The organism is Candidatus Halobonum tyrrellensis G22, from assembly GCF_000495475.1.
Classification (GTDB): Archaea; Halobacteriota; Halobacteria; order Halobacteriales; family Haloferacaceae; genus Halobonum; species Halobonum tyrrellense.
The window spans coordinates 1-57671 of record NZ_ASGZ01000023.1 but is presented as its reverse complement, the minus strand read 5'-3'; the positions used below and the strand labels follow the sequence as shown (position 1 = coordinate 57671).

The window sequence follows — 57671 nt, the reverse complement described above, 5'->3', positions numbered from 1 at the left end:
CCTCGGGGTCGACCCCGACCTCTCGCCCGCGGAGGTGGAGACGACGCTCACCGAGACGGCGTCGCCCGTCGGCGGGAGCGAGCCGAACAGTAACGCGGGCGCCGGACTGGTCGACGCCGGCGCGGCCGTCGCCAGCGTCGGCGGCGGCGACACCGGCTCCGGCGCCGTCGACGCCCGACCCGAGGCGGGCGCGCCAGCGAACGCGAGCGCCGGGAGCGTGACCGTCGGCGGGTCGACGACCCTGAACGTGACCGTCGAAAACGACGGAAACGCGCCGCTGTCGGTCACGGACACGGAGATAGCCGGACCGAACGCGTCGGCGTTCACCGTCACGAACGCGCCCGCGACCGTCGCGCCCGGCGGGAACGGGACCGTGACCGTCGAGTTCGCGCCGACGAGCGTCGGCTCCCAGCGGGCCACGCTGTCGGTCGCGCACAACGCCAGCGGGTCGCCGCTGACCGTCGGCCTCTCCGGTACCGGCGTCGGCACCGCCTCGGTTCGGGTGCCCGCGACCCGCGCGTTCGGGAACGTGTCCGTCGGCGAGACCGCGACGCGGAACGTGAGCGTCGAGAACACCGGTACCGCGCCGCTATCGGTCGCCGAAGTCGGAGTGGCCGGTGCTGACGCGGAAGCGTTCACCGTCACGAACGCGCCCGACACCGTCGCCCCGGCGCGAACGGGACCGTGACCGTCGAGTTCGCGCCGACGAGCGTCGGGTCCAAACAAGCCGTACTGTCGGTCGACCACGACGCGGGCGGATCGCCCGCGACGGTCGCGCTCACCGGCGCTGGCACCGGGACCGCCGAACTCCAGGTCGCCGGCGACGCCTCGTTCGGCGAGGTGGCTGTCGGCGAGACGGCGACGGCCGAGGTGGAACTGACCAACGGCGGGAACGCCCCGCTGTCGGTCGTCGGGGCGGAAGTGGTCGATCCGAACGTATCGGCGTTCACCGTCACGAACGCGCCCGACACCGTCGCGGCCAACGCCACCGAGACGGTCACCGTCGAGTTCGCGCCGACGAGCGTCGGGTCCGAACAGGCCGTACTGTCGGTCGACCACGACGCGAGCGAGTCACCCGCGACCGTCCAGCTATCCGGGACGGGCGTCGGCACGCCCGAGATACGGGTCGGCGGTCCCGTCTCGTTCGGCGAGGTGGCGGTCGGCGAGACGGCGACCGCCGAGGTGACCGTCGAGAACCCCGGCACCGCGACGCTGTCGCTCGAAAGCGCGACCGCGTCGGGGGCGTTCTCCGTCGCGGACGCGCCCGCGACCGTCGCCCCCAACGGGAGCGCGACGGTCACCGTGCGGTTCACGCCCACGGGCGCGGGCGCACAGGAGTCGACGCTGTCGGTCGACCACGACGCCGGCGGGTCGCCCGCGACGGTCGGCCTCTCGGGGACGGGCGTCGGCACGCCGACGGTCGACGTGCAGGGCAGCCTCTCGTTCGGCGAAGTGTCGGTCGGCGAGACGGCGACCGGAACGGTCGAGGTGACGAACGGCGGGAGCGCGCCGCTGTCGCTCGAGAGCGCGGAGGTGACCGGCGCGGACGCCGGCGCGTTCACGGTGACGGACGCGCCCGACACCGTCGCGGCCGGCGCGAACGGGAGCGTAACCGTCGAGTTCGCACCCGCCGGGGCGGGCGCCCGTCAGGCCACGCTGTCGGTCGCGCACAACGCCAGCGGGTCGCCCGCCTCGGTCGCGCTCGCCGGCACCGGCGCCGGGACGGCCGCAATCGACGTCCAGGAGAGTCTCTCGTTCGGCGAGGTGTCGGTCGGCGGGACCGCGAGCGAGGCGGTGACGGTGGCCAACGACGGGAACGTCCCGCTGTCGGTCACGAACACGACGGTAACCGGGCCGAACGCGTCGGCGTTCACGGTGACGGACGAGCCCGACACCGTCGCGGCCGGCGGGACCGGAACCGTGACCGTCGAGTTCGCGCCCACCGGTGCGGGGGAGCACGAGGCGACGCTGACGGTGGAACACGGCGGCGACGGGTCGCCGACGACCGTCCAGCTATCCGGCACGGGCGCGGGCACGGCGGAGTTGAGCGCGCCCGCGAGTCTGGCGTTCGGTACGGTGTCGGTCGGCGAGACGGCCGCGCGGAACGTGACCGTCGAGAACGTCGGCACCGGGCCGCTCTCGCTGACGGCCGTCACCGCCTCGGAGGCGTTCGCGGTGGTCGGCGACCCGACCGGCAGCCTCGCGCCGGGCGAGGCGCGCGCGGTCACCGTCGAGTGGACCCCCGCCGCGCGGTCGAACGGTTCGGCGGGGACGCTGACGCTCGACCACGACGGCGCGGGGTCGCCCGCGACCGTCGAACTCTCGGGCCGGGCGGTCGCCGGGAACGTCTCGCTGTCGGCCGCCGAGACCGCCCGCGCGAACGTGACGCTCGGGTCGAACGTGACGTACGACGTGACGGTCCGCAACACCGGCGACGCCGCGGTGCGCGTCTCCGGCGTCACGCTCGCCGACGCCGCGCCCGGCTACGCGGTGTCGAACGCGTCGTTCGACCTCGCGCCGGGCGCCGAGCGGACGCTCGCCGTCGAGTTCGCCCCCGAGGCGACCGGCGAACGGGGGGCGACCGTACGGGTCAGCCACGACGCCACCCCCTCGCCGACGGAACTCCGGCTGAGCGCCACGGTGGCCCAGCCGGTCGACGGGAACGAGAGCGAGGGCGGCGACAGCGGTGATGGCGGAGACGGTAGCGGCGACGGGACCGACGACGGCGGCGACAGCGGTGATGACGGCGGAAGTAGCGACGGTGGGAGTAGCGGCGGCGGAGGCGGCGGGGGCGGCGGGGACGGTCCCGCAACCAGCTACGAGGTGGTCGACCTCTCGTCGGGCGCGACGGTCACCGTCGACGAGGCGGTCACCGACGAACCCGTCGAGGCCGACGTCGACGTCTCGGGCGCCGGCGTCACCGTCGAGTCGCTCCGGCTCGCGTTCCGGTTCGACACCGCCGACTTCCGGATCGAGGTCGGCGCGCCGACCGCATCGCCCGAGAGCGTGCCCGCGCTCGCGGACGCGACGCCGGTGGCGTACTTCCGGGCGGAGGGCGTGGGGCTGAACGCCCGTCGGCTCGACGGCGCCACCGTCTCGCTCAGCGTGTCGGAACTTCCGGCGGGCGCGTCGCCCGGCGACGTGGTCGTCTACCGGTTGGTCGACGGCTCGTGGACGCCGCTGGAGACGACGAACGTCGGCGGCGACCGCTACGAGGTACAGACCGACGGGTTCACCGCGTTCGCCGTCGGGGTCGCGCCCGGCGTGGACGGCGACGGCGCGAACGCGACGACCGGGACGCCGAACCCGACCGACGGCGGAACCGAAACGGCGACGGCCGAGGAGGCGCCCGCGCTCGGCGGGACCGAGACCGCCGCGGTGGGCGGCGGCGCCACCGAGACCACCACGCCCGGCTTCGGCGCGTCCGCGGCGCTGGTCGCGCTGCTGACGCTCGCGGGCGCGCTGCTGCTCGCCCGGCGGCGCTGACGGCCCGCGACCGCGCCGCGACCGGGGGCGCCCGACGCCCCAGCGGCGTCCGGAGGGCCAGTCCGTTCGACGACGGTCGACGCCGCCGGCCGCTGGACACGACACGTTCGTGTACACATCCGCCGAGAATGTCGTTCCGATACGCAGATCCGAGGATACTTACCGCTCCCACTCGCCGGGTAGGGTATGACGGAGGTCATCGACGGGAACGCGGTCGCCGAGGAGATACGCGCGGGCGTGAGCGACTGCGTGGAGACGCTGACCGACACGGGCGTGAAGCCGGGGCTGGCGACGGTGTTGATGAGCGACGACCCCGCCTCGGAGACGTACGTCTCGATGAAACAGCGCGACTGCGAGGAGGTCGGCATCGAGGGCATCCACGTCGACGTGGACAACGACGCCCCCGCCGAGGAGTTGTACGACACCGTCGAGCGGCTGAACGACGACGACGACGTTCACGGGGTTCTGGTCCAGAAGCCGTTCGTCGACCAGGTGGACGAGCGGCGCGTCCTCCGGACCATCGCCCCCGAGAAGGACGTCGACGCGTTCCACCCCGCGAACGTCGGCCGCCTCGTCGCGGGCGACCCGCGGTTCAAGCCCTGCACCCCCCACGGCATCCAGCGACTGCTCGAATCCGTCGACGTCGAGACGGAGGGGAAGGAGGCCGTCGTCGTCGGCCGGTCGGACATCGTCGGCAAGCCGATGGCGAACATGCTGTTCTCGAAGTCGGCGGGCGGGAACGCCACCACCACGGTCTGTCACTCCCGCACCGAGGACCTGGCGGCGCACACGCGCCGGGCGGACATCGTGGTCGCCGCGGCGGGCCGGCCGGAGTTCATCACCGGCGACATGGTGAGCGAGGGGTGCGTCGTCGTCGACGTGGGGATCAACCGGGTCGAACGCGACGGCGACTCGGAACTCGTCGGCGACGTCGCCTACGACGAGGTGGCCGAGAAGGCGGCCGCGATCACCCCCGTCCCCGGCGGCGTCGGGCCGATGACGCGCGCGATGCTGCTGTACAACACGGTGAAGGCGGCCTCGGCGGAGAGCGGCGTCGACGTCGAGTTGCCGTGAGCGGGCGGTAGGCGGCCGCGATCGGCCACGCGGGGACCGCCGCCCGCCGTCGACCGGCCGATCCGGCGTCGTGGGAGACTGTCGACCCGGTTCCGTGGTGAAACCGGCCGGAGACTCGTCCGCCCGCAGGCTTTTGATTCGTCGGAGCGAACCGGGAGGATATGCCGACGTACGTGTGTGAGGTCGACGTCGAGGGCGAGACGCAGAACACGCAGGGGCTCGCGGCCCGTTGGGGGGAGATCCGGGAGGGTATCGAGCGTCTCGGGGGGGAGTTGCACGACACGTACACCGTCCTCGGCAAGTACGACTTCCTCGTCGTCTTCGAAGTGGAGGACGAACACGCGGCGTTCCAGGTGTCGCAGGTGATCGAACAGCACGGGCTCGACACCGAGACGATGCAGGCGTTCCCCGTCGAGCGGATGGGCGAACTCGTCGACGACGTGTAGCGGGCGGAGCGGACGACGGAGCGGGGAGCGGACGACGGGCCAGCCGGGTCGTTCGGTCGACCGCGCGGCGTCGGCACCGCCGGCCGCCCGGCTCACTCGGCCGACGACAGCGACTCGCGGGCCGCCGCGAGGGCGTCGGCGTCGCCCTCGATCAGGTAGCGGCCGACCCGGCGGGCCGCGGTCACCAGGTCGTCCGCCTCAGTCGGGTCGACGTCGCCTTCGAGCGCGCGGACCCGCTTCGCCCGGTCGCGCAGGGGACCGAGCGCCGCCCGCGCGTCGGGGTCGGGGTGGTCGTCGAGGTACGCCGTCGCGTCCCGCCGGTACGCGAGCGTCGCGTCCGCCGCGGCCAGCCCCCGCGCGGGGTGCATCCGCGGCGGCACGTCGCTCGCGGCCGGACGCTCGCCCGTGTCGGCCGCCCGGAGCAGGGCGGTGAGGTACCACCGCTCGTCGTCGGTCGGGTCGCGGAGCCGCGCGAACACGTCCGCCGCCTGCGCCAACTCCTCGGCGGCGAGGTAGGCGTCGTCGAGCGGTTTCAGGTCGCCGCCGCGGACGAACCCCCGCTTGCGGAGGTACGCCCGGCAGGCCTCCTTGACGTCGTCGGTCAGGTCCGCGAGCGGGTCGTCGCCGAGGCGGGCGAGCACCGGGCCGAGTTCGAGTTCCGCCGGCGCGTCGGTGTGTCGCTTCCGCTCGCCGGTGCCGACGCTCCGCAGGCTGTCGCAGTCGGGACACGCGACGCTCCCCGTCTCGAAGTACGACCACCGCGTCCCGCAGTCGCGACACTCGCGTTCCCCGCGTACCTCCATGCGGTCCCGTTCGGCGCGGGAGGGGAAAAGCGTCCGGAGACCCGGCCGGTTTCGGGCGCCCGCGGCCACAGCGACCGGGCGTCCGACAGCCGACCTGCCCCACCGCCGCGTTTATGCCCACAGCCGCGGAACGAAGCGGCGATGTCGGGACACGTCGACGCCGACGACGAGGATAGGGGAAGTCGCCCGACGGCGGCTGGTCGAGAAATTCTCCCGCGACACAGCGCGCGATAGCGCCCCCGACGACAGGTCCCGCGGAGCCGACGACGCGGACGGCTCGGGCGACCCCGACAGGACGGCCGAGTCGCGCGACGCGGGCGACCCGACCGACGCCGGACCGTCGACCGCCGCGCGACCGGACGGCGACGGCGTGGTACTGACGCTCGACGGCGAGGAGCACGCGCTCTCTCGGGCGGCCGCGCGGGCGCTCCGCGACCGACTCTCGGCGGCGGTCGCCGGCCGACGGGAGTTCCTCTACACCGCGGGCGAACACCGCGCGGACGGCAGCTACGCGGTCGAGCGGCGCGCCGCGGAGTCGGCGGGCCACACGAAGGTGTTCGAGCGGTTCGGCGCGCTCGAACGACTCTACGACCGACTCCCGCGGACGTTCACCGCCGAGGACGTCGGCGCGCCCGGGCTGACCGGCGGCCGGCGGCACGTCGTGTTGCGCCACCTCGCCGAACACCCCGGGTTCGACTGCGAGTTGGTCGCGCGCCAGCCGCTGACCGTCCGGAAGCGGGCGGCCGCGGTCGACACGGACGACGGGGCGTGAGCCGCTCCGGCGCGTGAACCGTCGCGACTCGGGCGCCCGTCGGCCGTCTCAGTCGACGGTCAGATCGACCGGCACCCGCTCGCCGGTGCGGGCGGCCTCGTAGGCGGCCTCCGTCACCGCGGTCACCTTCAGGCCGTCGCGGACGGTCGCCGGCGGCTCCGTCCCCTCGGTGATGGCGTCGACGAACGCGCCCACCTTGGTGCGCCGCTCCATCGCGTCGACGTTGGGGATGCGGTCGCTCTCGGCGTCGATGACCCGCAGGTCGCGGTTGGTCCACCCGCGGCCGCTGATGTGGGTGCCGGTGTCGCCGCTCCAGACGTGGTGGTGTTCGTCGACCACGCCGCCGCGCCCGTCGGCGGTGACGCTCGCGGTGGCGCCCTCCTCGAAGGTCACGAGCAGCGACGCGCTCGCGTCGACCCGCTCGTCGTCGTCGACGAACTCCATCTCCGCGCTGACCGACGCGGGCGTCAGGTCGGTCACCCACATCAGCGCGTCGAGGAGGTGGGTGCCGGTGTCGTAGAGGTAGCCGCCGCCGCTGAGGTCGGGGTCGGCGCGCCACGCGTCCTCGAACTGGCCGGCCCACGGCTGGGTGATCGTCGACGTGACCGAGGTGGGCGTCTCGTCGACGCGCTGCCAGTGGTCGCGGGCGGCGACGTACGCGGGCATGACGTGCCGCTGGAACCCCGGCATCACCACCCGGTCGCCCGACTCCGCCCGCCGGACCACGTCCTTGGCGTCGTCGACGTCGATGACGAGCGGCTTCTCGCAGAACACGTGCAGGTCGCGGTCGAGCGCCGCCACGATCTGCTCGTAGTGGAAGACGTGCGGCGTCGTGATGACGACCGCGTCGAGCGCCTCCGATTCGAGCATCGTCTCGTACGACTCGTACGCCGACGACTCGTCGATGTCGAACTCCGCGACGGCGTTCGCGCGGGCGTCGTCGCTCACGTCCGCGGCGGCGACCACCGTCGCGCGCCCCTCCGCCATCACGTTCCGACCGTCCTCCAGCCCCCAGTTCCCCGTGCCGCCGATCCCGAACCGGAGCGGATCGTCGCGCTCTGCGGTCTCGTCCATACTCCCCGGTCCACCGCCCGATAATTACACCCATCGGCCTCTCGCGACAGATGTTGCCGGGTTCTCCCCCGGCCGTTCGCCGGTCTGGGCGTCGGCCGCGTCGGGTGACGACTCAGCCGCGCTCGTCGAGCAGTCGCTCGATGAGGCGGTTGGTCGAGAGTATCTCCCCCTCGTAGCGGGGCTCCCGGCCCGAGGCGCGCACCACGTCGGCGTCGAGTCCCCGCTCGTCGAGCGCCGACCGGATGGCGTCGACCTCGTGGTGTTGGTCGAAGCCGAGGACGACCACGTCGGGGTCGATGGCGCGGACGGGGACGTAGAAGTCCTCGGCGTGGCCGAGGTGGGCCTCGTCGACGACGCCGAGCGCGTCGACCATGTCCCGCCGCTGGCGGTCGGGACAGACCGGCGCCTCCTTGTGGGTGACGTTGCCGCCGCGGGCGACGATGACGTGGAGTTCGTCGCCGTGGTCGGCCGCCTCTCGGAGGTAGTGGACGTGCCCCGGGTGGAGCAGGTCGAACGTCCCCTGTGCGAGCGCGACCCGGTTCCGTTCGGGGTCGGGGTGGTCGTCGCCCTCCGTCCGGTCGCCCCGGACTCCGTCGCCCGCGTCGCCGCTCATTCGCGCAGCTCCGCGTCGATGTCCGACTGGTCGAAGTCGAAGAACGCGTCGTCGTCGGGCAAGTCGACGTCGAGCACGTCCAGTTCCGTGGGTTCGCCGTCGGGGTCGAACGCCCGCCAGCAGTCGCGCTCGTAGGGCGCGCCGACGATGACGTGGACGGAGCCGGCGTGGAACGTCGTGAGGTCCTGGTTCGACGGCCGGAGCACGCCGTTCGGGTGGGAGTGGATCGACCCGACGGCGCGCGAGCCGTTGGGGATCAGGTTCTCGCGGACGGTCGCGCTCTCGGGCGAGGAGGTGGTGCCCGGGATGACGAGCACGTCCGTGATGACGGTGCCGTCGCGGTCGAGACCCAGGTCGCGCGCGTCGGTCCCGCGGAGGAACCCCATGTACTCGTTGGGGTGCGTCTCGTCGGACGCCTCCAGCGCGAACTCGAGGGTGTCGTCGGCGATGCCGAGCACCCCGCCCGACCGGAACAGTCGCATACACCACCTTCGGTCCGGTCGCCTTCTAAGCGTGTCGATGGGGTGGGGTGACCGCCCGCGGGGCGACGGTTCGGGGCGGCCGGAACCGCCGCGACGGCGCTCCGGGGCGGGCCGGCGCGCGACTGTCCGGCGCGGCGCGTGACTCCCTGGCGCGGCGCGCGGCCGCCCGGTACGGCGCGCGCCGGCGCACGACGAGCGGGGTACTGCGACGGCGCGGCGAGCGACGGCGGTGTGACGACGGCGACGAAGTACAAACCTTAACACCGGGCGTCGGCGTACCAACGGACATGACAGACGCATCCGCCGGGGATTCCGGCGACGACCGGGACGGGGGGCGCCCCGTCGTCTACGACCTCGCGCCAGACTGTACGCTCTCCGACGTCGAGGCCGGCTCGCGCTACCACGCCAGCGTCAACGGCGTCGTCGACTACGGCGTCTTCGTCGACATCGCCGAGGGGGTTTCGGGACTGCTCCACGAGTCGAACATGGACGGGCAGTCGTTCGGGGTCGGCGACAAACTGATCGTCGAACTCGAGGAGGCGAAGGAGAACGGCGACCTCTCGTTCGCGCTCGCGGACCTCGACGACTACGAGACGGTCGCGGTGGAACACGAACCCGACATCACGCCGGTCGCCGACCTCGACGTCGGCATCGCGGCGACCGTCGAGGGCGAGGTGGTCCAGATCAAACAGACGGGCGGGCCGACCATCTTCCACGTCGCCGACGACTCGGGTATCGTCGCCGCCGCCGCGTTCGAGGAGGCGGGCGTGCGCGCGTACCCCGAGGTGGAACTCGGCGACGTGGTCCGGGTCGCGGGTGACGTCGAGGAGCACGAGGGCGCGCTCCAGTTGGAGGCCGACTCGCTGACGCCGCTCGACGGCGACGCGGCCGCCGACGCGCGCGAGCGACTCGACGCCGCGGTCGCCGAACGCGCGGAGCCGGAGCCGGTCGAGCCGCTGGTCGAGTGGGAGGCGTTCGAGTCGCTCCGCGAGGACTTAGAGGAGGTCGCGCGCCTGCTCCGCCGGACGGTACTGGAGGGGCGGCCGCTCCGCATCCGCCACCACGCCGACGGCGACGGCATGTGCGCCGCCATCCCGGTCCAACTCGCGCTGGAGAACTTCATCCGGTCGGTCCACGAGGACCCCGACGCGCCCCGCCACCACCTCAAACGGCTGCCGAGCAAGGCGCCCTTCTACGAGATGGAGGACGTGACGCGCGACCTCAACTTCGCGCTCGAGGGCCGCGCGCGACACGGCCAGAAGCTGCCGTTCCTCCTGATGCTCGACAACGGGTCGACCGAGGAGGACGTGCCCGCCTACCGGAACCTCACCCACTACGACATGCCGGTCGCGGTGGTCGACCACCACCACCCCGACCCCGAGGCGGTCGAGGACCTCCTGGAGGCGCACGTCAACCCCTACCTCCACGGCGAGGACTACCGCATCACCACGGGGATGATGTGCGTCGAACTCGCGCGGATGATCGACCCCGACATCACGGACGACCTCCGGCACGTCCCCGCGGTCGCGGGGCTGTCCGACCGCTCGAAGGCCGAGGTCATGGAGGAGTACCTCGCGCTCGCCGACGAGGCGGGCTACGACCGCGCCGCCATCGAGGACATCGGCGAGGCGCTCGACTACGCCGCCCACTGGCTCCGCTACAGCGAGGGCAAGACCCTGGTCAACGACGTGCTCGACGTGGGCACCGACGACGAGGGCGCCGCGCGACACGGCGAACTCGTGGAGTTCCTCGCCGACCACGCGGCCCGCGACGTCGAACGCCAGATGGACGCGGTCGAACCCCACGTCGAACACGAACGGCTGGAGTCGGACGCCCACCTCTACCGGGTCGACTTGGAGAACTTCGCCCACCGGTTCACCTACCCCGCGCCGGGCAAGACCACCGGACAGCTCCACGACCGGAAGGTGAACGAACACGGCGGTCCCGTGATCACCATCGGCTACGGTCCCGACTTCGCGGTGCTCCGGTCGGACGGCGTCCGACTCGACATCCCGCGGATGGTGTCGGAACTCAACGAGGAGGTGGTCGGCGGCGGCGTCTCCGGCGGCGGTCACCTCGTCGTCGGCTCGATCAAGTTCGTGAAGGGTCGCCGCGAGGACGTGATCGACGCGCTGGTCGAGAAGATGGGTGAGGCGGACATCGACGAGGAACTGTCGAGCACCGCGAGCATCGACGACTGAGTCCGACTGCGGGGGGCCGTCTCCGCCGGACGCCCGCTCGGCTCACCCTTCCGTCTCCGCGTCCGTATCGGGGAGGAACGTCCGGAGCGACGCGACGACCCGGCGCTGTGCGGCGGGCGAGAGGAGGTGTCGCTCCCCGTCGAGCAGTTCGACCCGGTCGAGCGTCCGGAGGCGGGCGCGCGCCCGCGGCACCACCGCGTCGGCCGGGAAGAACGGGTCGTCCGTCGCGACGAACAGCGCGACCGGCGCGTCGAACCCGCGGAGGTCCGCGGCGTCGGCGCCCGGGACGGTGCGGTCGGGTCGCGCGTGCCGCAGCGACGCGCCGACGGTGGCGCGGACCAGCGGGTCGGGGTCGGTGGCGAGCGCCGCGAGCGTCCGGTCGAGGAACCAGTCGTGCGCGGTCAGCCGGTAGCACACCGCCGGGAGGCCGACGCCGACCAGCGGGAGGAGCGGCCCGGTGCCGAACCCCGCGGGGACCACCAGCGCCGCGCGCGCGACTCGCTCGGGGGCGACCGCGGCCGTCCGGAGCGCGACACCGGCGCCGTACGACGTGCCGACCACCGGCGCGGCGTCGACGCCGAACGCGTCGAGCAGGTCCGCGACCCACTCGCCGTAGCCGTCGCCGCGCGGGTCGAGTCGGGTCGGGGCGCTCTTGCCGGGGTGGCCGGGCGTGTCGGGCGCGACCAGTCGGTAGTCGTCCGCGAGTCCGGCGTACCACGCGAGCGTCAGCGGGTTCGTGACGTTGCCGCCGTGAAACAGAACCACCGGCGGGGCGTCGGCCGCCCCGGCCAGGAGGACGTGCGTCGACCCGTGGCGGGTGTCGACGCGTCGCTCCGCGACGTCGACCCCGAGTCGGTCGACGGCGTCGTCGTAGAGGTGTTCGAGTTCGCGTCGTCCGGCCGCCGAACGGTACGCCGACATGCTCGGGAGTGCTTCAGACCCGAACGGCAAGAACGCTGTCCCGCCCCGGAGGGGTCGCGCGCCGGCCTCCCCCGCGAGCGGGTCACTCGCGCCGTCCGTCGTCCGCTCGCCCCTCGACCCCGACGAACCGCACCCGCCGGCTCGCGTACAGGACGACCAGCGCCGCCGCCGCGACGGCCGCGACGCCGAGCGCGGGCGGGACGGTTCCGACGCCGAGTCCCCCTACACCGCCGCGGCCGCCCCGCCAGTCGGCGTCGAACACGTCGGCGTAGTAGTCGGCGACCGACTCCCCGCGGAGGACGACGGCCACCTCGCGGTTCTCGCCCGCGCTCGTCGGGTTCCAGTTGAGCGAGCCGACCACCGCGCGGTCGTCGGCGACGACGCCCTTGGCGTGGATCTTCCCGTACCGGCCCGCGGGGTCGGCGACCCGCGCGGACAGCGGCGCGCCGGTCCGGTCGGCCCAGCCGTTCAGCGACGCGACCAGCGCCTCGTTCTCCTCGCGGGCGTACCACGCGCCCGACAGCAGGATCCGGACGCGGACGCCGCGTTCGGCGGCCCGGCGGCACGCCGCGACGAACGGTCCCCGCTCGACCGTCGGCTGGACCACGTCGACCCGTTCGTCGGCGGCGTCGATGACGCCCACGACCCCGGACTGGGCGTTCCCCGGCGCGGTCAGGAGCGTGGCGTTCTCGACGCGGACCTCCGCCGGGTCGACCCGCGCGGGGTACGAGCCGTTCGTCGCCCCGCCCGACTCGAACGTCCGGCCGTCGCGGAACTCCCCCCACGGGCGGGCGTCGCGCCAGCCGGCGTCGCCCGCGAACACCCCCGCGAGTTCGTCCGCCGCGCGGTCCGAGCGGAGCGCCACGCCCCACCCGCGGCTGCTCGCGCCGCCGACGCCCGCGGGCTTCCAGTTTTCGGTCAACACGAGCGCGGTGTCGTCGACGACGGCGTACTTGGCGTGGTGGTAGCGGAAGCGGGCGCGTGAGCCGGCGACGACGCGGACCTCGACGCCGGCGGCGACGAGTCGGTCGAGTATCCGCGCCGACCGGGTGGAGACGCCGCCGACGGGACCGCCCTCGACCAACAACCGAGCGTCGACGCCCCGTTCTTCCGCCGCGACGAGCGCGTCGGCCGCCCGCTCGGAGCCGAACGTGTACGCCGCGAGCAGCAGCCTGCGGTCCGCCCGCCGGAGCGTCTCGACGGCGGGTTCGGGCGCGTCCGGCAGGACGAACGCCGTCGCGTTCGCGCCGCCCACTCCGACGGCCGACCGTGGGGTGTACCCGAGGGGTCGCCAGACGGCCGAACCGCTCCCGTTTTCGGCGGGTCGGAGCCAGCGCTCCCCCTCGGGCGCGTCGTCGTAGCGGGCCGCGTCGACCAGCGGGCCGGCGGGCGTCCCGTCGGCGGTCCCGCCGCGGTGGAGCGCGAGCCGTTCGCCCGCGTTCGACAGCCTCAGGTCCGCCGCGACGACCCGACCGGCGGTGCCGTTCGGGACCGCCGCGGGCGACGCCGCGAGGACGACCCGGCCGCCGCCCCGGACCGTCGCGGCACCCTCGCCGTCCGACAGCGTCCACGTCCGGTTTCCCGCGGGGAGCGCGAGCGCGACGTACTCGCCGGCGTCGTCGGCCGCGACCGGGTTGGGGTACGCCCCCGCGATTCGGGCGGCGGTCGGCGGTCCGGCCGACCCGGTCGTGCCCCTGTCCGTGCCGTTCGCGCGGTCCGTGCTGTTCGTGCCGTTCGCGGGGGTCGTGCCGTTCCCTCCCGGGGAGTCGGGGTCGCTCGCGGGCGCCGTCGCGTTCGCGACGTTCGGAGACGGACCCGACGGCCCCGGCGTCGACGCGGCGGGACCCGACGCGGCGGCCGGGAGGACCGGGAGAGCCGCGAGGACGACACTGCACGCGACAGCGACGCGGACGAGGGCGGGGAGCGGGCGCACGCGACTGGTGGTCGCCCCATCGCACATGAACGTTCGCGGCCGCCGTCCGTTCGGTGCGTTTTTCTTCCGGCGACGCGCGCGCCCGGTATGGTCACGCTCGCGCAGGGACTCCGCCTCGTCGGCGCCGCCCTCGGCGCCGTCGGGGGCGCGCTGGTGTTCGTCGAGTTCTTCCAGCTTCCCTCGTACGTCAGCTACCAGGAGGAGTTCGATAGCTACGACCTCGACATCGCCCCGGCGACGGTGACGGAGCACACGACGCTCGGCCGGGTCGGTAGCCTGCTGGTCTCCGTCGGGTTCGCGCTGCTGTTCCTCGGCGAGTTCGTGGCGCTGTGACGCCGGCGGGGTAGCCGCCGTCTACCCGCCGGCGCGAGCGGTAACCCGCCCGTACCGCTCCCGCCGACCGACCGACTCCCGTCGAGGGTTCCGCGGACGGCGGATATCGAATGCGTCTCGGTACGGGCCGCCCCTTCGGTACATGGCCCATCATCGATCTATTTTATCATCTTTCGTCGTGGTAAGAAGCTCCTGACCGGACGTGCCGATCGGCGCCCGCGAGCGCGGTGTCGACAGCCGGTGCCTACCCCGTGGAACGACCGGCGCGATTTACCTGCCCGCGAGTCGGTGACCCGACCCGTGTTCGCTCTCGCGACGACCGCCCGGGGCAAGCGCGTGGCGGCGACGACCCTGACGTTGCTCCTCGCCGTCTCGCTCGTCGCCGGCGTCGGCGCCGGCGCGCCCCCGGAGCCCTCCCAGTCGACCGACGTGACGAACTGTCCGACCATCACCGAACCCGGCGTGTACGAACTCCAGCGGAACCTGACGGCGGGTGCGTCCGTCTGCATCGACGTCCGGTCGAGCGACGTGACCGTCCGCGGCGACGGCCACACCGTCGACGCGACGGACGACGCGTGGGGCGACCCGGTCGTGCTCGCGGACGGCGCCGGGACGCTCGACAACGTGACCGTCACCGGTCTCGCGGTCGACGTGGCGACGCCGCGGCCGACCCTGCGGTACGACGGCGTCACGAACGGGACCGTCGCGGCGTTCGACGTGACGCTGACCAACCCCTCGCGGCCCGGCGGCGGCGTCGCCGTCGTCGGCGACGACGCCGCGGTGCGGAACGTGACGGGCACGCGCTTGACCCTCGTCGGCGACCGCAACCGCGTCGTCGACAGTTCGGCCGTCGGCGCGGAGTACGCCGGCGTCGTCGTCGTCGGCGACGGCAACGCGCTCCGGAACGTCACCAGCGCCGGGCGGCCGGCGCTGTCGGTCACGGGCGAGGGCACCCGCGTCCGCGGCGGGTCGTACGCCAGCGTCTTCGACGGCGCGGGCGTCGCGGTGACCGACGCGGCCGACACTCGGCTGTCGAACGCGACGCTGTACGGCGGGTCGGTCGACGGGCGGGCGGTCACGCTCGCGAACACCACCGACACCGTCCTCGACGGGAACGCGCTCAGCGGCGACCTCGTCGTCGGTCTCGCGGCCGACGGGGCCGACGGGACGGTCCTCGCGGGCAACCGGTTCGCGTCCGACCTGCTCGTCGGCGCGCGGCTGACGAACGTCACGAACGCCACCGTCGAGACCAACGAGTTCCGGTCGCCCCTCCAGTTGGAAGCCGGCGTCCGCGGGAGTCTGGTGTACGACAACCGCTTCGACGCCAGCCTCGGCATCTTCGACCGGCCGGTCCTGTTCGGCCCGCTGGTCGGCGAGCCGTCCGACGCGCGGGCGTCGAACGCGGGGAACGCGTGGAACGTCACGCCGCGGCCGGGCGAGAACGTGGTCGGCGGCGACGCCGTCGCGGGCAACTACTACGCGACCGCCGACGGAACCGGGTTCAGCCAGACGTGTGCGGACGCGGACGGCGACGGTCTCTGCGACTCGGCGTACGAACTGACCGAGAACGACACCGACGTCCACCCGCTCGCCGGCCCCGCGAACGACACCGCCGCCCCCGTCGACGGGGGCGGGGCGAACGTCACCGACTACCAGGTCGACTTCGTCGCCGGCGACCCGATCGAGAACCTGAGCGCCGACCGCCTCTACGCCGGCGAGGACCGCCTGCTCCGGTTCGCGTTCGGCGACACCGACGAGGGGATCACGGAGAGAGACACCGCGTGGCCGAGCGCCGAGATCCGCGACGCCGTCGACTACGGTCACGTCGTCGAGTCTGACGGCGCCGCGTCGGTCAGCTTCACCGTCGCCGACGGCGAGAGCGTCACGCTGTCGCTCGTGACCTACTCGCTGCCCGGCGACGGCTTCTCCGCGGACACCGCCGACCAGCAGGAACTGCTGAACGCGACGACCCGCACGTACGGCCCCGGCGAGCACACCATCACGGTCGACCTGCCCGGGTAGCGCGGGCGCCCGCGGCGTCAGTGCCGAACCGTTCCGCGGCGTCGGCCCCGAACCGTTCCGCGGCGTCGCCCCCGAACCGTTCGGGCGTCCCCGCGCCGGCGCGGCTCACGCCCCGGTCTCGGTCCCGCCGTCGTCCCCGCGGAGGGTGACTCGGACGGCCTCGTAGTCCTCCCTGAACGCCCCGCGCCCGCCGACGCGAACCGTCCCGTCGCCGGTCGCGAGCGACAACTCGTTCTCCAGGGCGAACTCGCCGGTCGGCGGGTCGACGAGACACTGCCGCGTCCCGACGACGGTCCCGACGAGCGACCGCCGGGTGGCCCCGTCGGGGTCCCACGTGTCCAGGTCGACCCGGGTTCGCGCGGGGCGCGCTTCGACCTCCGCCCGAACGGTCCGCCCCGCGCGACGGTGGAGCGTCGCGTCGTACGTCGCCGGGCGGATCGTCCGGTACGTCCGCGGGAGCGGTGACGGTCGGCGGAGCAGCACCTCCTCGGCCATCGGCCACGTCGTCCCGAGGAAGGCGCTCTCGACGGCCACCGCGACCGTGAGGTTGCCGTAGCTGACCCCCTCGCTCTCGCCGTGGTCCCACCCGAGCACCGACGCGGGCGCGACGACCCCCCGGGTCATGTCCGCCGAGACGTAGACGGTCGTCCCGCCCACCCGCCGCCGGACGGCGGTCGCGACGCCGTCGACGTCGGCCGAGCGCACCTCGCCCGCCTCGGCGCCGACGGCGAGCAACACCAACACCCCGCGGTCGACGGCGTCGCGCAGGGCGTCGGCGAGTTCGCGGACCGCCGCGAGGGGGACCGAGACGAACAGTTCGTCGTCGGCGCTCTCGACGTGCCCCCGCAGGCGCTCGTACATCGCCGCCCGCGCGCGAAGCACCTCCAGCGACTCCATGTCGTCGGTCGGCCGGTCGTACCGCCGCTCCACCGCCTCGAGCGCGTCGTGCATCCGGTCGATGCGCGCACGGAGCGTCTCCGAGGGCGGCCGCGCGCGCATCGTCGTCGGCGTCCGGTGGTCGTTCACCGTGACCAGGCCCTCGGTCTCGAGCCGCTCGCACACCTGGTAGACGTAGCTGACCGAGACGTCCGCGTCGGACGCGACGACGGGGGGTTTCGCCTCACCCCGGTCGACGAGCGCGAGGTAGACGGCCGCTTCCTTCTCGGTGAGTCCGAACCGTTCCAGTTGCGCAACCAGCCGCCGGTCGTCGCTCATCCGCCCGACCTACGCGGGCGGGTCGTATCACTCGTCCGGATACTCTCGCGTGCCCACCCTCGATTTTTGTATCGGTACAAAATAAATTCCACAGGTATAACCCAATTCATAATATACGTTTATGCGGGCCGGGCCGGTGGGTCGGACCGTCATGCACGACGACAACGGCGGCGGTGACCGCGGCGGCGGGGCGGACCGACGGACGTTCCTGAAACTGACGGGCGCGCTGACGGCGGCGGGCGGCGGACTGCTCGGGGGTGCGTCGTCCGCGGCGGCCGAGACCAGCGAGGGGATCGAGTCGCTCGTCGAGTCGATGACGCTCGAACAGAAGGTGGCGCGGACCCACGGCGCGAGCGTCGAGGGCGCCCCGGAGGGGATCGCCGGGAGCGTCCGGGGGGTCGACTCGCTGGGGATCCCCCCGCTCGACATGGCCGACGGGCCGCCGGGGGCGTCGATCGGCGTCCCGGCGACCGACTTCCCCCACCCGGTCTCGACGGCGTCGACGTTCGACCCCGACCTGGTCGCGGCGGAAGGATCGGCGATCGCCGCCGAGACGAAGGCGTGGGGCGTCGACGTCCACCTCGCGCCGTCGATGGACGCGTTCCGCGTCCCGTTCAGCAGTCGCGCGGGCGAGTCGTACGGCGAGGACCCCGTCCTCTCGGCCGCGATGGCGGCGGCGTACACCGGCGCGATCCAAGACGGCGGCGTGATCGCGACGCTGAAACACTTCGTGGGGTACAACCAGACGCGGACGACCGGTCCCGCCGAGGACGGCTTCTCCATCTCCGAGCACAACGACGTCGTCGGCGAGCGCGCGCTCCGGGAGATCTACTTCCCGGCGTTCAAGGCCGCGGTCCGAGAGGGCGACGCGGGCGCGGTGATGCCCGCGTACAACATGGTCAACGCCACGTTCTGTAGTCAGAACGCCTACCTGTTGGAGGAGATACTCAAAGGCGAGTGGGGGTTCGACGGGGTCGTCGTCTCCGACTGGGGCGGCACTCACAGCACCGTCACCGCCGCGCGGAACGGCCTCGATATCGAGATGCCGTCGGAGAACTACTTCGGCGGGACGCTCGCGGAGGCCGTCGAGAACGGCGACCTCGACGAGTCCGTCGTCGACGACATGGTCCTGCGGGGGCTGCGCTCCCAGCGGGACATCGGCGCGCTGAGCGGCGACCGCGAGGGCGTCGGCGACGAGTCGGTGATCGGCTCGGACGACCACCGGGCGCTCGCCCGGCGGATGGCCGAGGACGGGTCGGTCCTCCTGAAGAACGACGGCGTCCTCCCGTTCGACGACGCCGAGGTGGACTCGCTCGCGCTGGTCGGCCCGACGCCGACCGCGTTCAAACAGGACGTCGGCGGCAGCGACGCGATCACCGGCACCCCCGACGGCGGCGAGGTCGGACCCGTCGAGGGACTCGACCGGGTCGTCGGCGGGAGCGTGAGCGTCGAGACGGCGTCGACGTCGAGTCTCGAACCCGTGAGCGCCGACGACGGGTTCGCCTACGAGTACTACGACACCGACGACCTCGGCGGCGAGCCGACGGCGACGGGGACGACCGAGACGGTCGGCGCCGAGGACGCCGAGTTCGCCTCCGCTCGCTGGGAGGGGACGGTCACGCCCGACGAGGGGGGGCTGTACGGGCTCTCCTTCACGAGTCGCGGCCAGGGGTACGTCTACGTCGACGGCGAACTCGTCGGGTACAACGAGCCGGCGGGGTTCGTCATCGTCCCCGAACGCTCCAGCGTCGAGTTGGAGGCCGGGACGGCCCACGAGGTGGTCGTCGAGGTGCACGGTCCGGCGCCGGCGGCGCTGGAGTGGAACCCGCCGTCCGCGTACGCCGACGCCGCCCCCGCGGCGGCCGACGCCGACGCCGCGGTGGTGCTCGCGCGGACGTACACCAACTACGGCGACGACCGCTACAAGTTCAACCTCCCAGAGGTGCAAAACGAGGTGATCCGCCGGGTCGCGGCGGCGAACGAGAACACGGTCGTCCTGCTCAACACCGAGACGGCCGTCGAACTCCCGTGGGTCGACGACGTGCCCGCGCTGATGGAGGTGTGGTACCCCGGTCAGGAGGCCGGCACCGCGGTGGCGAACCTGCTGTTCGGCGAGTCGACCCCCTCGGCGAAGACCCCGATCACGTTCGCCGAGTCGTACGAGGACTACCTCCCGCAGGAGATCAACACGCTCCCCGAGAACGGCCGCGGCTACCCCGGAATCGAGGGCGACGTCTACTACGACGAGGGCGTGTTCGTCGGCTACCGCCACTTCGACGCCGCCGGCGTCGACCCCGTGTTCCCGTTCGGCCACGGCGAGAGCTACGCCGAGTTCGCGTACGGCGACGCGTCGGTGTCGACGGCCGAGACGACCGCCGACGAGGGCGCCACCGTCTCCGTCGACGTGACCAACGCGGGCGAGTACGACGGCGCCGAGACGGTCCAGGTGTACCTCGCGCCGACGGACTCGCCGGTCGAGCGCCCGCCGAAGGAACTCGCGGGCTTCGACAAGCGGACCGTGCCCGCGGGCACGACCGAGACGTTCACCGTCGAGGTGGGCGGCGACGCGTTCCGCTACTGGGACGAGGCGGCCGGCGAGTGGGCGGTCGACGCCGGCGAGTACCGCGTGCTCGTCGCGGCCTCCTCGCGGGACGTGCGCGCGGAGACGACGCTCACCGTCGCCGACGACGACGGGAGCGAGACCACGCACTACCAGGTTGACTTCGCCGCGGGCGAGCCGATAGAGGAACTCGGCGAGGAGGGACTGTACGCCGAGCAGGACCGGCTGATGCGGTTCGCGTTCGGGTCGGTCGAAGAGGGCATCACCGAGAAGGACACCGCGTGGCCGAGCGCGGAGATCCGCGACTGCGTGGAGTACGGCCACATTCGCGAACACGACGACGGCACCGCGAGTGTGACGTTCAGCGTCGCGGACGACTGCGACGAGATGACGCTGTCGCTCGCGGTCTACTCGATGCCCGGCGACGAATTCTCGGCGGACACCGCCGACGAACAGGAACTGCTGAACGCGACCACCGGGACGTTCGGCCCCGGCGACCACACCATCACCGTCGACCTGCCGGACGGAAACGAGAGCGACGACTGACCGGGGGCGACGGTCGCCCTCCCCGACACTGCCGCGTCGGCGGCCTCCGGAGTGTCGACGGCTCCACGAGGGGCGGGGCGGCTCCGGACGACCCGAACGGCCGCGAGTGTACCCACTCGTCTACCGAACGATCCGTGTAATTTATACGATACTACCGGAGTCGTACAGTATATGTCATCTAAGACCATACAGAATCGGAGTCGCGGAGTCCTGACGCTCGCAGTGACGGTCGTAATCGTCGCTTCGGCGGGCATCGCGGGCGTGAGCCTCGTCGCGGGAACCGCGAGTGCGGCGCCGACCGGGGTCGCCGACTGTACCGTGATCGACCAACCGGGCGCGTACGAACTGACCTCGAACGTCTCCCCGGACGACCCGACCGACGGCGGGCCGTGTATCGCGGTCCGCACCGACGACGTGTCCATCGACGGGGACGGCCACGCGGTCGCCCTCGGCAACGCCTCGAACGGCAGCGGTATCGTGGCCGGGGCGAGCGGAGCGACCGCCCTCGCGAACGTCACCGTCCGGGACGTGACGGTGCGCGCGGGTGACGGCGCCACCGGCGTCGCGTACCGGAACGTGATCGGCGGCGTCGTCGCGAACGTCACCGCGGAGGCCGGTCGTCCCCTCCGAGTCGACGGCGGCGAGGGAGTCGCGGTCTGCGACTCCGCGTTCACGAGCGTGGACGCCGCCGCAGTCCGGGTTACCGCGGACGACGCGACCGTCGTCGACAACGGTCTGCGCGTCACCTCGACGACCAACGTGGAAGGGAGCGACTCGCTCGGCGGCCTGTACGTGGGCGGGTCGAACGGGACCCTCCACGGGAACACGGTCAACATGACCGCTCTCGAAACCGCGTACGACGACTACGGCGTTCGCGTCGGTGGGTCGAACTACACGGTCGTCGACAACGAGGTGACCGGCGAGGCTGCGGTCGGGATGGTCATCGTCGGCTCCGACAACGTCGTCGCGAGCAACGACGTCTCGGAGACGATCGTGACGGGGGTCGCCGTCGGCGGGTCGAACAACACGCTCTCCGACACGTACACCACGAATACGCTTCTGGTGAACGGGACCGACGCCCTCGTCGAGGACGTGGCCATCGTCCACGCCTCCAACGGCGTGCAGGTCGAGGGGTCGGACAACGCGTTCGTCAACGTGACTCTGGTCGACATCGGCACGGACGCGATGGATATGACGGGAGCGAACAACACCGTCACCGACCTCACGGTGTCGAACAGTTGGGGCGGGGTCTACGTCAGGGGGTCGAACAACACCCTCTCCGACAGCACGGTGGAACGGGTCAACACCCGCGGGATCGGTGTCACCGGGTCGAACAACACCCTCTCCGACGTCACGGCGTCGAACAACGGCGACGGGGTGACCGTCTCCGGGTCGAACAACACCCTCTCCGACAACGCGGCGTCGGAGAACCGCATATACGGGTTCTCTATCGACGGAGCGAACAACACCCTCTCCGACAACGCGGCGTCGGAGAATCGGGGATCCGGGTTCTCTATCAACGGATCGGACAACACGGTCGTCGGGAACGACGCGGCGTCGAACGGAGTCGGGTTCTCGGTCGAGGGATCGAACACCACCGTCGTCGGGAACGACGCGAACGACAGCCGCCGGGGGGTCGTGGTGTACGGGAACGGGAACACGGTCCGGAGCAACCGGATACACAACGCGACCGAGGTGGGAGTGTCCGTCCGGGCCAACCGGACTCTCGTCTACGACAACCTGATCGAAACCGCCGCGGGGGGGGAGCGCGTCGTCGCGGCGGACAGGAGTGCCATCGTGAGGGGTCGCGGACCGGGTCAATCCCATGCCGCAGGTATTCGCGTGCATCACTCGAACGCGTGGAACGTCACCGCGCGCTCGGGCGAGAACGTCGTCGGCGGGTCCACGACCGGCGGGAACTACTACGCGGTCGTCGACGGGACGGGCTTCAGCGAGGCGTGCCGGGACGCCGACCGTGACGGGATCTGCGACGACCCGAACGCGCTGAGCCCGAACGACACCGACTACCTCCCGCTGGCGGACGACACGAACGCGTCGGTCGGCTACCTCGAAGTGACCGACGTCGACGCGCCGGCGACGTTCGAGTGGGGGGAGGCGGGACCCGTCACCGCCACCGTGAAGAACGTCGGTACGGAGACGGTCACCCAGTCGGTCACGGTCGCGTCGGTCGAGTCGTCGCCGGCGAGCAGGACGGTCACGCTCGCCCCCGGCGAGACGGCGACGGTGACGTTCGACGTGGTCGTCGGCGAGGAACCGGAGCGGCGCCTGTCGCTCGTTCCCGTCACCGTCTCGTCGGCGAACGCGAGTCTCACGGCGCGGGTACTGCCCGTCAGGTCGAAACCGTCGTTCTACCAGGTCGACTTCGTCGCGGGTGAACCCATCGAGAACCTCTCGGTCGTCAACCTCTACGCGCAGGACGACCGCCTGTTCCAGTACGCGTTCGGCGAAGCCGACGAGGGGATCACCTCCCTCGGGTCGGCGTGGGAGAACGAGACGCTGCGCGAGTGCGTCGACCACGGCGCGATCACCGACGAGGGGAACGGCACCGCGTCGGTGACGTTCACCGTCGCGGAGAACTGTTCGAGCCGAGCGTTCTCGCTCGCGGTCTACTCGATGCCCGACGACGAGTTCTCGCTGAGTACGGTCGACCAGCAGGAACTGCTGAACGCGACGACCGGCACGTACGGCCCGGGCGAACACACGATCACCGTCGACCTGCCGGACGGGGACGCGAGCGACGACTGACGGGCCGCGCGACGGCCGACGCCAGGGTCCCGCCGTTTTTTACCGTCACCCGGTCACCCGACGGACATGGAGTCACTCGACCCCCGCGTCAGACTGGTCTGGGCGGTGAGCGCGGTCGTGACCGCCGCGGTCGTCGCGGCCGTCGGCCTGGTCGCCCGCCGGGTCGGCGCGCCGGTCCCCGTCGCCGCCCTCGCGGCCGTCGTCGCCCTCCTCGCAATCGTCGGCCTCGCCCTCGCGGTGCTCCGCTACCGCGTCTGGCGGTTCGAGGTGCGCGACGACTCGCTGTACCTCGTCCGTGGCGTGCTCACCCGGACCGACACGTCGGTCCCGTTCGTCCGCGTCCAACACATCGACACGCGCCGCGGTCCCGTCGAGCGGACGGTCGGGCTGGCGAGCGTCGTCGTCTACACCGCCGGCACCCGGGGGGCCGACATCACCATCCCCGGGCTGACGCCCGAGCGGGCGGGCGACCTCCGCGAACGGCTCCGGGACCTAGCGACCGACAGCGAGTTCGACGCGGTCTGACCCGACCATGACACGGCTCCACCCACTCTCGGCGGTCGTCGGCGGCCTCCAGTCGGCGGTACAGGTCGGCTCGTTCGGCTTCTTCGCGGGCGCGATGCTGTCGGGGACCGGGCTGGTCGACGGCGTCGACACGGTGTTCGTGCTCGCGCCCCTCGGCGCCCTCGTCGGTGTCGCGTACGCCGTCGCGCGCTACCTCCGGTTCGACTACGAACTGGAGGGGAACCGGCTCGTCGTCACGTCGGGCGTGTTCTCCCGTCAGGAGCGGGAGATACCGCTCCGGCGGGTCCAGAACGTCGACGTGAGCCGCGACCTGCTCCACCGGCTGTTGGGGCTGGCTGTCGTCCGGTTCGAGACCGCGGGCGGGAGTTCGACCGAGGCGGAACTCGACGCGGTCGGGAGCGCCGAGGCCGACCGCCTCCGCGAGGAGGTCGGCTCGCGCGCGCGCCGAGCGCGCGAGCGGTCGCGAGAGGACGCCGGAGCGGAGGCGGTCGACCCCGACGGGCGCGAGGAGTCGGGCCCCGGGGGGTCCGCGGAGCGGACGGAGCGCGAGACGCTGTACGAGATATCGACGCAGGACCTGGTGACGCTGAGCGCGGTGTCGTTCCGGCCGGGCGCGATACTCGCGCCGTTCTTCGGTGCGGGGCTGTTCGACGACCTGCTCGGCGGCGTGTTCGGCCGGTTCCTGCGCGCGGCCGGCGTCGGCGTCGACCTCGGTTCGGGCGGGCCGTCGGTCGAACTGTTCTCGGTCGTGGTGTCGGGCGTCGTCGCGGTCGTCGCGGGGCTTTTGACCGCGTGGGTGGCGAGCGCGCTCATCACGTTCGTCCGCTACTACGACTTCCGGCTCGAACGGGTCGCGGACGAACTCCGGTACGAGCGCGGCCTGCTGGGCCGGTACAGCGGCACCATCCCGCTCGGGAAGGTCCAGACGCTCACCGTGGGCGAGAACCCGCTGATGCGTCGGCTGGGCTACGCCAGCCTCGCCGTCGAGACGGCGGGCTACGCGCCGGGGTCGGAGTCGGGCGGCGGCGGCGCGGAGACCACGGTGCCGCTGGCGAGCCGCGAGCGCGTCCTCGAACTCGCGCGGGACGTGTACGGGTTCGGCGAGCCGTCGTTCGATCGGCCGCCCGAGCGCGCGCGGCGGCGCTACACCCGTCGGTACGCGCTGGCCGCAGTCGGGGTGACGGCCGTCTCCGTCGCCGTCGACCGGTTCCTGTTCCCGTTGGGCCTCCTCGCGTACGTCCCGCTCGTCGGGCTGTTGCTCGCGCCGGTCGCCGCGCGCGCGAAGTGGCGCCACCTCGGCTACGACGACCTCTCCGAGGCGTTCGTCGCGCGCGCTGGCTTCTGGCGGCGACACACGCGGGTCGTCCCGTACTACCGGCTCCAGACCGTCTTCGTGAGCCGGACGGTGTTCCAGCGCCGGTTCGACCTCGCGAGCGTGGTCGCCGACACCGCGAGCACGACCAGCCTCGTCGGCGGCGACGCCACCGCCCACGACGTCGACGGGGAGGTGGCGACCGCCCTCCGCGAGCACCTGCTCGACCGCCTGCGGGCGGACCTCGCCGAGCGGCGGGCGGCGGACGGCGCCGACGAGCGACCGTCCGGCGGGACGGCGGACACGCTGGGCGACCGCACGAGCGGACCCCCTGTCGGCCCGGACGGGTCGGCGTCGGCGCCCCCAGACGGATCCGACGGACCCGACGGGAGCGACGACGCGCGGCGTGACGGGTGAGGGGACCACGAGCGGGAGAGGGTAGGAGAGTCGGGCGGAGAGAACCGTGCGGAACGGGCGGCGGGCGAGTCGGCGGTCGGGCGGTCGGGCGGTCGGACGGTCCGACCGGAGGCTCAGACGTCGTAGCGGGGGGCGTCGGCGAACCGGTCGTACAGCGCGCCGAGCGTGTAGCCGTACGTCACGTGCGCCGCGAGCGAGAGCGCGCCGTATAACACGAGCGTCCAGCCGGTCTGGCCCGTCGAGAACGCGATGACGAACCCGGTCCAGACGATGACGGCGAAGCTCACGCCGCGAAGCCCCATGTCGCGTTCGGGCGGGAGGAACTCCGCGAGCGAGACGAACAGCACCGGGAGCGTCACCGTCCCGCCGGCGAAGAACAGCGCGATGCCGAGCGGGAGCGCCCACTGGGAACTCGCGGACAGCCCGAACAGTTCCGCCAGCCCGGTGAACGACGCGGGCGAAGTGGCGCCGAGGAGGTACGCGGCGACGAAGAACGGCACCATCGTCGCCTGTCCGACGGCGCCCGCGCCCGCCGCCGAGAGTATCTCGTGGACGCCGATGGAGGTGGCTTCGTCGCCCGTTACGGCGTCGGCGGGAACGGTCGGCTCGCTCGAGTCCATACTACCCGTCGGGACGCTCGCACGGGAGATAAAGCCGCCGCCGGCCGTGCGTCGGCGGCGCTGGCGGTCCACGCTCGGTCAGTTCGGGCCGGGTCGAGCGGTCCGCGCGACGCCGGGTCGGGTCGACCGACTCGGTCGATTCGGGCGCCCCGTGCGGGTCAGCGGCGCGCCCACTCGAGCATCCGCGCGTAGAAGGGGTCCGACGACAGCGCCGCCGCGTCGCCCACCAGACAGCACGCCCGCTTTGCTCGCGTCAGCGCCACGTTCACCCGACGGTGGTCCTCGAAGATGGGGGAGTCGAGACCGCCGGTCGCCACGAACGAGACGACGACGACCTCCTCGCTGGAGCCTTGAAACCGGTCGACGGTGTCGACGGTGACGTCCGTCCGGCGTCCGATCTCGGCGACCTGCGCGCGGAACGGCGCGATGACGCCGATGTCCTCCCGGCTCACGCCCGCGTCGACGTACGCCTCGACGAGTCGGGCGACCCGTTCGGCCTCGCGCGGGTTGGCGTTCCCCTCCCGGCGGCCGTCGGGGTCGACGAACGACACCGGGTCCCGCAGTTCGGCGGGCAGGTCCGCGGTGTCGACGCCGAGGTCCGCGAGCGTCCGGCCGGCCACCTCGCCCGTCGCGGGGCGGAGCGCGCCGTCGTAGAACTCGGCGGACGAGAACGCCTGGATCCGCTGGCTCATGCGGTACTGGCGGTCGAGCATCGTCCCCGCCTCGGGGTGGTCGTCGATCAGTCGCTCGAACAGCGACCGCCGGAGGTCGGTGTCGGCGCGTACCACCGGCGGAAGCTGTTCGTGGTCGCCGACGAGCACGAACCGGTCGGCGAGGTTCACCGCCGCGAGCGTCCCCGGTTCGGTCAACTGCGACGCCTCGTCGACGAGCGCCACGTCGAACGACTGTTCGCGCATCACCCGCGAACCGCAGGTCGCGGTGGTGGCGGCGACGACGGACGCGCCGTTGAGCGCGGCCGCGCGGTCGTTCGGCTCGCCCCGCTGGACCAGCCGTACGTCCTGCATGTCCGCGCGGACGCCCGTCTCCGTGCCGACGCGGACCACTCCGGCGGCTCCGCCGTCCCCGTCGCCGTCCGGTCGTGCCCCCGACGCGACGCGCCCCTCGAACCCCTGCTCGCGGAGCGCTTCGAGCGCGTTGTCGACCGCGCGGTTGGTGAACGCCGACAGCAGCACCCGGTCGCCGCGTTCGACCAGCGCGCGGACGACCCGCGCGATGGTGTACGTCTTCCCGGTGCCGGGCGGGCCGTGGACGAGCGCGAAGTCCTCGGCGGCGACCGCCCGGCGGACCGCCTCGTCTTGGGCCGCGTTGTTGTCGACGTACGTCTCGTCCGTCGGCTCGGAGAAGACGGGGTCGCGCCGGCCGAACAGCACGTCCTTCCGGTCGGGGTCGCCCTTGAGCACGGCGTCGTGGAGCGCCGTGAGCATCCGGTCGACCGACAGCTCCGACGGGTAGACGTCCAGCCGGCGGAGGTCGACCGGTTCGTCGGTCGTCACCGTCACCTCCTCGCCGAGCGTCTCGATCCGACCCAGCTCCGCGTGACCGCTCACGGGGTCGCCGTCCGAGGCGAGCGCCACGTCGCCCGCGCGGAGTTTGGAGACGGCCTCGGGCTCCTTTCGCGCGCGGAGGCGCCACCGGCCGTCGCCGAGTTCCTCCCGCCCGAGCGGCTCTAACCCTATCAGCGCGCGGTCGTCGGCGGCGCGCTCGGCGGGCGTCTGCTCCCAGAGCTTGCGGTACTCGGCGTGGGTCTCGCGGCGTTCGGCCTCGAGGGCGCCGTACAGCCGGTCGATGTACTCGCGCTCCTCGGCGGGGAGCGGCTCGCCTATCCGCCCGGCTTTCGACTCCTGGTCCAGCCGCCCCGAGACCACCATGCAGGTGTCCTGCTCGAAGCAGTACTCACAGCGGGCGTCGGCCTCGAACCCCGTCGGCACCGACGCGTCGAACTCCATGGCGGCTATCTCGTTGCGCGTGCGGACGACGAAGTCGAGCAGGCCCTTGCCGACCGAGAACTCCTTGGCGGGCGAGAGGTCGCCCGTCGCCTCCGCGCGGTCGAGCGCGGTGTTCTTCGTGTACAGCAGCGTGCCCGTGTCGGCGTCGACGCCGCGTTCCCGGAGGAGGAGCGCGTAGCAGGCCGCCTGGATCTTGTCTTGGAATCTGGGCTCGCGGTTGGTGTTCTTCCCCGTCTTGAGTTCGACCGGCATCCCCTGCCGGAGCGCGTCCGCCCGACCCTTCACGCCGAACGTCGGCGAGATGAGGGTGTACTCCGAGCGCCACTCGTCCTCGTCGGGCGTCCCCTCCCAGTCGGCGAGCGTGGTGTCGCCCGCGGCGTCGGACGTTCCCGCGTTCGCGCCCGCGTCCCCGCCGCCGTCGCCCGTCAACGTTCCCTGCGCGAGCCACCCCTCGATGGCGGCGGCGTTCCGCCTGACTTCGTCCTCGACCTCGTCGCGTTCGTACCCCAGCAGGCCGAGTTGGAGCCCCGCCTCCGCGACGCGGTCGGCGACGGCGTCGTCGAGGTCGACCCCCCTGAGAAGGTCGCCGAACACCTCGTGGACGACGGTCCCTTTCACGACCGGGTAGTTCAGCGGGATGCCCGAGAGCTTGTTGAGGTAGTACATCCGCGGGCACTGCACCCACGAGCGCACGTCGGTCACGTCGACGAGGAAGTCGGGTTCGAGCACGACGTACGACTCCTTCGAGGTAGTGTACCCCTCCTCGCCGCCGTAGTCGTCGCGTTCGGCGTCGGTGACGAGCAGTTCCATCCCCGGTTCGGCGTGCTCGGCAGTGTGCGTCCACTTCCCCCACAGCGTCACGTCGACCGGGGCCGAGGCGCCGCCGTCGGGTCGTACCGTCAACTCCGCGACGTCGCGCTCGCCGTACCGCGTGTCGACCGAGCGCACCTCCCCCACCTCCAAGACCGGCCCGCGAACGTTCACGTGTGAGAGCGCAGGTGCGGAGGAAAAACGGTGTCGGTGGCGGGGGCGTCGGCTCGCGGGGACGGCGAATCGCGAGCCGGCGAGCCGCGGCGAGGGCGGGTCGGCTCGCGGGGACGGCGAATCGCGAGCCGGCGAGCCGCGGCGAGGGCGGGTCGGAGCGCGGGGTCGACGGCACGCGGGCGGTCGGGTCGCCCGGCTCACGGTCGCCGCCGGCTCAGTCGTCGTCGGGTTCGAACGTGACGAGCGTCAACTCGCGGTCGAGCGCGCAGAAGTCGTGCGGCGGCTCCCCCTCGACCGCCGCGATGCGGCGTTCCTCGTCGAACGCCATCCCGAGCGGTTCGCAGTACTCGTGGCTGGGGCACTCGACGTGCGGACACGGGCCCGCGAGCGACGCCTTGCTCCCGGCGTACGCCCCCTTCGAGGGGACGTTCGCGGTCACCGCCGTCGGCTCGACTTCGACCGCGCGGACGCCCCGGTCGTGGACCGCACACTCCAGCAGTTGGGTGTTCTCGCGGACGCCCGTCACCCGGTAGCGCCGCCCCTCGACCAGGTTGAGACACTGGCTCCGGTACGGACAGCCCTCGCAGGCGGACGACGCCCCCTGGTAGACGAACTCCTCCCCCTCGACCGCGAGTCGAGCCCCCACGAGCGTGACCGTCGACATACTGCCCGCTTTCCCGGCGGTCCGGTTACGCCTTTCGACCGGTCAGGTCGTCGAGCGCCTCGAAGTACGCCTCGCGGGGGACCTGGTAGGCGCCGCGGTAGTCGACGTCGCCGCGCGCGAACCGGTCGGCGACGGCCCGCGCGCCGTCGACGGCGTCGTCGCGGGCGTCGTACCGCGTCGACTCGACTTCGACCTCGGGTTCGAGAAAGAGGGTGACGTGCCACTCGTCGGTCTCGTACTGCCCCGCGCCCGGGCGGGCGCGCCGCGACCCGTTCGTCACGTACACGGTGGGGAGACACGCCGGGTCGAAGCGGTCGGCGTCGAACACGTCGGGCCGGTAGACGAGGATGACCCGCCCCTCGCGCTCCTCGTTCCACACGCGCCACCCGTCGGGGAGATCCGAGTCGTCGAGGCTCACGGCCGGCGTACGCGGCCGACGCCCATAGGCGGTGCGCTCGCGGATTCGCTTCCGGTATATAAATGCCCTCGGACGCGCGTCCGACACCGGGGGCGATTGCCTGACTGCGCGCCTTCCGGGTGGGAGTCGGGAGAAGGCTTATACGTGCTAATTACTCACACAGTAGCAGGTTCCAGTCGGGCGAGCCCGAACTGGGACGCCGGTCCGCCCGCCGTTCCATCGCTCTCGTCGTCGAAGCCCGTGTGGGTCGCGCGGCACGGGAGGATCGGTTGCGACTACGAACCGGACTCGCGGTGAGTCACGAACATCCGCATAGCGACACGAGTCGGAGCACCCGCGCCCCTAGCTGAGCACGCGCGTTCTCCGACCCTGGAACGCCCCATGCTCGGAGAGATACTTCCACCGGACCACCTGGGAGAATGGCTCAATATCGGCGCTCGGACGATAGCGATAGTCGTCTCAGCGCTCGAGATCTGGAAGCGCACTCGCGAGGAGGGAGAGACGGAGTAGGGACTGACCGGGTAGGCTATGGACGCCAGAATGCGGCGCCCCTAGCTGAGCGGGTAGGGGTACCGGTCCGGCGGTTATTAGCTTTGCGGCACAGTGTGACACCGGGGTCCGCTCTACACACTGAGAGGCGTAGCCCGGTTCGGACTCGCCGTTCGTATATAACCGCCGTCGGACGCGCGTCCGACACCGGGGGGCAATTGCCCGACGTGCGCGCCTTCCGGGTTGGAGTTGGGAGAAGGTTTATACGTGTTAACCTCTCACATGGTATCAAGTCACCAGTCGGGGCGGGCCCGAACTGGGACGCCGGTCCACCCGCCGTTCCGAAGTTCTCGTCGTCGACGCTCGTGGGGGTCGCACGGTGCCGGTGGGCCGGTCGCAGGCACGAGGCGGCTCGAAAGTCGAGACGCCGGCTAGACAACACACCATGAAAGAGATGGAAACGCTTGAAAAACTGAGCGAACACTACAAGGAATCGGTTCCCGCGGACCTCAGAGAGGCGAACTCGTTCGAGTGGTACCTCGAAGAGGTCGCCGACGACCCTCACGTGGCGCGCAACGCCCACCAGCGGGTCGCCGACATGTTCGACCACTACGGCACCCGCTACGACGAGGACGCGGGCGTCGTGGAGTACCTGATGGCGAGCGAGGACCCCCTCCACGACGGCGAGAACACCTTCTACGGTCGGGAGGTCCACGAGTCGATCCACGAGTTCGTCAACAAGGTGAAGTCGGGCGCTCGGGGGCTTGGCCCCGAAAAGCGGATCAAACTCCTCCTCGGGCCGGTGGGGTCGGGCAAGAGCCACTTCGACTGGCTCGTCCGGCGCTACTTCGAGGACTACACCGCCAGCGAGGCCGGCCGGATGTACACGTTCCGGTGGACCAACCTCTGTGAGGTGATCGAAGACCAGGACCCCTCCGACGACACGGTCCAGTCGGCGATGAACCAGGACCCGCTGGTGTTGTTGCCCCAGCCCCAGCGGGACCGCGTGATCGAACGGCTCAACGAGGACCTTGACGCGCCGTACACGATCCGCAACGAGCAGTCGCTCGACCCGGCGTCGAGTTTCTACATGGACGAACTCCTCGCTCACTACGAGGACGACCTCCAGGCGGTGCTCGACAACCACGTCGAGATCGTCCGGCTGGTCGCCGACGAGAACCAGCGCCGCTGCGTCGAGACGTTCGAGCCGAAGGACAAGAAGAACCAAGACGAGACCGAGTTGACCGGCGACGTCAACTACTCGAAGCTCGCGGTGTACGGCGAGAACGACCCGCGGGCGTTCGACTACGCGGGCGCGTTCTGTAACGCCAACCGGGGGATCTTCTCGGGCGAGGAGCTACTGAAGCTCCAGCGGGAGTTCCTCTACGACTTCCTCCACGCCTCCCAAGAGCAGACGATCAAGCCGCGGAACAACCCGCGGATCGACATCGACCAGGTGATCGTCGGCCGCACCAACATGCCGGAGTACCGCGAGAAGAAGGGCGACGAGAAGATGGAGGCGTTCAACGACCGCACCAAGCGGATCGACTACCCGTACGTCCTCGAGTACGACGAGGAGGCGGAGATCTACCGGAAGATGCTCCGGAACGCCGACGTGCCGAACATGCACATCGAGCCGCACACCATGGAGATGGCGGGGCTGTTCGGCGTGCTCACGCGGATCGAGGAGCCCGCGGAGGGGAACGTCTCGCTGGTCCAGAAGGCGCTCGCGTACAACGGCGAGATCGACGAGACCGACGACATCGACGAGCGGAAGCTGCGCGAGAGCGGCGACGCGCTCTCGGACATCGCCGAGGGGATGGACGGCGTCTCCGCGCGGTTCATCGGCGACGAGATCGCCGAGGCGATCATGGACTCGACCCACCGCGGGCGCGACTACCTCTCGCCGCTGTCGATGTTCACCCACCTCGAGGAGAACCTCGAGAACCACGGGTCGATCCCCGAGGAGAACCTCGACGCCTACCACCGCTACCTCGAACTCGTCCGCGAGGAGTACCGCGAGCGCGCCATCGAGGACGTGCGGCACGCGCTGGCGTACGACGTCGACGAGATCCGCCGACAGGGCGAGAAGTACATGGACCACGTGATGGCGTACATCGACGACACCACCGTCGAGGACAGCCTCACGGGCCGCGAGCAGGAACCGGACGAGACGTTCCTGCGGTCGGTTGAGGAGAAACTGGAGATCCCCGGCGACCGGAAGGACGACTTCCGCCAGGAGGTCGCCAACTGGGTCTCCCGCCGGGCGCGGGAGGGGTCGAGCTTCGACCCCCAGGAGAACGACCGACTGCGGCGCGCCTTGGAGCGGAAGCTCTGGGAGGACAAGAAGCACAACATCAACTTCTCCGCGCTGGTGTCGGCGGGGGAACTCGACGACGACGAGCGGAGCGCGTGGGTCGACGCGTTGATCGAACAGGGCTACTCCCGCGAGGGCGCGCGCGAGGTGCTGGAGTTCGCCGGCGCGGAGGTGGCAAAGAGCGAGCTGGAAGAGTCACAGTAACATGACCGACTACATCGAGCGGGCCGACGAGGCGCTCGACGGGGCGTACGAGCCTCCGATGAGCCTCGAGGAGTACGTGGACCTCGCGTTCGCGAACCCCTCCGTGGCCGCTCACGCGGCGAAGTACCTGCTGGACGCCGTCGAGTCGATGGGCACCCGCACCGTCATCGAGGAGGGCGAGGAGCGCGAGCGCTACCGCTTCTTCGACGACCCGCACAACGACGGCGCGCACGCGGTGCTCGGCAACACGAAGGTGTTGAACGCGTTCGTCGACGACCTCCGGACCGTGGCGGCGGGTCGCGGGAAAGACGAGAAGATCCACTGGTTCGACGGGCCCACCGCGACGGGCAAGTCGGAGCTGAAGCGGTGTCTGGTCAACGGGCTGAGCGCCTACTCCAAGACGCGGGCGGGCCGCCGGTACACCGTCGAGTGGAACATCGCGGGCGCGGGGTCGTCGGGCGCGAGCAACCTGAGCTACGGCGGCGACGCCGACGACGAGGACGACTGGTACGAGAGCCCCGTACAGGCGCACCCGCTGTCGGTGTTCCCCGAGTCGGTCCGCCGCGAGATCGTCGCCGACCTCAACGACGGGAACGACGACCACGTGCCGGTCAGACTCGACACGGAACTCGACCCGTTCTCGCGGGAGGCGTACGACTACCTCGAGGAGCGCTACCGCCGCGAGGGCGCCCGCGAACTGTTCTCGGCGGTGACCGACCGGGGGCACCTCCGGGTGAAGAACTACGTCGTCGGCGTCGGCTCGGGCATCGGCGTGCTCCACGCCGAGGACGACGGCTCGCCGAAGGAGCGGCTGGTCGGCTCGTGGATGCCCGGCATGCTGCGGGAACTCGACAGCCGCGGGCGGAAAGACCCCCGCGCGTTCAGCTACGACGGCGTGCTCTCGCAGGGGAACGGCCTGCTCACCGTGGTCGAGGACGCCAGCCAGCACGCGGACCTGCTGCGGAAACTGCTGAACGTGCCCGACGAGAAGCACGTCAAACTCGACAAGGGGATCGGGATGGACATCGACTCGCAGTTGCTGATCATCTCGAACCCGGACCTGGACGCGGAACTGGACCAGTTCGCCGACCGAAACGACCGCGACCCGCTGAAGGCGCTCAAGCGCCGGCTCGACCGCCACGAGTTCCGCTACCTCACGGGACTGTCGCTCGAAGCCGAGCTGATCCACCGCGAACTCACCGACGAGACCGGCGTGTGGGCGACCGCCATCGACGCGACCGACCCCGAGGCGGTCCGCGAGACGGTCGACGAGCGGGTGCGCGCGCCGCTGACCGTGACCGTACGCGACGAGCGCGGGGTCACCCGCGAGCGTGAACTCGCCCCCCACGCCATCGAGGCGGCGGCGGCGTACAGCGTGGTGACGCGGCTCGACAGCGAGGACCTCCCCGCGGACGTCGACCTGGTCGACAAGGCGCTGCTGTACGACCAGGGCTACCTGCGCGAGGGCGACGAGCGTGTCGACGCCGCCGACTACGAGTTCGACGGCGAGGACGGCACCCACGGCATCCCGGTGACGTACACCCGCGACGTGGTCGCGGACCTGCTCCACGAGACGCCCGACCGCCACCACCCCGACCTGCCGGTCGAGGAGGTGCTGATGCCGACGGACCTGCTCGACGCGATGGCGAACGGGCTGGCCGACGCCCCGGTGTTCTCGCGGGCGGAGGCCGCCGAGTACGAGGGCCGCCTCGCCGCCGTCAAGGAGTACGTGTTCGGCCGGCAGGAGCGGGACGTGCTCGACGCGGTGCTCGCGGACAAGGGCGTCGCCGAGGAGACGGTCGCCGAGTACGTCGAACACGTGTTCGCGTGGGACGCCGACGAGCAGGTGGCGACCGACCGCGGGCCGGTCGACCCCGACCCGCTGTTGATGAAGGTGTTCGAGACCGAACACCTCGGGCGGTTCGCCGAGTCCGACTACTCGGGGAACTCGCCGAGCCAGGCGGTCGAGGAGTTCCGCCGCGAGAAGGTGATCACCGCGATCAACCGCTACGCGTGGGAGCACCGCGACGACGACTTCGCGGTGTCGGACGTCGACCTCGCCTCGATCCCGGTGATCCGGGCGGTGCTCGACACCCACTCGTGGGAGGACGTCCGGCGCGTCTACGAGGACTTCGACCCCGCGCGGTGGGACGACCCGCCCGCGAACACGGAGACCGAGCGCGTGAAAGAGCGGACGATAACCCACCTCGTCTCGCAGGGGTACAGCCCGGCGTCGGCCGAACTGGTCGGCCGGGCCGTGATGCGGGAGGTGAGCGCGCGATGGGACTGAGGGAGGACCTCGAACGGTTCCGCGAGGTCGGCGAACAGCGCCGCCCGGACCTCACCGAGTTCATCCGCGAGGGCGACCTGTCGGGCGGCGACGGCGACATCCGGATCCCGGTGAAGATGGTCGACCTCCCGGGGTTCGAGTACAGCCAGCGGGACATGGGCGGCGTCGGCCAGGGGCAGGGCGGTCAGCCCCAACCCGGCCAGCCGGTCGACGTACCCGGCGACGACGGCGACGACGGTGACGGCGACGGCGACGGCGACGAACCCGGCGAGGGCGAGGGGGAGCACGGCTACTACGAGATGGACCCCAGCGAGTTCGCCGAGGAGTTGGACGACCAACTCGGGCTGGATCTCGAACCCAAGGGGAAGCAGGTCGTCGAGGAGGTGGAGGGCGACTTCACCGAACTCACCCGCGCGGGACCGAACTCCACGCTCGACTTCGAGCAGTTGTTCAAGCAGGGACTCAAGCGGAAGCTCGCGACCGACTTCGACGAGGAGTACGTCCGCGAGGCGTGCCGGGTCGCCGGCGCGGACGCCCGCGACGTGTTCGACTTCTGTCGCGGCGAGAACGTCCTCGTCTCGCTGGCGTGGATCGACGACGCGATGGGCGACGTGCCCGACGACGAGCGCGACCGGTGGGCGTCGTTCGACGAGATGGCCGAGAACGTCGAACGGACGCCGATCAACCAGCGGATCCGCCGTGACGGGCTGAAGCAGGTGCCGTTCCGCCGCGAGGACGAGCGCTACCGCCACCCCGAGGTGGAGGAGAAGCGCCAGAAGAACGTGGTCGTGGTTAACATCCGCGACGTGTCCGGGTCGATGCGCAAGCGGAAGCGCGAACTCGTCGAGCGGGTGTTCACGCCGCTCGACTGGTATCTCACCGGCAAGTACGACGAGGCGACGTTCCACTACGTCGCCCACGACGCGGAGGCGTGGGAGGTCGAACGCGGGGAGTTCTTCGGCATCCGCTCGGGCGGCGGCACCCGGATATCCAGCGCGTACGAACTCGCCGCGGAGATCTTAGCGGAGTACCCCTGGAGCGAGTGGAACCGCTACGTGTTCGCGGCGGGCGACTCCGAGAACTCCAGTAACGACACCACCGAGAACGTGGTGCCGCTGATGCGGTCGATCGACGCCAACCTCCACGCGTACGTCGAGACCCAACCCGGCGGCAACACGATCAACGCGACCCACGCCGAGGAGGTCGAAAGCGCGCTCACGGACCTGGACAACGTCGCGGTCACGCGCGTCGGCGGTCCCGAGGACGTGACCGGCGCCATCTACGACATCCTCTCGACGGAGGACGGATCATGAAAGACGACAGGATCGTCGCGCGCCGCGAGGCGGCGCGACTCGAGGAACCGGCGGAGCGCGCGCGGGAACTGGCCGAGCGGCTGGGACTCCGGCCGTACCCGGTGAACTACTGGGTCGTCGACTACGACGAGATGAACGAACTCATCGCGTACGACGGGTTCCAGACCCGCTACCCCCACTGGCGGTGGGGGATGAAGTACGACCGCCAGCGGAAGCAGGACGCGTTCGGGATGGGGAAGGCGTTCGAGATCGTCAACAACGACAACCCGTGTCACGCGTTCCTCCAGGAGTCGAACAGCCTCGCCGACCAGAAGGCGGTGATCACCCACGTCGAGGCGCACGCCGACTTCTTCCGGAACAACGAGTGGTTCGGCCGGTTCGCCGGCGACGACGAGGAGCCCGACGCGGCCGCGATGCTCGAACGGCACGCCGAGACCATCGCGGGGTACATGGACGACCCCGAGACGGACCGCGGCGAGGTGGAGCGGTTCATCGACGCCGCACTCTGTCTCGAAGACACCATCGACCAACACCGCGCGCTCGCGGCCGAGCGCGGCGGCGAGACCGCCGAGGAGTTCGCCGACGTCGACATCGACGAGCGGCTCGACCGGCTGGGACTCTCCTCGGAGGTGCGCGACCAGGTGTTCGACGACGAGTGGGTCGAAGCCCAGGAGGGCCGCGAACACCTCGCCGCGCCGCGGCCGGACGTGCTCGCGTACCTCCGCGAACACGGCGAGCGCTACGACGACGAGGAGGGGAAGGCGACGGAGCGCGAGCCGTGGATGGACGAGGTGCTCGAACTGCTCCGGCGGGAGGCGTACTACTTCGCCCCCCAGAAGCTGACGAAGGTGATGAACGAGGGGTGGGCGGCCTACTGGGAGTCGCTGATGATGGCCGAGGAGGGGTTCGCGGGCACCGACGAGTTCCTCACGTACGCCGACCACCAGTCGCGCGTGCTCGGGTCGCCCGGGCTGAACCCGTACAAACTGGGCAAGGAGCTGTGGGAGTACGTCGAGAACGCCGCGAACCGCCGGGAGGTGGTCGACAGACTCCTGCGGGTGCGCGGCGTCTCGTGGCGCAACTTCCACGACACGGTCGACTTCGACACCGTCCGGGAGGCGCTCGCGCCCGACCCGGCGTTGGAGGAGGTGCGGTCGGACACGCTCGACCGGTTCGACCCCGACGACCCGCGGGTCGACGCCGACGGCCTCGAACGCGCGCGGGCGGGCGAGATAGACGCCGACCGCTACCCGTGGGCGGTCCTCAGCTACGAGGGCCTCTGCGAGCGGCACTTCTCGCTGGCCAAGCCCGCCCACCGCGGCTTCCTCGAACGCGTCGGCCGGAGCGAACTCGAACAGGCCGCCCGCTACATGTTCGACGACGAGGTGTACGCGAGCGTCGAGGAGGCGCTCGCGGACGTCGACTACGGCGCCGGCTGGGCGCGGATGCGCGAGGTGCGCGAGAGCCACAACGACGTGACGTTCATCGACGAGTTCCTCACCCGCGAGTTCGTCGTCGAGGGGAACTACTTCACCTACGAGTACTCGCGCGCGACCGACGACTACCGCGTGGCGAGCACCGACCCCGACGACGTGAAACGGAAGCTGCTGCTCCGGTTCACCAACTTCGGCAAGCCCAGCATCGCCGTCTACGACGGTAACTTCGACAACCGCGGGGAACTCCTCCTCGGCCACCGCTACAACGGCGTCGCACTCGACCTGGCGAAAGCCGAGTCCACCCTCGAACGCGTGTTCGAACTGTGGGGCCGGCCGGTCAACCTCGCGACAATCGTCACCGAGTACGACGACCACGAACTCGAAGTCGCGCGCCGCCGCGGCCGCGAACCCGACGGGGAGGAGGTCGGCGTCCGCCTCCGCTACGACGGCGACGGGGTCGAACACCACGAACTCGACGCCGAGTTGGAGGCGCGGATCGGCGCCGCCGAGGTGGACTACGACACCAAACCCGACGACTGGCTGGCCTGAGCGGCCCGCCGGTCGGGGCTCCCCGCTCTCGGACGGGTCGTCGGGCGTCGAGAACCGTCCCGTTCGGCCGGCTAGTCCGCCCGAGCGGACGGCACACGCTGACGAGGAGGGGACGAGTCGAATCGAGAACCGGCGGAGCGTCCGACGCGTCGGCGTCGAACTCCGTTCGTATCTATCCGTTGTATCGAGAACTACTTAAACGAATCTCGGGGTGACCGCGGCCGAGTCGCACCGGGGACGATACCGACCCGTCGGGCGTCGAACGGCGTCGCTGTCGAACTGGAGACGGGAGAAGCGACCGGCGTGCGTCCGCCGGTCCTCGTTCGTATCTATCCGTTGTGTCGAGAACTACTTAAACAGGCTCGGGGGAGACGGCGGCGGTCACGCCGACTTTTAGCGCCCACCGGGCGTGGGTCGGCCGTGTCGAACGAGGAGTCCCTCTCGCGGTTCGCGGCCGACGTCGCGTCCGCGGTTCCGCCGGTGGACGCCGAGACGACCGGTCGGTACGGCGACGGACTGGGGTCGGAGTCGGAGGAGCGACAGGTGGACGCGCTGGTCGACTACCTCGCGGAGCGGCACGAGCGGTACCGCGGGGTCGAACGGGAAGTCGCGTACCCCGAACGGGCGGCGCGGTGTGACCTCCGCCTCGCGGACGGTACGCCAGTCGAGGCCAAACTCCTCCGCTACTGGCGGGCGAACGGCGACCCGGAGCCACACGCGTACGGACACGTCTTCAGCCCGTTCGACGCGAACACCCTCCTCACCGACGCGAAACGGCTCTCGGAGTCGGGATTCGACCGACCCGGCGGCCTGCTCGGACTGTTCTACGAGCGGGCGCCGGACGACCCCGTAACGGTCCCCGAGTCGCCCGAGCGGTTCGGCGCGGAGACGCTGGCGCGGAAGGCGGTGGTTGACCTCGACTTCTGGTACGACCTGAACGCGAGCGTCGCCGCTATCGAGCGGTTCGACGGGTTGCGCCACCCGGTCCACCGGCGGGGCGCCGCTATCGCGTGGGCGCTGGAGTGAGAGCCACCGCTGGCCGGATGAGAACTGTGAGGACGCGTCCGACGCGCGGGCGTCGAACCTCCTTCGTATCTATCCGTTGTGTCGAGAACTACTTAAACGACGGTCGGACTCGCTCCCTTCGGCCGCTGCGACTCGTCCGCCTCGGAATCCGCGCCGCGCCGCTGGTCGTTTCGGTCCCCGCAGAATGCTCGGTCAGGGATTTGAACCCTGGTCGTCGGCTCGAAAGGCCAACATGATTGGCCGGACTACACCAACCGAGCGCACTCGTCGGTTCCCCGCGGGACGGTTTAATCCCATCGGATTCCCCCGACCGGGCGGCGGTCGAGCGGTCCGGCTCGCGATTCGGTTCGCGTCGTCCCCGTCAGGTCCAGTCGTCGAGACCGGTTTGCGTGAGCGCCTCCTCGATGCGGTCGAACCCGCGGTCCACCTCGCCCGCGGGCACCTCCCACTCGTCGGTGACGTACGCGCGGGCGGCGTCGACGTCCGGCGAGAGGTCGGTGTCGACGTCGTAGTCGTCGGTCGTCGGCGGGTCGAAGAACAGTTCCCGAATGCGGTCGGCGAAGTCGATGTGGGCGTCGCGCGCGTCGAGGACGCCGAACAGGTCGCCGTGTTCCTTCACCTCCTTGAGCGCCGTCTTCGGTCCGATTCCGGGGACGCCCTCGTTGAAGTCGGTCCCGCAGAGCATCCCGATGTCGACCAGTTGTTCGTACGTGATGTCGTGTTCGTCGAGCGTCGCGTTCAGGTCCATCAGCTCCGGGTCGCCCGACGACGTGAGCTGTCGGAGCGTGTACGGCCCGCCGAACAGCAGGGTGTCGTAGTCCTCGCTGCCGGAGTAGTCGACGTCGCCCACCCGGTTCATGTACGCACACTGCGCCTCGCCCTCCGCGGGCGCCTCCACGATAGGCACGTCGAGACGGTCGAGCAGTCCCCGGGAAGTCTCGTGGATGACCGACGTGAGCCGCTGGGTGCGCGCCTCCAGCCGCGCCGCCTCGACCGCGTCGCCCCGCTCCTCGGCCGCCTGCCGGCGCTCCTCGGCCTTCTCCCGTCGTGCACGGCGCTCGGACACCTCCGCGTCCTTCAACTCGGTGACGCCGCCGTCGAAGACGAAGACGGGGGTCAGCCCGTGTTCGAAGAACTTGGGTAGCCCCTGGACGATGCCGACGAGGTTCGCCACCTCGTCGCCGCCGGCGGTGGTGTACACCCGGTCGGACGTGAACTTGACCGTCGTCGTGAGGTAGCGGTAGAGCCAGTTGTGCGCGTCGACGGCGACGACGCCGCTCACGTCGTCGAACGACACGTCGGCGATGGCCGCGAGCGAGCGGAGGTCTGCGTTACCCATCGGGGGGGTTTGGACGCTCGCCGGTTTGAACTCCCCGAACCCGTCGCCCGGCGAGTCAGTCCCGACCCGGCCCGTCCGACGCTGACTCGTCCGGTCGGTGCGGGTCAGACTCTGACTCGTCCGGCCCGTTCGACCCCGGCGACGCGCGGGAGTCGCCGACGGCGGGCGGTCCGCGCTCGCGCTTGTCGGCGAGGAAGGCGCGCTCGCCCTCCGAGAGGTCCTCCCGGTCGGCGAACGCGTCGAGACCGGCGCGGTAGTCGGCGGGGTCGAGCGGTCGAGTCGCGCCCGCGGGACGGTCGAGTACGACCTCCGCCAGCCCCGTCTCGCGGCCGGCGTACGCGAACCCCGCCTTCGAGAGCGCCTCGTACGAGTAGGGGTTGTTGACCGCGATGCGGACGCGGTCGTAGCCGCGGTCGGCCGCCCGGTCGGTGACGAACGCACACAGGCGCGGGCCCAGCCCCTCGCCGCGGCGGTCCCGGCGAACCGTCACGTACCGGATCCACAGCGTCCGCTCGTCCGTGCGGTCGTCGTTGAACGCGGCGGCCGCGAGCGGGTCGGCGTACGACTCGACGTCCGCGGGCGGCTCCCACCCCGGCGGGGCGAGCACCGCCTTGCCCGTGCTCGTCATCACGAACTTCCCGGCGTACGCGAACTCGCGGTGGTCGAGTCTGAGGCGCGGGCCGTCGGGCGGCCAGTCCAGCAGGCGCGGCTCGACGCTCGCGGTCATACGCCTCCTGAGAGCCGCGACGGGATGAGCGCCACGGCTTTGCCCTCCCGGTCCGTGGGGGCGTCCATGCACGGGCGCGGGGACGTACGCTTCTTCGATGCGGTCGCCAGCCTCTACGACGCGGCGATGCCGAGCGTTCGGCCCGCCGACCTGCACGCGGGACTCGCGTTCGCCCACCGGCCGATCGAGCGCATCCTCGACGTCGGCGGGGGGACCGGCCGGGCGGCCCGCGCGCTCGAAGGACGGGGGGGCGAGGTAACCGTCGTCGACGCCTCGCGCGGCATGCTCGCGCGCGCCGCCGCCGCGGGCCACCCGGTCGTCCGCGGCGACGCCGGCCGCCTCCCGGTTCGGGACGGCGGCGTCGACGCCGTCGTGGTCGCGGACGCGCTCCACCACTTCCCCGACCCGCGGGGAGCGCTCGCGGAGTGTGCGCGCGCGCTCGCGCCCGGCGGCGTGGTGGTCGTCCGCGAGTTCGACCCGCGGACGCGGCGCGGTCGCGCGCTCGCGACGGTCGAACGGGTCGCGCGCATGGGGTCGCGGTTCCTCCCCCCCGACGACCTGACGCGGGCGCTCGACGAGGCGGGTCTCCGCGGCCGGGTGGTCGACCCGGGGTTCGGCTACACGGTCGTCGGGGTGAACCCGACCGACGGCTCCCGGTCGGAGCCGCGCCGCGGGAGCGCCGCGGAGGAGAACCCCGGCCGTTAAGACGAGCGGCGTGAACCCCCGCATATGGCAACGGACTCCTCGTTCCTCCGGAGACGTGTGGACGCCGACGCCCTCCCGTTGGCCGTCGGCGACCTGGTCGTGATCCTCCTGTTCGTCTACGTCGGCACGATCAACCACGACGCCGTGGGGTTCCCGCCCGCGGGCGTCGACGCCGTCGCGTACGTCGTCGGCGTCGCCGTCCCGTTCCTGGTCGGCTGGGTGGTCGCCGCACCCCTCGTCGGCGCCTACTCGGCGGGCGCGGTGGAGTCGGCGAAGGCGTCGGTTCCGCTCGCGGTCCGGTCGTGGATACCGGCCGCCGTCATCGGCCTGCTCATCCGCGCGACGCCGTGGGTCGACGGCGGCGTCGCGCCGACGTTCGCCGTCGTGATGCTCGTCGTCGGGTCCGTCTGTCTCGGCGTCTGGCGCTACGTCGCCGCGCGGTTCGTCTGACCGGCCCGCGAGCACCCGCGGTTCGGTTCACGCCCCGATCGGTCCGCTCCGTACGTTCTCGCCGCCCGTTTCCGTCTCACGGCCACGAGCGCCGGCGATGCCATCTCGGAGCCGTCCGGCGCGTCCCGCCGCCGGGGAGCGAAACGGCTAACCGACTCCCGTTCTCACCCCCGGCAATGAGCAGTAGCAGCCACGACTGGCCGCACGACCCGGACGGCGAGAAGGGGAGCGAGGAGGGCCGGAAGTACGGCCACGCGGTGCTGGTCAAGTTCGTCGACGAGGAGGAGAGCTTCCCGCTGCGGGCGGGCGACTACGCCGACGAGTACGGCGACTACCCCGTGCGACTGGACTCCGAGACGGTCGTCTCGATCGCTGAGATCTTCGAGGACATCGACCCCGACGAGACGTACGACGACATCGTCTCGTTCCACAAGGGCGTCGGCCGGGCGATGCGCCGGCAGGGCTACTGGACGTACGAGGGCGCGGACCAGTTCACCCGGACGCGCGGATAGGGGAGCGCGGGGCGGACCGCGACCCGCGGTGGGAGACCCCTCCCCCGCGTCGGCGGGCGCTCTTCGGGCGGCCGACGGCGACGGACAGGGTGCCCTCCACGACGCGCGGACGACTCGTCAGTTCGGTGACTCGGCCGACGAGCGAACCGGCGAGAGGTCCGTCCAGTACACCACGACCCTCGGGTCCGGGAGGCGGGGACTGAGGAGCCGTCCGGCACGGCCGAGAACGCGGACGCCTCCCACTCCGGTTCGGTAGGCGGCGACGCGGTGCCCTCGGTGGCGGGCGTGGGCCCACGCGGGTTCGCGTCGCGTCCCGTCGCCGTCTACCGCTACCGCTGTTCGCTCCGTCTCCGCTACCTCCGTCTCCGTCTCCATCTACGTCCCCTCCCCAGTCTACTTCTCGCGGTTGGGACGGACGCCCGTAACTCGCTGTTCGAGCGCCTCCCGCTCCCACGTCCGCGTCGAGTCGCCCTCCACCTCGTTGCGCAGTCGTTCCTCGAGGAGGTTGACCGCCATCGAGTTGGCGCCCTCCGGGATGATCAGGTCGGCGTGCTTCTTCGTCGGTTCGATGAACTGCTCGTGCATCGGCTTCACCGTCGAGAGGTACTGGTCGATGACGCCCTCCAACTCGCGGCCGCGTTCGATCACGTCGCGTTCGATCCGTCGGAGGATCCGCACGTCGGCGTCCGTCTCGACGTACAGCCGGAGGTCGAGCATGTCGTTTATCTCGTCGTCGTACAGCGCGAGGATCCCTTCGAGCACGATGACGTCCGTCGGCTCGACCGTCAGCGTCTCCTCCTTGCGGTTGTGGAGTTCGAAGTCGTACTGGGGCATCTCGACCGACTGCCCCGACAGGAGCGCTTCGAGGTGTTCCCGGAGGAGTTCCCACTCGAACGCGTCGGGGTGGTCGTAGTTGACCTCCGCCCGTTCGGAGATATCGAGGTGTGAGAGGTCCTCGTAGTAGTTGTCCAGCGGGATGCGCGTCACCGCGTCCGCGACGTTCTCGGTGACGAGTCGCGTGACGGTGGTCTTACCAGCGCCGGTTCCCCCGGCGATACCGACGACGAACGAGGGGTAAGTCATTGGCGCGTATCGGGGCCTCCGACGGTTTCAACGCATCGGACCGCGCCGAACGCGGGGGAGAGCCCGTCGGCCGCCTCGCGTCGTCGCCGCCAACGAGTCCCGCCGACGCCGCGGGCCGGGCCGACCTCTCGGCGTGACGACAGTCCTATGCTCCCAGGTGTCGCAGGTACGCTCAATGCTCCCGTGGGGTCACCTCGCCCTCGGCTACCTCCTGTATCACCTCCTCCTCCGACTCGGCGACCCCGAGCGCGGACCCGCGGACGCGCCGACGCTCGCGCTCGCGGTCGGGACGCAGTTCCCCGACCTGGTCGACAAGCCCGGCGCGTGGACGCTGGGTGTCGTCCCCTCCGGGCGGTCGGTCGGCCACTCGGTGTTCGTGCTCGTTCCGCTGGTCGCGCTGCTGTGGACGGTCGCCTCGCCCGCCCGCAGGGGCGTGGTCGCGGCGTTCGCGGTCGGCGTCGGCTCCCACCTCGTCGGCGACTCGTGGGGGTCGCTCCTCGCCGGCGACGTCGGCGACCTCACGTTCGTGCTCTGGCCGGTCTACCCGGTCGAACCCGAACACGGGCGGAGCTTCGTCGAGTTCTTCCTGAACCTCTCGCTGACGCCCGTACTCGCCGTCGGGGTCGCACTCAGCGCTCTCACCCTGGTCGTCTGGTACCGCGACGGCTGTCCGGGGGTCGGCCTCCTCGTCTCGTGGGCACGGGCGGGCGCGACGGCGGTCGCCGGGCGGTGAGCGCGGGCGTGCGGTCGGTGGGGACGCTGCCGCGAGCCACGGACGGTCCCGCCGAGCGGCGCCGCCGTCAGTGGACGGACCGCTCGTCGTCCGAGTCGATATCCTCGATCGGCTCCGACCGGTTCGAGACGGACGGACCGGGGGCGTCGGCGGCGTCGGCCGCCCACTCGCAGGCGTTGCCGAGGACGCGCCGGACCTCCTCCTGGTGGTAGACGGGGTACGTCTCGTGGCCCGGCCGGAAGTAGAAGACGCGGCCGTTCCCGCGGGTCCAACAGCAGCCCGACCGGAACACCTCGCCGCCCTCGAACCAGGAGGTGAACACGAGGTCGTCGGGTTGGGGTACGTCGAACCGTTCGCCGTACATCTCCGCGTCGGGCACCTCGAAGTAGTCGCCGATACCGTCGGCGATGGGGTGGCCGGGTTCGATCGTCCAGACCCGCTCGGTCTCGGCGGCCTCCCGCCAGTTCAGCGAACCGCTCGTGCCCATGAGCCGGCGGAACGGCTTCGAGAGGTGCGCCGAGTGGAGCACGATCAGCCCCATCCCGTCGAGGACGTGCTGTTGCACCCGGTCGACCACCTCGTCGTCCACCTCGTCGTGGGCGGCGTGTCCCCACCACGTCAGCACGTCGGTGTCGTCGAGCACCTCCTCGGTCAGCCCGTGTTCGGGTTCGTCGAGCGTCGCGGTGTTCGTCTCGAACCCCCGGTCTTCGAGCGCGTCCGCGATGGTCGCGTGGATCCCGTCGGGGTACAGGTCCGCGACGACGTCGTGTTCCCGCTCGTGTCGGTACTCGTTCCAGACGGTCACTGTCGTCATACCCGGCGGTTCCCACGGCGAGTACGAAAAACCACGCGCCCCGGAGCGCCGTGCGACTCGCGGCGACCCCCGACTCCGCGGCCGCCGTTCCGCTCGCGTGTGCCGGCCGGCCGCTCGTTCGTCCGCGCCGGCGCCGGGGTGGCGTCGCCGCTACGGGCGCTCGAAGTAGCGGTCGTGGTGGGCCGCACAGCCGGGGTTGAACGCGGCGTCGCAGGCGGGGCAGACGAACCCGGCGTCGAGGTAGGCGTCGACGGTCAGCGTCGCGCCGCAGACGCCGCACAGCACCGCCGGCTCGTCCGAACGCGCCCGCGGCCACGGCTCGGCGTCGTGGTCGGCGACCGCCTCGTGGCACGCGAAACACGGGTAGTAGCGCTCACAGCAGCCGAACCGCAGGGCGATCACGTCCCGCTCGCCCGCGTAGTGGGCACAGCGCGTCTCCGGACCCACGTCGACCCCCCGTACCTCGACCCCGCGGACGCGGCGTGCGGACACGGGCTGGGCGACGCGGGCCCGCGGCAAAAGCGGTTCGGCGACCGAGTACGCTCGGCTTACGCCGCCGACACGGCCGACGGTAGGCGGAAAACCGGGTGCTAACTCGGTCTCGGGGACGATCTGTGTGAGCATACTAGGGGGGTCGCGGGTAGCACGGACGTACTATTGTGGGGTCGTACACAACGGGGCGGGCGTGGACGACGGAGACGGGACGGACGGCGACGCGTCCGGCCCGGTACTCCCCGTACTCCCCGAGGCGGTGCTCCGACTCGACACCGTGTACGACGCGCTCGCCAACCCGACCCGGCGAGCGGTCTGCTACCTGCTCTCCGAGCGCGACCGGTGGCCGCTGTCCGACCTCGCCGCGCGAGTCGCGGCCATCGAGGAGGGCGTCGCGCCGTCCGCGGTCGACGCGACCGCCCGCGACCGGGCGTCCGCCGCCCTCTATCACGTCCACCTTCCGCGGCTGGCCGACCGGGGCGTGGTCACGTTCGACGCGGAGGCGGACGCCGTCTCGGCCGGACCCGCGGCGGACCGCGTCCTCGCCGCGCTCGACGCGATGGCCCGCCTGGTCGAGGACGGGGCCGGCGCGGGCGACGGGGCGAGCGACGACCCGGTCGACGGCGCGGCGGACGCGGGCGACCGGAACGACGAGGGGAGGCAGGACCGGGCGGACGGAAGGAACGACGAGGCGGACGGGACTAGCGACGAGGAGTAGCCTCACCGCCCGGCCACGGCCGGCGGGCGGGCGCCGCGTTCACCCCTCGAACCGGTCGCCGAGCGCGCCCGCGGCGTAGAGCGCGTCTATCTCCTCGTCGTCGTAGCCGACTTCGCGGAGCACCTCGTCGGTGTGTTCGCCCAGCCGCGGCGGGTAGCGGCGGACGGTCGCGGGCGTCCGCGAGAACTGCATCGGACTGCCCGGGAACTCCACCTCGCCCGCGGTGGGGTGGTCGACGCTCGCGCGCATCCCCCGCGCGAGCACCTGCGGGTGCGAGAACACGTCCGCCACGCTGTTGACGCGGCTCGCGGGCACGTCGTGGGCGTCGAACCGGTCGAGCCAGTCGTCCGTCGAGCGCTCGGCGAGCGCCGCGTCGAGCAACGGGTCGAGTTCGTCGCGGTGTTCGACGCGGGCGCTGTTGGTCTCGAACCGCTCGTCGGCGTACAGGTCGGGCCGGTCGAGCGCGCGGCAGAACCGCTCCCAGATGGGTTCGGAGGCGACGGCGACGACGACGTAGCTGTCGGCCGTCTCGAACGCCTGGTAGGGGGCGATGGTCGGGTGTTTGCTCCCCATCCGCCCGGGCGGGTCGCCGGTGGCGAAGTAGTTCGTCGCCATGTAGGAGGTCCACGCCGCCTGCCCGTCGAGCAGGCTCACGTCGACCTTCTGGCCCGCGCCGTCGTCGCTCCGCTCGCGTTCGAACAGCGCCGCCAACACCGCCTGCGCCGCGTACATCCCCGCGCCGATATCCGCGAGGGCGACGCCGATGCGGACGGGCGGCCCGCCGTCGACGCCGGTGAACGACATGAACCCGCCCTCCGCTTGCATCACGATGTCGTACGCCGGGCGGTCGCGGTCGGGTCCCCACTCGCCGTACCCCGACAGCGCGCAGTAGACCAGCCCGGGGTTGTCCGCGCGGAGGTCCGCGTACCCCAGGTTCCACTCGTCCATCCGGCCGACCCGGAAGTTCTCGACGAGCACGTCCGCCTCCCGCGCCAACTCGCGGAAGGCGTCGCGGCCCTCGGGGGTGTCGAGCGCGAGCGTGACCGAGCGCCGGTTGCGGTTGACGCTCATGTAGTAGGCCGACTCGTCGGCGTCGCCGTACCGCGGCGGGTGCCACCCGCGCGTCTGGTCGCCCGTCCCCGGGCGCTCGACTTTCACCACGTCGGCGCCGAGGTCGCCCAACTGCATCGTACAGAACGGTCCCACGAGCACGCGCGAGGCGTCGAGCACGTTGATCCCGTCGAGCGGGCCGGTCTCGCCCGTCGGATGTTCCGCCTCTCCGACCATGCGCCCCCCTCGGGCGGGGGGAGCAAAGCCGTGGCGTTCCGGTCGGCCGCGAGACCCGGACGACCGGGACGCCGACGCAGCACCGGGAATCGGGACCGGAACCGCCAGCCGGGACGCCCGTGAACCGTCCGCACGGCGGGCGCGAAACGACACCGTTTTAACCAACTCGCCACTACCGGTGAGTGCACAGAGCGGTGCGATGCGGCGCGCTCCGATAGTGTAGTCCGGCCAATCATATTGCCCTCTCACGGCAATGACCAGGGTTCGAATCCCTGTCGGAGCACTTCTCCCGTTTTTCGAGATGTCAGTCCGAGTGGTAACTGGTTCACGTACATGCGTTCAGGTACAGTCTAGGACCACTGAACCCGGACTTGTTATTACGTCTCTCTAACGTGAGGGAGTATGCTGGATATTGATTTGGTCGAGAAACTGCGAGACGACATTGAGGTCAATCCTACTCTCAAGGACGTGGGATTCGGGGGATTCATCCTCTCAGGGATACTGATTCTGCTCTACTTCCATCTGAGAGACGATTTCCTCAGCTGGTTTAACGCACTCGGGAGTCTTGCCCTCACGAGCCTACTTGCAATACTCTATTGGAGGCAGTCGGAAATACAAAAAGATCAGCAGGATTTCCAGAGAGAACTTGAACGACCGGTCTTGCATGTTGATGGTTTTAGGCAGGGGAGTCAAGAAAACTCGGTTAAGATTCGAATTTCAAATTCGGGGAACAGTGCAGCCCGGAACGTTCAGTTGGAGACTATAATTGGGTTCTCTGAGAAAACAGGAGATTTCGATGAATACTCTTCAGGAAAAAACATGCAACCACTTACACTTATAGATATTGAAGATGTTGGATGGACAAATAAGACTAATGCACACATTATTTCCGGTTCTCAAAGAGAGGTAGTTGAGAGTTCTCCTCTTGGTTTCAAATGGTACGATAAAAGTGTAGAAAAGAGTAAATATAATACCTTCTCAAATTTACATAATCACCTACATCTGGATGAAGATGAGGTTCGAGTTATCGGGAATATCGTCTACGAAGGCCCCTCCAATACTTATCGAACTGAAGTCTTCGATTCGCTCGTCTACATCCAAAATGACGACCTGTTAGAGAGTCTTGTCGAGACAAATCCGTTCACTATGGTTCTAAAATCTCCATTTATTGTCGATGACCAAAAAAATAGAAAGTGTTCAAGAAATTGATGTTCGAAAAGAGAATGATACACCATTCGACGGGGGTTAAGGGAGATGGGAGAGTTGTCATGGGTAACTTGCAACTCAGAGAGGTCGTCCATTTGGCGACTCGGCTCCAAAGCAGAGTTATTACTCAATGTTTCCGATGATGTAGTAGATCGCTCCAGAGAGTGACTTCAATAGTATATGCTCTATCTGGATCCCTTCGTTCATTGTCGAATAGAAATAATGAGATACCTATTCCGACTTATTCCCCGTTATTCGTCTTTCGTGCTTTGACCATATTTGGTCGAAGTAATTGATAGCCCTCTCACGGCAATGACCAGGGTTCGAATCCCTGTCGGAGCACTCCCGTTTTCTCGGCCCTTCGCCACTCCTTTAGGACCGCGGTAGCGTGTTCCCGGCCGTGAGCAGCATCGTCGACTCCCTCCCGGACCGACCCCTCTTGGACGCCGAAGTCGAGGCCATCGAGGACCCGACGACCGGCCGCATCTCGCTCGTCCGCGAGGAGACGGCCGACGGCGTCGTCCACTTCTACGTCCAGACGCCGGAGACGCTCTACTCGCTGGTGTACGACGACGCGGCCGGCGAGTGGCGACTCGACGACGCGTTCGAGGTGGAGTCGGCCGAGTGGGAGCGCCACACGGCCGAGTGGTTCGACGAGACGACCGACGAGGAGTTCGACGACTGGTAGGCCCATCGCCGTCGGGTCCGTCCCCGGCCGCCGAACCGGGCAAGGCGCCCGCCGAGCGGAGGACCGAAGGCCGTCCCGCCCCTGGCTCCGTCGATGGACGCCTACGAGGTGCGCGAGGCGACACCGGAGTACGAAGGCGTGGTTCGAACCGAGCGCGAGCGGCCCGAACCCGGACCCGGGGAGGCGCTGGTCCGGGTGCGCGCGTGCTCGCTGAACTACCGCGACCTAGCCATCGCCAACTCCGAGTTGGCGTATCCGGGGGCACGGCTCCCGGTCGTCCCGCTGTCGGACGGCGCGGGCGACGTAGTCGGGGTGGGCGAGGGGGTCGACCGGCTCTCGGAGGGCGACCGGGTGGCGACGCCGTTCGCGCCCGACTGGGTCGACGGCCGGCTGACCCGCGAGAAGACGGCGCGGACGACCGGCGGTAACGTCGACGGCGCACTCGCGGAGTACGCCGTCTTCCCCGCCGAGAGCCTGCCGCTGCTCCCCGAGTACCTCTCGTACGAGGGGGGCGCGTCGCTGTCGTGTGCGGGGCTGACCGCGTGGCGCGCGCTGGTCGAGGACGGCGACCTGCGGGCGGGCGAGACGGTGCTCGCGCTCGGGACGGGCGGGGTGTCGACGTTCGCGCTCCAGTTCGCGCGAACGTTCGGCGCCGAGGTCATCGTCACGTCGTCGAGCGCGGAGAAGCGCGAGCGCGCCGAGGAGTTGGGCGCGGCGGCGACGCTCGACTACGAGGAGACGCCCGAGTGGGGGGAGGCCGTTCGGGAACTCGGCGGCGCGGACCACGTGATCGAGGTGGGCGGCGCGGGGACGCTCGAACAGTCGCTCGCGGCCGCGACCGTCGGCGGGCACGTCCACCTCATCGGCGTACTCGCCGGGCAGGGCGGCGAAGTCGACCCCGCACCCGCGCTCGGGAAGGCGCTGACCGTCGAGGGCGTGCTGGGCGTCGGCAGCCGCGCGATGTTCGACCGGATGCTCCGCGCGATGGCCGTCGAGGAACTCGAACCCGTGGTCGACCGAACGTTCGGGTTCGACGAGGCGCGCGAGGCGTACCGGTACGTCGAAGCGGGTGAACACCAGGGGAAGGTCGTCGTGCGCGTCGACTGAGACCGACCCGGGACCTGACGCCCCTCGGCGGAGCCCGACACCGCCCGCCGGCCGGCGCCGCCGACCGCTTATGCTCCCCGCCCGCGTAGCGTCGGGTATGCCCGAGGTCACGCTCGTCGACCGCGGCCGCGTCCGCGCCGACGTCGCCTCCGTCATCGACGGCTACACGATGGCCACCGCCGACGACCCGAACCCCGACCACGAGCGGATCGACTTCGTCGTCTGGAACGCGGTGATAGAGACCGACGACGCGACGTACCTGTGGGACACGGGCGGCCGTGCCGACGCCGCCGAGTCGTGGCCCGACCCGCTGTACGACGCCTTCGAGGCGTACGACGCCGACGAGCACCCGCTGGAGGGCGACCTGGCAGACGCGGGCTACGACCTGTCCGACGTCGACGCGGTGGTGGCGAGTCACCTCCACCTCGACCACGCGGGCGGGCTGGCGGCGTTCGAGGGGACGGACGTCCCCGTGTACGTCCACGAGGAGGAGTTGAAGTTCGCCTACTACTCCGCGAAGACCACGGAGGGGTCGATCGCGTATCTCGCCGACGACTTCGACCGCGACCTCACCTGGGAGGTGGTCCACCGCGACCGCCGCACGCTCGCCGACGGGTTCGAACTCGTCCACCTGCCGGGGCACACCCCCGGGGTGCTCGGCGCGCGCGTCGAGACGCCCGCGGGGACGCTCGTGATAGCCGGCGACGAGTGTTACGTCGACGCCAACTACCGCGAGGGCGTCCCCCTCGGGCCGGGGCTGCTGTGGAGCGAGCGCGCGTGGCGCGACAGCCTCGAAACCGTCCGGGAGCTCGAACGCGTACACGACGCCGACGTGCTGTACGGCCACGACCTCGACCGGTTCGAGGAACTGGCCGGGACGTACTGACCGCGCTGCGCGCTCGCGGGGCGCAAGAACGCTCCGCCCGCCGGCCTACTGCGAGCCGGTGCCGCGGATCACGAGCGGGTCGCGCGTCTGGATCCAGACGCGGCCGTCGCCGGCGAAGCGGGTTACGAACCCCTCGCCGCCGAGCAGCGTCGACTTGACGCTGGAGTCTTTCGTCCGCGAGACGTCGAGTCCGTCGGTCCACGCGAGCAGGTGGTCCTCGTCGACCACGACCGGGTCGTCGGACGACACCTCGCGGCTCCGGAGCGCGCCGAACGCCGAGAGGAACGCGGTCCCCGACCCGTCGAGCGAGAGCACCGTCAGTTCGCCCGACGAGAAGAAGTTGCCCGCCTCGTTCGCCACGGAGGACTTCTCGACGTCGGGCGTCCACGCGACCACCCCGCCCGACTGGACCTTCACGCGCCCCGTCTCCGCGAGGTCGATCCGACCGATGTCGCCCGGGAGGTCCGGGCCGAGCGTCACCGTCCCGCCCGCCTCCGTCGCGGTGAACACCGTCTCCGTCACGTCGAGTTCGTCGCTGAGCGCGCTCTTGATCATCCCGGTGGCGCCCTCGGCGGTGCCCCGGGTGTCGCTGTCGACCGACTCGCTCCGGGTTATCATCGCTCCGGGGTCGGCCACGACCGACTCGTCGGCGTCGAGGGTGGCGGTCACCACGGCGTTGCTCGGACCGTTCTCGATGGCGAACTCCATGCGCGACGGTGACGGACCCCCCCAGTTGTACGTTGGGGTTCGCCGGGGCGAGCGTGACCGACGCTCGACCCGGACGCGGTGCGGCGGGCCCCCGAGAGGGGCGCGCTCGGCGTTCAGAACGACCGGAGTTCGACGAGCGCGCACATCACGTTCCGCTCGGCCTTCCGGAGGTGTTCGGCTGCGGTGCCGGTCGAGCAGTCGAGGGCGGCGGCCACGTCTTCGATGCCACACTCGCGGGGGACCGCGTAGTAGCCGCGGTCGACGGCGGCCGCGGCCGCCTCCCGCTGGCGGTCGGTCAAGCCGGGGTCGAACGCCGCCTGCCGGCCGTCGTACTCGCCGATCCGCTCGACGGACGCGCTCACCTCCGGCGGGAGGTCGTCGAGCGTCGACTGGAGCACCTCGGGGTCGCCGAGCGCCGTGAGGGTGGCGCGGCCGCCCTCGACGAACTCCACCGGCGGGACCAGGATGATGCCGGTCCGCGAGAACAGCCCGAACAACTGGTCGTCGATCGAACTCTCCTCCTGTTTGAGGTAGGCGTAGAAGGAGCCGTCGCCCAACGACGTGAGGTCGTAGTCGACCACCTGCTCGGCGGATTCGAGCGCCGCCTCGTACGGCTCCCGCTCGCCGTCGACGTAGAACAGGAACGTGTCCCAGCCGTCGGTCGCGGTGTTGCCGTGGAGCAACAGGTCGCGCTCGACCCCGTCGTGGCGGTCGATGAACTCGTGGACCGGGTGGAGGGCGTCGCCGGAGAAACGGAGGGTCAACCGGAGGTACTTCATGGCTCGTCCGGGGGGTGACGACGCCCCTCACATAAAGGACCGCATCCACGCGGCAGAACCGACTGGTCGGCCGCGCCGAGTCGTCCGGTGTGAGCCTCGAACGCCCCGAGGAGCCGACCCGGGAGGCGCGAACCGCGGACGCGGAGCGCTCGGCGGACGAGATCGGCGAGTTGCTCGGCGATAGCGTGATCGGTCGGGAGGAGCATCTCAACGCGCCGGGGTACGTGATCCGGCCGGACGCGGTCCAAGAGACGCTCTCGACGCTGAAGAGCGAGGCGGGGTACGACCACCTCTCGTGTGTGACCGCCCAGGAGTACGAAGACCGGTACGAGTCGATCTACCACCTCAAGAAGTACGACGACCCCACCCAGGAGGTGAGCGTCGTCGTCCCCACCGACCGCGAGAACCCCGTCTCCGAATCCGCCGAACCGGTGTTCCGCACGGCCGACTGGCACGAACGGGAGGCGTACGACCTGGTCGGCATCGAGTACGACGACCACCCCGACCTCCGACGGATCCTCCTCCCCGACACCTGGCAGGGACACCCGCTGTCGCGCGACTACGACCAGAACCGACCCCAGATCGTCCCGTTCGTCGAGAACGCCAACCCCCTCGACGAGGACGGGCGGGTCGAGGGCGGTGCGGCCGGCGACGCCGGGCGGGACACGATGCTGCTCAACATCGGGCCGCACCACCCGGCGACCCACGGCGTCCTCCACGTCGAGGTGACGCTCGACGGCGAGCAGGTGGTCGACGCCGACCCGGACTTGGGGTACATCCACCGGTGTGAAGAGCAGATGGCGCAGAGCGGCACCTACCGCCACCAGATCATGCCGTACCCCGACCGCTGGGACTGGGGCGGCGCCGGCCTGCTGAACGAGTGGGCGTACGCGCGCGTCGCGGAGGACCTCGCGGATATCGACGTGCCCGAGTACGCGCAGGTGGTCCGCACGATGGGCGCGGAACTGTCGCGGATCCTCTCGCACATGCTCGCGGTCGGCGCGTACGCGCTCGACGTGATCGGCGACTTCACCGCGACGTTCATGTACGCCATCCGCGACCGCGAGAAGGTCCAGAACATCCTCGAAGACCTCACGGGCCAGCGACTGATGTTCAACTACTTCCGACTCGGCGGGGTCGTCTGGGACCTCCCGGAACCCCGCGAGGAGTTCTTCGAGAAGACGCGCGACTTCCTCGAAGACCTGCCTCAGGCGCTCGAAGAGTACCACGACCTGCTGACCGCCAACGAGGTCATCCAGATGCGGACGGTCGATACGGGCGTCCTGCCGCCGGAAGTGGCGAAGGAGTACGGCGCGACCGGGCCGGTCGCGCGCGGGTCGGGGGTCGACTACGACCTCCGCCGGGACGACCCGTACGGCTACTACGACGAACTCGACTGGGACGTCGTCACCGAGGACGGCTGTGACAACTACGCTCGTCTACTGGTCCGGATGCGCGAGGTCGAGGAGTCGGCGAAGATCGTCGGCCAGTGTGTCGACCTCCTAGAGGAGTGGCCGGAGGACGACCGCACGATCCAGTCGAACGTCCCCCGAACGCTCAAGCCCGACGACGACACCGAAGTGTACCGAGCAGTCGAGGGCGCGAAAGGTGAACTCGGGATCTACATCCGCGCGGACGGCACCGACGAGCCCGCGCGGTTCAAGATCCGCGGCCCCTCCTTCTCGAACCTCCAGACGCTCCCCGAACTCTCGGAGGGCGAGTACGTGCCCGACCTGATCGCCTCGCTCGGCAGCCTCGATACGATCATGGGCGAGGTCGACCGCTGAGCCGCCCCGGTCGACGGCCGCTCCGACTCGGACCCGCCGGACTCCGGCCCTCCAACTCGGCCCGCACGCTCACACCGCGGACGCCGGTCCGACTTCGTAAACCTCTTCTCGGACTCGGTTGACGAGGGCGTGTGACCCGCACGAACACTCGCTCGGAGGACGTGGCGCTCGTCGGCGAGGAGACGGTCGGCAACCTCGCGCGCGCCGCGCTGTTCGCGGCGCTGACGGGCGCGTTCGCGTACGTCTCGTTCACGCTCCCCGTCACGTCGGTCCCCTTCACGCTGCAGGTGCTCGGCGTCTTCCTCGCGGGCGCGTTTCTGGGTCCGGTGTGGGGGTTCGCGTCGCTGTCGCTGTACCTCGTCGCGGGCGCGGTGGGCGCGCCCGTCTTCGCGGGCGGCGGCGCGGGACTCGGCTCGCTGCTCGGCCCGACCGCCGGCTACCTCTGGTCGTACCCGCCCGCGGCGGGCGTCGTCGGACTCGCGGTCCACGGCGTCGGCGACCTCCGCGACCCGTCGACGGCGGGGCTCGGACGGCTGGTCGGCGGGATGGCCGCGGCGACGGTCGTCATCTACGCGCTCGGGACGGCCGGGTTCGTGCTCGTCGGGAACGTCGGCGTCCGGACGGCGCTGGTGACCGCCGCGCTCCCGTTCGTCCCCGCGGAGGCGCTGAAGGCCGCCGCCTGCGTCGCCATCGTCCGGAGCGACGCGGCGGCCGCGCGGTGAGCGTCACGTGATAGAGACACGCGACCTCCTCCACCGATACGGGGACGCCGTCGCGCTCGACGGCGTCTCGCTGTCGCTCCCGGACGGCGAGTTCGTCGTGCTAGCGGGCGCGAACGGCTCGGGGAAGACGACGCTGGTCCGCCAGTTCAACGGCCTCCTGACGCCCGACGCGGGCGAGGTGCTGGTCGACGGGACGCCCGTCGGCGACGACCTGGTCGCGGCGCGCACCGCCGTGGGGATGACGTTCCAGGAGTCGCGCGACGGGTTCGTCGCCGCGACGGTCGGCGCGGACGTGGCGTTCGGCCCGGAGAACCTGGGTCTCCCCCGCGAGGCCGTCGACCGGCGGGTCGAGTCGGCGCTCGCGGCGGTCGGAATGGGCGGGCGAGAGGACGCCCGCGTCGACGAACTCTCGGGCGGCGAGCGGAGCCGTGTCGCCATCGCGGGCGCGCTGGCGATGGAGCCGACCCACCTCGTGCTCGACGAACCGTTCGCGGGGCTCGACGCCCCCGCCCGCGACCGGGTGCTCGCACGGCTCCGCGACCTGAACCGGGAGGGGACGGGAGTCGTCGTCGTCACTCACGACCTCCGGGGGCTGGGGTCGCTCGCCGACCGGGTGGTCGTCCTCGACGGCGGCCGGGTGGCCGTCGACGCCCCGCCCGCGGCGGCGTTCGAGGCGCTCGGCGGGCTCCCGGTCCGCGCGCCCGGCGCCGGGGAGTCCGGTTGACCCGTGCTCGGCTACGCCCCGGGCGACTCGCTCGGCCACCGCCTCGACCCGCGGGGCAAGCTCCTGTTTCAGGCCGGGGTCGCGGCCGCGGGGTTCGCGCACGCCACCCCCCGCGGGCTGGCCGTGCTGACGGTCGTCGCCGGGGTGGCGCTGGCGTGCTGTCGGCTCTCGCCGGTCGCCGCGCTCGGCGAGGTGCGGCTGGCGCTCCCGCTGTTGGTCGCGGGACCGTTGGTGGAGACCGTACGGCTCGGCGCGCCGTGGGTCGCGCCCGCCGCGGCGCTGCCGCCAGCGCTCGCGTCGTATCGGACGCTGCTGTTGCTCGCGCTCGCGGTGGCGTACGTCCGCACGACCCCCGTCCGGGAGTCGGAGGCGGCGGTGGCGTGGCTGGTCCCCGGTCGCGCGGGGCGCACTCTCGGGGTGGGCGTC

The 57671-nt window shown here is 71.0% G+C and carries 49 protein-coding genes, 2 tRNA genes and 1 pseudogene (1 of these 52 running past the window's edge); 31 read left to right on the top strand and 21 right to left on the bottom strand.

Going from position 1 to position 57671, the window contains the following annotated elements:
* The 4 genes from K933_RS07065 to K933_RS07050 form a co-directional block, all read left to right on the top strand.
* Positions 1-688 carry the final stretch of a choice-of-anchor D domain-containing protein gene (locus K933_RS07065; RefSeq protein WP_023394013.1) on the top strand. It extends 1607 nt beyond the left edge of the window, so 688 of the gene's 2295 nt are visible here — the last part of the coding sequence; its start codon lies off the left edge, out of view; the stop codon is at positions 686-688.
* Complete coding sequence (locus K933_RS07060) at positions 685-3486, top strand: beta strand repeat-containing protein (protein WP_023394012.1); 2802 nt, start codon at positions 685-687, stop codon at positions 3484-3486. Before K933_RS07065 ends, K933_RS07060 begins: the two co-directional genes overlap by 4 nt.
* A gap of 186 nt (positions 3487-3672) precedes the next feature.
* Positions 3673-4560: a bifunctional methylenetetrahydrofolate dehydrogenase/methenyltetrahydrofolate cyclohydrolase FolD gene (gene folD, locus K933_RS07055; protein WP_023394011.1), complete on the top strand. Its 888-nt coding sequence runs from the start codon at positions 3673-3675 to the stop codon at positions 4558-4560.
* Between the two features lie 161 nt (positions 4561-4721).
* Entirely contained in the window at positions 4722-5006 is a 285-nt protein-coding gene (locus tag K933_RS07050; RefSeq protein WP_023394010.1) for a GYD domain-containing protein, read from the top strand.
* Between the two features lie 92 nt (positions 5007-5098).
* Here K933_RS07050 and K933_RS07045 read toward each other — a convergent pair whose 3' ends face one another.
* Positions 5099-5809 carry a DUF7117 family protein gene (locus tag K933_RS07045; RefSeq protein WP_023394009.1) on the bottom strand — a complete coding sequence of 237 codons (711 nt, stop codon included), beginning with the start codon at positions 5807-5809 and terminating at the stop codon, positions 5099-5101.
* A 370-nt stretch (positions 5810-6179) separates the two neighbouring features.
* On the opposite strand from K933_RS07045, the gene K933_RS07040 reads away from it, so the two are divergent.
* Positions 6180-6581 carry a DUF7528 family protein gene (locus K933_RS07040; protein ID WP_023394008.1) on the top strand — a complete coding sequence of 134 codons (402 nt, stop codon included), beginning with the start codon at positions 6180-6182 and terminating at the stop codon, positions 6579-6581.
* Between the two features lie 48 nt (positions 6582-6629).
* Here K933_RS07040 and K933_RS07035 read toward each other — a convergent pair whose 3' ends face one another.
* From K933_RS07035 to K933_RS07025, 3 genes are all read right to left on the bottom strand, one after another.
* The gene (locus tag K933_RS07035; protein ID WP_023394007.1) at positions 6630-7655 is read right to left on the bottom strand and encodes a Gfo/Idh/MocA family protein; all 1026 of its coding nucleotides are present in this window, start codon (positions 7653-7655) and stop codon (positions 6630-6632) included.
* A 112-nt stretch (positions 7656-7767) separates the two neighbouring features.
* Entirely contained in the window at positions 7768-8268 is a 501-nt protein-coding gene (locus tag K933_RS07030) for an adenylyltransferase/cytidyltransferase family protein (RefSeq protein ID WP_023394006.1), read from the bottom strand.
* The gene (locus K933_RS07025) at positions 8265-8750 is read right to left on the bottom strand and encodes a Mov34/MPN/PAD-1 family protein (RefSeq protein ID WP_023394005.1); all 486 of its coding nucleotides are present in this window, start codon (positions 8748-8750) and stop codon (positions 8265-8267) included. Before K933_RS07025 ends, K933_RS07030 begins: the two co-directional genes overlap by 4 nt.
* A 287-nt stretch (positions 8751-9037) precedes the next feature.
* Here K933_RS07025 and K933_RS07020 point away from each other — a divergent pair, with 287 nt between their 5' ends.
* Entirely contained in the window at positions 9038-10951 is a 1914-nt protein-coding gene (locus K933_RS07020; RefSeq protein ID WP_023394004.1) for a DHH family phosphoesterase, read from the top strand.
* A 42-nt stretch (positions 10952-10993) separates the two neighbouring features.
* Here K933_RS07020 and K933_RS07015 read toward each other — a convergent pair whose 3' ends face one another.
* Both K933_RS07015 and K933_RS07010 read right to left on the bottom strand, forming a co-directional pair.
* The gene (locus K933_RS07015) at positions 10994-11872 is read right to left on the bottom strand and encodes an alpha/beta fold hydrolase (protein WP_023394003.1); all 879 of its coding nucleotides are present in this window, start codon (positions 11870-11872) and stop codon (positions 10994-10996) included.
* Positions 11873-11954: 82 nt separating this feature from the next.
* The gene (locus K933_RS07010) at positions 11955-13805 is read right to left on the bottom strand and encodes a phospholipase D-like domain-containing protein (RefSeq protein WP_023394002.1); all 1851 of its coding nucleotides are present in this window, start codon (positions 13803-13805) and stop codon (positions 11955-11957) included.
* A gap of 87 nt (positions 13806-13892) precedes the next feature.
* Between K933_RS07010 and K933_RS18315 the strand changes: the two genes are divergently transcribed.
* Together K933_RS18315 and K933_RS07000 are read left to right on the top strand one after the other, a co-directional pair.
* Positions 13893-14138: a hypothetical protein gene (locus K933_RS18315; protein WP_023394001.1), complete on the top strand. Its 246-nt coding sequence runs from the start codon at positions 13893-13895 to the stop codon at positions 14136-14138.
* A gap of 300 nt (positions 14139-14438) precedes the next feature.
* A complete protein-coding gene (locus K933_RS07000) occupies positions 14439-16160 on the top strand; it encodes a NosD domain-containing protein (protein ID WP_049947683.1) in 1722 nt (573 codons plus the stop codon).
* A 105-nt stretch (positions 16161-16265) separates the two neighbouring features.
* Here the strand turns inward: K933_RS07000 and K933_RS06995 are convergent, their stop codons facing one another.
* Positions 16266-17375, bottom strand: a complete 1110-nt coding sequence (locus K933_RS06995) for a TrmB family transcriptional regulator sugar-binding domain-containing protein (RefSeq protein ID WP_023393999.1) — start codon at positions 17373-17375, stop codon at positions 16266-16268.
* A 151-nt stretch (positions 17376-17526) separates the two neighbouring features.
* Here K933_RS06995 and K933_RS06990 point away from each other — a divergent pair, with 151 nt between their 5' ends.
* The 4 genes from K933_RS06990 to K933_RS06975 all read left to right on the top strand — a co-directional run bounded on the left by K933_RS06990 (position 17527) and on the right by K933_RS06975 (position 25501).
* Positions 17527-20481, top strand: a complete 2955-nt coding sequence (locus tag K933_RS06990; RefSeq protein ID WP_023393998.1) for a glycoside hydrolase family 3 N-terminal domain-containing protein — start codon at positions 17527-17529, stop codon at positions 20479-20481.
* Positions 20482-20703: 222 nt separating this feature from the next.
* Entirely contained in the window at positions 20704-23247 is a 2544-nt protein-coding gene (locus K933_RS06985; protein ID WP_023393997.1) for a right-handed parallel beta-helix repeat-containing protein, read from the top strand.
* A 66-nt stretch (positions 23248-23313) separates the two neighbouring features.
* On the top strand, positions 23314-23772 hold the full coding sequence (locus tag K933_RS06980) for a PH domain-containing protein (protein WP_023393996.1): 459 nt from the start codon (positions 23314-23316) through the stop codon (positions 23770-23772).
* A gap of 7 nt (positions 23773-23779) precedes the next feature.
* Entirely contained in the window at positions 23780-25501 is a 1722-nt protein-coding gene (locus K933_RS06975) for a PH domain-containing protein (protein ID WP_023393995.1), read from the top strand.
* A 113-nt stretch (positions 25502-25614) separates the two neighbouring features.
* Here K933_RS06975 and K933_RS06970 read toward each other — a convergent pair whose 3' ends face one another.
* The 4 genes from K933_RS06970 to K933_RS06955 all read right to left on the bottom strand — a co-directional run bounded on the left by K933_RS06970 (position 25615) and on the right by K933_RS06955 (position 30154).
* Positions 25615-26121: a DUF6789 family protein gene (locus K933_RS06970; RefSeq protein WP_023393994.1), complete on the bottom strand. Its 507-nt coding sequence runs from the start codon at positions 26119-26121 to the stop codon at positions 25615-25617.
* Positions 26122-26279: 158 nt separating this feature from the next.
* Positions 26280-29072: an AAA domain-containing protein gene (locus K933_RS06965; RefSeq protein WP_023393993.1), complete on the bottom strand. Its 2793-nt coding sequence runs from the start codon at positions 29070-29072 to the stop codon at positions 26280-26282.
* 214 nt (positions 29073-29286) lie between these two features.
* The gene (locus K933_RS06960) at positions 29287-29736 is read right to left on the bottom strand and encodes a UPF0179 family protein (RefSeq protein ID WP_023393992.1); all 450 of its coding nucleotides are present in this window, start codon (positions 29734-29736) and stop codon (positions 29287-29289) included.
* A gap of 25 nt (positions 29737-29761) precedes the next feature.
* Positions 29762-30154, bottom strand: coding sequence for a DUF5820 family protein (locus tag K933_RS06955; RefSeq protein WP_023393991.1), 393 nt, complete (start codon positions 30152-30154; stop codon positions 29762-29764).
* A 934-nt stretch (positions 30155-31088) separates the two neighbouring features.
* On the opposite strand from K933_RS06955, the gene K933_RS06950 reads away from it, so the two are divergent.
* The 5 genes from K933_RS06950 to K933_RS06930 all read left to right on the top strand — a co-directional run bounded on the left by K933_RS06950 (position 31089) and on the right by K933_RS06930 (position 39778).
* Entirely contained in the window at positions 31089-33164 is a 2076-nt protein-coding gene (locus K933_RS06950) for a PrkA family serine protein kinase (RefSeq protein WP_023393990.1), read from the top strand.
* 1 nt (position 33165) lies between these two features.
* Positions 33166-35454 carry a PrkA family serine protein kinase gene (locus tag K933_RS06945; RefSeq protein WP_023393989.1) on the top strand — a complete coding sequence of 763 codons (2289 nt, stop codon included), beginning with the start codon at positions 33166-33168 and terminating at the stop codon, positions 35452-35454.
* Positions 35445-36767, top strand: a complete 1323-nt coding sequence (locus K933_RS06940) for a DUF444 family protein (RefSeq protein ID WP_023393988.1) — start codon at positions 35445-35447, stop codon at positions 36765-36767. Before K933_RS06945 ends, K933_RS06940 begins: the two co-directional genes overlap by 10 nt.
* Positions 36764-38752, top strand: coding sequence for a SpoVR family protein (locus K933_RS06935; protein WP_023393987.1), 1989 nt, complete (start codon positions 36764-36766; stop codon positions 38750-38752). Before K933_RS06940 ends, K933_RS06935 begins: the two co-directional genes overlap by 4 nt.
* 420 nt (positions 38753-39172) lie before the next feature.
* Complete coding sequence (locus tag K933_RS06930) at positions 39173-39778, top strand: hypothetical protein (protein ID WP_023393986.1); 606 nt, start codon at positions 39173-39175, stop codon at positions 39776-39778.
* 185 nt (positions 39779-39963) lie between these two features.
* On the opposite strand, the gene K933_RS06925 is transcribed toward K933_RS06930, so the two are convergent.
* The 3 genes from K933_RS06925 to K933_RS06915 all read right to left on the bottom strand — a co-directional run bounded on the left by K933_RS06925 (position 39964) and on the right by K933_RS06915 (position 41844).
* A tRNA-Glu gene (locus K933_RS06925) sits at positions 39964-40038 on the bottom strand.
* Between the two features lie 101 nt (positions 40039-40139).
* Positions 40140-41117 (bottom strand): flap endonuclease-1, encoded by a 978-nt coding sequence (fen, locus tag K933_RS06920; protein ID WP_023393985.1) that lies wholly within the window; start codon positions 41115-41117, stop codon positions 40140-40142.
* 55 nt (positions 41118-41172) lie between these two features.
* Positions 41173-41844, bottom strand: a complete 672-nt coding sequence (locus tag K933_RS06915) for a GNAT family N-acetyltransferase (RefSeq protein WP_023393984.1) — start codon at positions 41842-41844, stop codon at positions 41173-41175.
* A 66-nt stretch (positions 41845-41910) separates the two neighbouring features.
* Between K933_RS06915 and K933_RS06910 the strand changes: the two genes are divergently transcribed.
* From K933_RS06910 to K933_RS06900, 3 genes are all read left to right on the top strand, one after another.
* The gene (locus tag K933_RS06910) at positions 41911-42549 is read left to right on the top strand and encodes a class I SAM-dependent methyltransferase (RefSeq protein ID WP_023393983.1); all 639 of its coding nucleotides are present in this window, start codon (positions 41911-41913) and stop codon (positions 42547-42549) included.
* Positions 42550-42573: 24 nt separating this feature from the next.
* Positions 42574-42999 carry a DUF3054 domain-containing protein gene (locus K933_RS06905; RefSeq protein WP_049947682.1) on the top strand — a complete coding sequence of 142 codons (426 nt, stop codon included), beginning with the start codon at positions 42574-42576 and terminating at the stop codon, positions 42997-42999.
* A 176-nt stretch (positions 43000-43175) separates the two neighbouring features.
* A complete protein-coding gene (locus tag K933_RS06900) occupies positions 43176-43511 on the top strand; it encodes a DUF5785 family protein (protein WP_023393981.1) in 336 nt (111 codons plus the stop codon).
* A 117-nt stretch (positions 43512-43628) separates the two neighbouring features.
* Here K933_RS06900 and K933_RS17895 read toward each other — a convergent pair whose 3' ends face one another.
* Positions 43629-43886 carry a hypothetical protein gene (locus K933_RS17895; protein WP_152529771.1) on the bottom strand — a complete coding sequence of 86 codons (258 nt, stop codon included), beginning with the start codon at positions 43884-43886 and terminating at the stop codon, positions 43629-43631.
* 18 nt (positions 43887-43904) lie between these two features.
* A complete protein-coding gene (gene udk / locus K933_RS06895; RefSeq protein ID WP_023393980.1) occupies positions 43905-44594 on the bottom strand; it encodes a uridine kinase in 690 nt (229 codons plus the stop codon).
* A 175-nt stretch (positions 44595-44769) separates the two neighbouring features.
* Between udk and K933_RS06890 the strand changes: the two genes are divergently transcribed.
* Positions 44770-45327, top strand: coding sequence for a metal-dependent hydrolase (locus K933_RS06890; protein ID WP_023393979.1), 558 nt, complete (start codon positions 44770-44772; stop codon positions 45325-45327).
* Between the two features lie 67 nt (positions 45328-45394).
* Here K933_RS06890 and K933_RS06885 read toward each other — a convergent pair whose 3' ends face one another.
* Positions 45395-46141 carry a ThuA domain-containing protein gene (locus tag K933_RS06885; RefSeq protein WP_023393978.1) on the bottom strand — a complete coding sequence of 249 codons (747 nt, stop codon included), beginning with the start codon at positions 46139-46141 and terminating at the stop codon, positions 45395-45397.
* Positions 46142-46291: 150 nt separating this feature from the next.
* Positions 46292-46633, bottom strand: a complete 342-nt coding sequence (locus tag K933_RS06880) for a CHY zinc finger protein (RefSeq protein ID WP_023393977.1) — start codon at positions 46631-46633, stop codon at positions 46292-46294.
* A gap of 193 nt (positions 46634-46826) precedes the next feature.
* On the opposite strand from K933_RS06880, the gene K933_RS06875 reads away from it, so the two are divergent.
* Positions 46827-47351: a DUF7344 domain-containing protein gene (locus K933_RS06875; protein WP_023393976.1), complete on the top strand. Its 525-nt coding sequence runs from the start codon at positions 46827-46829 to the stop codon at positions 47349-47351.
* Positions 47352-47390: 39 nt separating this feature from the next.
* On the opposite strand, the gene K933_RS06870 is transcribed toward K933_RS06875, so the two are convergent.
* Positions 47391-48638, bottom strand: a complete 1248-nt coding sequence (locus tag K933_RS06870; RefSeq protein WP_023393975.1) for a CaiB/BaiF CoA transferase family protein — start codon at positions 48636-48638, stop codon at positions 47391-47393.
* 208 nt (positions 48639-48846) lie between these two features.
* On the opposite strand from K933_RS06870, the gene K933_RS06865 reads away from it, so the two are divergent.
* The 5 genes from K933_RS06865 (at position 48847) to K933_RS06850 (ending at position 52525) form a co-directional block, all read left to right on the top strand.
* Positions 48847-48921, top strand: a tRNA-Glu gene (locus K933_RS06865).
* Between the two features lie 119 nt (positions 48922-49040).
* Positions 49041-49847, top strand: coding sequence for a hypothetical protein (locus K933_RS17890; protein ID WP_152529770.1), 807 nt, complete (start codon positions 49041-49043; stop codon positions 49845-49847).
* Positions 49848-50244: 397 nt separating this feature from the next.
* Entirely contained in the window at positions 50245-50532 is a 288-nt protein-coding gene (locus K933_RS06860; RefSeq protein WP_049947681.1) for a hypothetical protein, read from the top strand.
* Positions 50533-50625: 93 nt separating this feature from the next.
* Complete coding sequence (locus K933_RS06855) at positions 50626-51639, top strand: zinc-dependent alcohol dehydrogenase family protein (RefSeq protein ID WP_023393973.1); 1014 nt, start codon at positions 50626-50628, stop codon at positions 51637-51639.
* 97 nt (positions 51640-51736) lie between these two features.
* Complete coding sequence (locus K933_RS06850; protein ID WP_049947680.1) at positions 51737-52525, top strand: N-acyl homoserine lactonase family protein; 789 nt, start codon at positions 51737-51739, stop codon at positions 52523-52525.
* 45 nt (positions 52526-52570) lie between these two features.
* Here K933_RS06850 and K933_RS06845 read toward each other — a convergent pair whose 3' ends face one another.
* Together K933_RS06845 and K933_RS19205 are read right to left on the bottom strand one after the other, a co-directional pair.
* On the bottom strand, positions 52571-53233 hold the full coding sequence (locus tag K933_RS06845) for a TIGR00266 family protein (RefSeq protein WP_023393971.1): 663 nt from the start codon (positions 53231-53233) through the stop codon (positions 52571-52573).
* Positions 53234-53346: 113 nt separating this feature from the next.
* On the bottom strand, positions 53347-54012 hold the full coding sequence (locus tag K933_RS19205; protein WP_023393970.1) for a helix-turn-helix domain-containing protein: 666 nt from the start codon (positions 54010-54012) through the stop codon (positions 53347-53349).
* An 89-nt stretch (positions 54013-54101) separates the two neighbouring features.
* Here K933_RS19205 and K933_RS06835 point away from each other — a divergent pair, with 89 nt between their 5' ends.
* The 4 genes and pseudogenes from K933_RS06835 to K933_RS06820 all read left to right on the top strand — a co-directional run.
* Positions 54102-55799: an NADH-quinone oxidoreductase subunit D gene (locus K933_RS06835; RefSeq protein WP_023393969.1), complete on the top strand. Its 1698-nt coding sequence runs from the start codon at positions 54102-54104 to the stop codon at positions 55797-55799.
* Between the two features lie 131 nt (positions 55800-55930).
* Positions 55931-56521, top strand: coding sequence for a biotin transporter BioY (locus K933_RS06830; protein WP_049947679.1), 591 nt, complete (start codon positions 55931-55933; stop codon positions 56519-56521).
* A 7-nt stretch (positions 56522-56528) separates the two neighbouring features.
* Positions 56529-57245, top strand: a complete 717-nt coding sequence (locus K933_RS06825) for an energy-coupling factor ABC transporter ATP-binding protein (RefSeq protein WP_023393967.1) — start codon at positions 56529-56531, stop codon at positions 57243-57245.
* 3 nt (positions 57246-57248) lie between these two features.
* A pseudogene (locus K933_RS06820) lies at positions 57249-57671 on the top strand (energy-coupling factor transporter transmembrane component T family protein); the annotation flags it as partial.

Excerpts from the sequence above, each read along its gene's own strand:
- folD (WP_023394011.1), top strand. The coding sequence starts at position 3,673 with ATGACGGAGGTCATCGACGGGAACGCGGTCGCCGAGGAGATACGCGCG.
- K933_RS07050 (WP_023394010.1), top strand. The coding sequence starts at position 4,722 with ATGCCGACGTACGTGTGTGAGGTCGACGTCGAGGGCGAGACGCAGAAC.
- K933_RS07045 (WP_023394009.1), bottom strand. The coding sequence starts at position 5,809 with ATGGAGGTACGCGGGGAACGCGAGTGTCGCGACTGCGGGACGCGGTGG.
- K933_RS07035 (WP_023394007.1), bottom strand. The coding sequence starts at position 7,655 with ATGGACGAGACCGCAGAGCGCGACGATCCGCTCCGGTTCGGGATCGGC.
- K933_RS07030 (WP_023394006.1), bottom strand. The coding sequence starts at position 8,268 with ATGAGCGGCGACGCGGGCGACGGAGTCCGGGGCGACCGGACGGAGGGC.
- K933_RS07025 (WP_023394005.1), bottom strand. The coding sequence starts at position 8,750 with ATGCGACTGTTCCGGTCGGGCGGGGTGCTCGGCATCGCCGACGACACC.
- K933_RS07020 (WP_023394004.1), top strand. The coding sequence starts at position 9,038 with ATGACAGACGCATCCGCCGGGGATTCCGGCGACGACCGGGACGGGGGG.
- K933_RS07015 (WP_023394003.1), bottom strand. The coding sequence starts at position 11,872 with ATGTCGGCGTACCGTTCGGCGGCCGGACGACGCGAACTCGAACACCTC.
- K933_RS18315 (WP_023394001.1), top strand. The coding sequence starts at position 13,893 with ATGGTCACGCTCGCGCAGGGACTCCGCCTCGTCGGCGCCGCCCTCGGC.
- K933_RS06995 (WP_023393999.1), bottom strand. The coding sequence starts at position 17,375 with ATGAGCGACGACCGGCGGCTGGTTGCGCAACTGGAACGGTTCGGACTC.
- K933_RS06990 (WP_023393998.1), top strand. The coding sequence starts at position 17,527 with ATGCACGACGACAACGGCGGCGGTGACCGCGGCGGCGGGGCGGACCGA.
- K933_RS06980 (WP_023393996.1), top strand. The coding sequence starts at position 23,314 with ATGGAGTCACTCGACCCCCGCGTCAGACTGGTCTGGGCGGTGAGCGCG.
- K933_RS06975 (WP_023393995.1), top strand. The coding sequence starts at position 23,780 with ATGACACGGCTCCACCCACTCTCGGCGGTCGTCGGCGGCCTCCAGTCG.
- K933_RS06970 (WP_023393994.1), bottom strand. The coding sequence starts at position 26,121 with ATGGACTCGAGCGAGCCGACCGTTCCCGCCGACGCCGTAACGGGCGAC.
- K933_RS06960 (WP_023393992.1), bottom strand. The coding sequence starts at position 29,736 with ATGTCGACGGTCACGCTCGTGGGGGCTCGACTCGCGGTCGAGGGGGAG.
- K933_RS06950 (WP_023393990.1), top strand. The coding sequence starts at position 31,089 with ATGAAAGAGATGGAAACGCTTGAAAAACTGAGCGAACACTACAAGGAA.
- K933_RS06945 (WP_023393989.1), top strand. The coding sequence starts at position 33,166 with ATGACCGACTACATCGAGCGGGCCGACGAGGCGCTCGACGGGGCGTAC.
- K933_RS06940 (WP_023393988.1), top strand. The coding sequence starts at position 35,445 with ATGGGACTGAGGGAGGACCTCGAACGGTTCCGCGAGGTCGGCGAACAG.
- K933_RS06935 (WP_023393987.1), top strand. The coding sequence starts at position 36,764 with ATGAAAGACGACAGGATCGTCGCGCGCCGCGAGGCGGCGCGACTCGAG.
- fen (WP_023393985.1), bottom strand. The coding sequence starts at position 41,117 with ATGGGTAACGCAGACCTCCGCTCGCTCGCGGCCATCGCCGACGTGTCG.
- K933_RS06915 (WP_023393984.1), bottom strand. The coding sequence starts at position 41,844 with ATGACCGCGAGCGTCGAGCCGCGCCTGCTGGACTGGCCGCCCGACGGC.
- K933_RS06910 (WP_023393983.1), top strand. The coding sequence starts at position 41,911 with ATGCACGGGCGCGGGGACGTACGCTTCTTCGATGCGGTCGCCAGCCTC.
- K933_RS06905 (WP_049947682.1), top strand. The coding sequence starts at position 42,574 with ATGGCAACGGACTCCTCGTTCCTCCGGAGACGTGTGGACGCCGACGCC.
- K933_RS06900 (WP_023393981.1), top strand. The coding sequence starts at position 43,176 with ATGAGCAGTAGCAGCCACGACTGGCCGCACGACCCGGACGGCGAGAAG.
- K933_RS17895 (WP_152529771.1), bottom strand. The coding sequence starts at position 43,886 with ATGGAGACGGAGACGGAGGTAGCGGAGACGGAGCGAACAGCGGTAGCG.
- udk (WP_023393980.1), bottom strand. The coding sequence starts at position 44,594 with ATGACTTACCCCTCGTTCGTCGTCGGTATCGCCGGGGGAACCGGCGCT.
- K933_RS06890 (WP_023393979.1), top strand. The coding sequence starts at position 44,770 with ATGCTCCCGTGGGGTCACCTCGCCCTCGGCTACCTCCTGTATCACCTC.
- K933_RS06885 (WP_023393978.1), bottom strand. The coding sequence starts at position 46,141 with ATGACGACAGTGACCGTCTGGAACGAGTACCGACACGAGCGGGAACAC.
- K933_RS06870 (WP_023393975.1), bottom strand. The coding sequence starts at position 48,638 with ATGGTCGGAGAGGCGGAACATCCGACGGGCGAGACCGGCCCGCTCGAC.
- K933_RS17890 (WP_152529770.1), top strand. The coding sequence starts at position 49,041 with ATGCTGGATATTGATTTGGTCGAGAAACTGCGAGACGACATTGAGGTC.
- K933_RS06855 (WP_023393973.1), top strand. The coding sequence starts at position 50,626 with ATGGACGCCTACGAGGTGCGCGAGGCGACACCGGAGTACGAAGGCGTG.
- K933_RS06850 (WP_049947680.1), top strand. The coding sequence starts at position 51,737 with ATGCCCGAGGTCACGCTCGTCGACCGCGGCCGCGTCCGCGCCGACGTC.
- K933_RS06845 (WP_023393971.1), bottom strand. The coding sequence starts at position 53,233 with ATGGAGTTCGCCATCGAGAACGGTCCGAGCAACGCCGTGGTGACCGCC.
- K933_RS19205 (WP_023393970.1), bottom strand. The coding sequence starts at position 54,012 with ATGAAGTACCTCCGGTTGACCCTCCGTTTCTCCGGCGACGCCCTCCAC.